Source organism: Nonomuraea cavernae (assembly GCF_014646355.1).
GTDB classification, from domain to species: domain Bacteria; phylum Actinomycetota; class Actinomycetes; order Streptosporangiales; family Streptosporangiaceae; genus Nonomuraea; species Nonomuraea cavernae.
Genome location: NZ_BMNH01000034.1, coordinates 1 through 57,253 on the forward strand (window position 1 = coordinate 1; position 57,253 = coordinate 57,253).

A 57,253-nucleotide genomic window follows, 5' to 3' on the forward strand; every position below is an offset into this window, starting at 1 on the left:
ACTTGGCTCTTCTTGGTCGTTGAACCAACTACCGGAGACCTCGTCGGTTATCGATCACCGCCACGCCGCAAGTTTCAAAGATCCTTTTGAAACGCGGCCTAGGGGACAAGTGGTCCCAGCGGAGGAGCTGCCCGGCCGGCCACGCGTGCCAGGATGGAGGCGTAGTCGAAACGAGGGACGTGCCGGAATGACTTTCGATCAGATCGCGTGGTTGCCGCTGTGCATCGGTGTGACCATCGCGGGGTTGGCGCTCAGCTTCCTGGCGTTCCGGCGCAGGGGAGCGGCGGCGGGGCTGAGGACGACGGCGTGGGCGCTGCTGCCGCTGGCCGCCTATCTCACCGGGGCGCTGAGCAGCCTGTGGACCGTGGGCGCCACTCTCGTCGGGTTCGTCACGGGTCTCGTCTTCAATCCGCTCGTGTGGTCGGGCGTCGCGCTGACGGGGCTGTCGGTGGTGCTGTTCGTGGTGTCCGGGGTGCTGCGCGGCAGGAGCGCGGCCAAGGGCGCCGGGCCGGCCAAGGCCAAGGAGGCCCCGCGCGCGCCCGAGGGCGCGGCGGCTCCGAAGGGGACCGCGACGGGCAAGCCTGCGGTGGAACCCCCCAAGAAGCGAACGAATGATGATGACTTCTCCGACATCGAGGAGATCCTTCGACGCCGAGGTATCGGTTGAATGGGCTTGTGTCACGATTCTGGGACATAACCGGAACTGGTCGTAGACATTCACATCAAGATCGATACGAATGAGTTTCGCGTCAATCACGTTTGAGCCACATAGCGGTCTGAGGGGCTAGTCAGCGCAGCTCAGGCCATACATCCTGCCTCCTGGGGTCGCGATCCGCGGCCCACTCAGACGACCCGGCCAACGTCGTCCGCAATCAGGGGGCAATCAGGCATGACCGCACCGCTAGACGTATCCGGCTCCGCGGCTGAAGCGCATCCGGAAGCCGTGCTCGTGGGAGCGGGCAAGGCCATCCAGGGGCGCTCGCTCACCCGGATCGCCTGGATGCGGTTGCGGCGAGACAAGCTCGCGATGGCGGGCGGGATCACCGTGATCCTGCTGATCCTCGTGGCGATCTTCTCCACGCCGATCATCGCCGCCTTCGGGCACCCGCCGCTGGAGTTCCACCAGGACCAGATCGACCAGAGCACGCTCCTGCCCAAGGGCGCCTTCGGCGCCATGGGCGGAGAGTTCCTGCTCGGCATCGAGCCGGTCAACGGACGCGACGTGTTCAGCCGCATCGTGGCCGGCGCCGGCATCTCGCTGCTGATCGGCTTCCTGGCGACGATCCTGTCGGTGGTCATCGGCACCACGCTCGGCGTGATCGCCGGCTACTTCGGTGGCTGGGTCGACCAGCTGATCGGCCGGATCATGGACGTCTTCCTCGCCTTCCCGCTGCTGGTCTTCGCCATCGCGCTGGCGGGAGTCATCCCCGACAAGGGGTTCGGGCTGGAGGGCAACTCCCTGCGGATCGCGATGCTGATCTTCATCATCGGATTCTTCAGCTGGCCCTACATCGGCCGCATCGTCCGTGGCCAGACGCTCTCGTTGCGCGAGCGCGAGTTCGTCGACGCCGCGCGGAGCCTCGGCGCCCGCAACGGCTACATCCTGTTCCGTGAGATCCTGCCCAACCTGATGGCGCCCATCCTCGTCTACGCGACGTTGCTGATCCCCACCAACATCCTGTTCGAGGCCGGACTCTCCTTCCTGGGCGTCGGCATCAACCCGCCGACCCCCACCTGGGGCGGCATGCTCTCGGAGGCGGTGCGCTTCTACACCCTGCCGCACTTCGTGATCTTCCCTGGTCTGGCGATCTTCATCACCGTTCTCGCCTTCAACCTGTTCGGCGACGGGTTGAGGGACGCCTTCGACCCTCGGGCGCACTGACCTTCGCCAACGCTCCATCCCCCAACTCCACTGATCAAGGGGTTAGTAAATGAGAAGGAAATCCGCACTGGCGGCGGCCGCGACCGCGGCCCTCGCCCTGGTGCTCTCCGCCTGCGGCGGAGGTGGCGGCACAGCTCAGCAACCCGCCCAATCCGCGTCGGGCGGTGCCGCCGAACCGGCGTTCAACGCCGGTCTGACCTCGGTGTTCAACCCTTCGACCAAGAAGGGAGGCACGCTGAAGGCGGCCCACTCCGCCGACTGGGACAGCCTCGACCCGGGCGACACCTACTACGGCTACTCGTTCAACTTCGGCCGGTTCTACTGGCGGACGCTGACGATGTACAAGACCGGTCCCGGCCCCGAGGGCAACACGGTCGTGCCCGACCTCGCCGAAGGACTGGGTGAGGCCAGCGACGGCGGCAAGACCTGGACGTACAAGCTCAGGAGCGGCCTGAAGTTCGAGGACGGCACGCCGATCACGGCCAAGGACGTGGCCTACGCGGTGGCGCGCAGCTTCGACAAGGAGACCTTCCCGCACGGCCCGTCCTACCTCAACGAGCTGCTGGCCTGGCCGAAGGACTTCAAGGGCGTCTACAAGACCCCCGACGTCGACTACAGCGCGGCCGTCGAGGCGAAGGACGACCTGACGGTCGTCTTCCACCTGAACAAGGCGTTCTCGTCGATGGACTACGTCGTCCAGATGCCGATGACCGCTCCGGTGCCCAAGGACAAGGACACGGGCGCCAAGTACAAGGAGAAGGTCGTCTCCTCCGGCCCGTACAAGTTCGAGTCGAACGAGATCGGCAAGAAGTTCGCGCTGGTCCGCAACGACCAGTGGGACCCGGCCACCGACCCCAACCGGCCCGCGCTGCCGGACCGGATCGAGGTCCAGCTCAACGTCAACGCCGATGACCTGGACAACCAGCTCATCGCGGGCAACATCCACCTGGACATCCCCGGCACCGGCATGCAGCCGGCGGCCCTGGGCAAGGTCCTGCCCGACCCCGCCCTGAAGGCGCGGACGGACAACCCGATCATCCCCAGGCTCTGGTACGTCTCGGTCATCCCGGACAACCCGCCGCTGGACAACATCGAGTGCCGCAAGGCCGTGATGTACGCCGCGGACCGGGTCGCCAACCAGACCGCCTACGGAGGCGAGCTCGCCGGTGGCGAGATCGCGACCAACGTGATGCCGCCGCCCATCGTCGGCCAGGAGAAGTTCGACCTGTACGCCTCCGAGGGCAACAAGGGCGACGTGGCCAAGGCCAAGGAGGCGCTCGCCGCCTGTGGCCAGCCGAACGGTTTCTCCACCACGATGACCTTCCGTGCCGACCGTCCGCGTGAGAAGGCGCTGGCCGAGGCGATGGAGCAGGCGCTGGCCAAGGTCGGCATCAAGCTGACGCTCAAGGGCTTCCCGGGATCCAGCTACTTCTCCGACTACGCCGGCAACACCGCGTACGTCAAGAAGAACGGTGTCGGCCTGGCCGCCCACGGCTGGGGCTCCGACTGGCCTGACGGATACGGCTTCATGCAGGCCATCGTCGACAGCCGCACCATCCGCCCCGCCGGCAACTACAACCTCAGCGTCAAGAACCCCGAGGTCGACAAGCTCATCGACCAGGCCTCGGCCGAGCTCGACGCCACCGCCCGCGCCAAGCTGTGGGTCGAGGTCGACAAGAAGGTCATGGAGGACGCCTCCATCCTGCCGGTCGTGTGGGCCAAGTCGCTGCTCATGCGCGGCAAGGGCGTGACGAACGTCGCCTACAACGAGGGCCAGAGCATGTTCGACTACGTGCTGCTCGGCGTCGAGTGACCAGGCGAGGGTCGGGGATCTAGCGAAGGCAGGTGAAGGCAGGGATGGCCTGCCCGGCAGCGGGCAGGCCATCCGGCCGGAAGCGGTGTTCACATACATCATCAGGCGTCTGATAGGCGCGGTCGCGATGCTGATCGTCGTCAGCATGGTCACCTTCGGCATCTTCTTCGTCGTCCCCCAGTGGGCCGGCGCCACGCCGGAGGCCATGGCCTCGCGCTACGTCGGCCGCGCGGCCACTCCGGAGACCGTGCACCTGGTCGCCGAGCGGCTGGGCTTCAACGATCCGGTGGTCGTGCAGTACGGCCGGTTCCTCAAGGGTCTGTTCACCGGCGCGGAGTACGACTACGGAGCCGGGGTCGAGCAGTGCCCGGCGCCGTGTTTCGGCTACTCCTTCATCAGCGGCCAGCCGGTATGGCCGGACCTGGTCGACCGCATCCCGGTGACCTTCGCTCTGGCCCTCGGCGCGGCCTTCATCTGGGTGGTGGCCGGCGTGAGCGTGGGCGTGGTGTCCGCGTTGCGCCGGGGCAGCTTCTTCGACCGGGTGGCGATGGGCACCGCGCTGGCCGGCGTGTCACTGCCCATCTTCTTCACCGGCATGGTCTCGCTGGTGGTCTTCAGCTACGGCCTGGGCTGGACACCACCGGGCGGCGCGTGGACCGACCTGTCGGAGAATCCCGCCCAGTGGGCCTACAACCTGCTGCTTCCCTGGATCACACTGGCGTTCCTGTTCGCGGCCGGCTATGCGCGGCTGACCCGAGCCGGGATGCTGGAGACCATGGGCGAGGACTACATCCGCACCGCCCGGGCCAAGGGCATGCGGGAGCGTGACGTCGTGGTCAAGCACGGCCTGCGGGCGGCGCTGACTCCGATCCTCACCCTGTTCGGCATCGACTTCGGCCTGCTGATCGGCGGCGCCGTGCTCACCGAGACGACCTACACTCTGCCGGGGCTCGGCCAGTTCGCCATCCTGGCCATCAGAAACCAGGACCTGCCCCAGGTCATGGGTGTGGTCCTGATCGCCGCCTGTTTCGTGGTGCTGGCGAATCTGATCGTCGACCTCCTGTACGCGTGGGTCGACCCGAGGGTGAGGTTGTCGTGAGCTTTCTGGACGTCAAGGACCTGAAGATCCACTTCCCCACCGACGACGGGCTGGTCAGGGCCGTCGACGGCCTGTCGTTCAGCCTCGAACGCGGTGAGACCCTGGGCATCGTGGGCGAGTCGGGCTCGGGCAAGAGCGTGACCAGCCTCGGCCTGCTCGGCCTGCACAAGGGCGGCCGGGCGAAGATCTCCGGGGAGATCTGGCTCGACGGCGACGAACTGGTCGGCGCCACGGCCGAGCACGTGCGCACGCTGCGCGGCCGGAAGATGGCGATGATCTTCCAGGATCCGCTGTCGTCGATGCACCCCTTCTACACGGTGGGTCAGCAGATCGTCGAGGCCTACCGGATCCACAACCAGGTCTCCAAGGCGGTGGCCAAGAAGCACGCCATCGACATGCTCGGGCGCGTGGGCATCCCCGAGCCCGACAGGCGCGTCGACGCCTATCCGCACGAGTTCTCCGGCGGCATGCGCCAGCGCGCCATGATCGCGATGGCGCTCTCGTGTGACCCCGAGCTGCTCATCGCCGACGAGCCGACCACCGCGCTCGACGTGACCGTGCAGGCCCAGATCCTCGACCTGATGCGCGACCTGCAGCGAGAGTTCAACTCCGCGCTGATCATCATCACCCACGACCTGGGCGTGGTGGCCGAGCTGTCCAACGACATCCTGGTCATGTACGGCGGCAAGTGCGTCGAGTACGGCTCGACCGACGACATCTTCTACCGTCCCGAGCACCCCTACACGTGGGGTCTTCTGGGATCGATGCCCCGGCTCGACCGGGAGCCCACCGAGCGGCTCCTGCCGATCAAGGGCAGCCCGCCGTCCCTGATCAACGTCCCGTCCGGCTGCGCCTTCCACCCTCGCTGCCCCTACGCGGAGCTGACGCAGGGCAAGGCCGACACCGCGGTGCCGGCGCTCGCCGAGACCGAGGGCGGCCACCTGGTGCGCTGCCACCTGGACAAGTCCGAGCGGCGGAGGCTGTGGGAGACCGAGATCAAGCCAGTGCTGGAGACTCAGTGAGTGACAACGAGCCGCTTCTGTCCGTCCAGGGCCTGCAGAAGCACTTCCCGGTGACGAAGGGCCTGCTGAAGCGGCAGGTCGGAGCCGTCAAGGCGGTCGACGGGATCAGCTTCGAGGTGTTCAAGGGCGAGACGCTCGGCCTGGTGGGGGAGTCGGGCTGCGGCAAGTCGACCACGGGCCGCCTGGTGACCAGGCTGCTGGAGCCCACGGGCGGCAAGATCGTCTTCGAGGGCAACGACATCACCCACCTGAGCCAGGGCAAGCTCCGCCCGCTCCGCCGCGACATGCAGATGATCTTCCAGGATCCCTACTCGTCGCTCAACCCGCGTCACACGGTCGGCGCCATCGTCGGGGCCCCCTTCCGCATCCAGGGCGTACGGACCGAGCACGGCGTCAAGAAGGCCGTCCAGGACATCCTCGCCCTCGTCGGCCTCAACCCCGAGCACTACAACCGCTACCCGCACGAGTTCTCGGGCGGACAGCGGCAGCGCATCGGCATCGCCCGCACGCTGGCGCTCAAGCCCAAGCTGATCATCGCCGACGAGCCGGTCTCCGCGCTCGACGTGTCCATCCAGGCCCAGGTGGTCAACCTGCTGGAGGACCTGCAGCAGGAGATGGACCTCACCTACGTGGTGATCGCGCACGACCTGTCAGTGGTGCGCCACATCAGCGACCGGGTCGCGGTCATGTACCTCGGCAAGATCGTCGAGGTGGCCGACCGCAAGCGGCTCTACAGCGCGCCCATGCACCCCTACACCAACGCCCTGCTGTCTGCGGTGCCGGTGCCCGACCCCAAGGCGCGGGCCGGACGCGAGCGCATCCGCCTCACCGGCGACGTGCCGAGCCCGCTCAACCCGCCGCCCGCCTGCCGCTTCCACACCCGTTGCTGGAAGGCGCAGGACATCTGCAAGACGGTCGAGCCGCCACTGGAGCAGCTGGCCGACGGCCACCAGGTCGCCTGCCACTTCCCGGAGAACACCGCCGAGGTGCCCGCCGCCGCGGCGAAGCCGGCCGAGGCCTGAGCCGCCCTCCCGCCTCGCCGTGGCGAAACGGCGGGGCGGGCGCTCAGGACAGGGCGCCCGGCGTGATCAGGCCCGTCTCGTACGCCAGCACCACGGCCTGCACACGGTCGCGCAGCCCCAGCTTGGTCAGCACATTGCCGACGTGCGTCTTGACCGTCGTCTCGCTCACCACGAGCTTGGCCGCGATCTCCGCGTTGGACATCCCCTTGGCGATCAGCCGCAGCACCTCGAGCTCCCGCTCGGTGAGCCGGTCGACCCGCGCCGGCGCGGGCTGCTCGTGGGCCGACGGCAGCCGGGCCGCGAACCGGTCGAGCAGCCGGCGCGTCACGCTCGGCGCCACGATCGCGTCGCCCGCCGCCACCACCCGGATCGCCTGCACCAGCTCCTCGGGCGGCACGTCCTTCAGCAGGAACCCCGACGCCCCCGAGCGCAGCGCCTCCACGATGTATTCGTCGAGGTCGAACGTGGTCAGCACCAGCACCTTCGGCACGTGCGCCGCCGGGGTCGCCCGGGCCCCGTCGCGCACGATCCGTCGCGTGGCCTCGATGCCGTCGACCCCGGGCATCCGGATGTCCATCAGCACCACGTCGGGCAGCAGCGCCCTCGTCTGCTCCTGCGCGTCCTGGCCGTCGCCCGCCTGCCCGACCACCGTGATGTCCGGCTCGGCCTCCAGGATCAGCCGGAAACCGGTGCGCAGCAGCGGCTGGTCGTCCACCAGCAGCACTCTGATCGTCATTGTCCGTCCTTCAAGGGGAATCTCGCCCGAACCTCGAAACCGCCCCCGGACCGCGGACCGATGCTCAGAACCCCACCATAGAGGGCGACGCGCTCACGAATCCCCACCAAACCATGCCCTGGCTCCCCGGACAGGAGCCCGCCCCGCCCGTCGTCCTCCACCCTGACGTCCAGCTCGTGCGGCTCGTGCCGTACGGTGACGACCGCGCTGGCCCCGGCTCCCGCGTGCCGCAGGCTGTTCGTGAGCCCCTCCTGAACCAGCCGGTAGGCGGCCAGGTCGACTCCGGCGGGAACAGGGCCCGGCTCGCCGGCGACGCGCAGCAGCGTCTCCAGGCCGGCCTCCCGCATCTGCTCCACCAGGGCGGGCAGGTCCCGCATGCCCGGCTGCGGGCCCAGCTCGGCGCGGGCGTCGGTGCGCAGCACACCGACGATGTCGCGCATCTCGGTCAGCGCCATGCGGCCCGTGTGCTCGATCGCCGACAACGCCTCGTTCGCCAGCTCGGGGTCGGAGCCGAGCACCCGGCGCGCGGCCGAGGCCTGCACGGTCATCACGGTGACATGGTGGGCCACCACGTCGTGCAGCTCCCGGGCGATCCTGGAACGCTCCTCTGCCCGCGCCGCCCGCGTGTCGGCCGCGTGCGCCCGCTCCAGCCGGGCCGCCCGGTCCTTCAGCTCCTCCAGGTACGCGCGGCGAAGCCGCAGGCTCCGTCCCGCGCCCCAGACCGCCACGAGCACCACGGCGACCACCAGATGGTCGCTCCACCGCAGCGCGGCGACCGGGCCGGCCACCGCGCTCACGACGTAGAGGACGACGGACAGCGTCAGCCCGCACAGCGCCATCGCCAGGCCGCGGTAGGACGCCACCGAGTAGAGCAGCACCAGCCCCGCCACCCCTGCCAGGCCCGTGCCGTAGCCGAGACCGGTCATCAGCGTCTCGGGCACCAGCGCCGCGCACATGGCGCCGAGCGGCCAGCGCCTGCGCACCGCCACCGGCGCGCACGCCAGCAGCACCAAGGTCACTCCCAACGCGTCGGGCGCGCGCATCCCGTCGACGAGCACGCCCTGCGCGCGTAACTGCTCCGGGTCGTAGAGGACGAACAACGCCACCGAGGCAGCGGCCACCGCCACGGCGAGGACCGTGTCGTGGAACAGGGGTCGGCCGACTCGCATCGCTTCACTGTAGGTCCAGGTGAGAGCCCGGAACCTCCTCCCAAGGGAGGAGACGGGTCTTACAACTCGTCGGTGGCCGACCGGCGGTTGCTTCTGACCGTGTCGCCCGGCTGACGGTCGGGCACCGGCGGCGGAGTGCCGCCGAACTCGGGGCACAGCGCCTGGTGGTCGCACCAGTCGCACAGCCTGCTGCGCCGCGCCCGCCACTCGCCCGACTCCAGCGCCCGCTCGATCGCCGCCCACAGCGCCCGCACCTTGCGCTCGGTGGCCAGCAGGTCGGCCTCGTCGGGCGCGTAACGCAGCACCTCACCACCGCCGCCCAGGTAGACGAGCTGCAGCAGCCGCGGCACCCGGCCGCGCAGCCGCCACAGCACCAGCGCGTAGAACTTCATCTGGAACAGCGCCTTGGCCTCGAAGTCGGGCCCCGGCGCGCTGCCCGTCTTGTAGTCGACCACGCGGACCTCGCCCGACGGGGCCACGTCGAGCCGGTCGACGTAGCCGCGCAGCATCAGGCCGTCGTCGAGCACCGCCTCGACGTAGAGCTCGCGCTCGGCCGGCTCCAGCCGCGTCGGGTCCTCCAGGGTGAAGTAGCGCTCCAGCATGGCCCGCGCCTGGGCCAGCCACTCGGCCTGCTCGCCCTCGTCGGCGAACATCCGCGCGTAGGCCGGGTCGTCGTCGAGCAGCCGCCGCCACTGCGGCTCCAGGAGCTCCAGCGCCGCCTCGACCGACCGCCTGGGGGCGGGCAGGTCGTAGAGCCGCTCCAGCACCGCGTGGACCACCGTGCCGCGCACCGCCGCCTGCGACGGTCTCTCCGGCAACTGGTCGATCACGCGGAAGCGGTAGAGGAGAGGACAGGTCATGAAGTCGCCCGCCCGGGACGGGGAGAGAGCTCCGATGATCACCGGATCGGTCAACGTCATGCACCGCACTCTAGGTGAAGTCCCCGACAGATTAGGGCCCGCGAAACCAGGATCACCTGATCGGGCGCGTAGCATCAAGGCAGCGAGAGCTTGTTACGAACGTCAAGGAGTGCGGTGAGCGAGCAGAGCCCGCGGCAGGAGTTCTCCGGCCTTCGGATGGGGAAGCCGTTCGGCATTCCGGTCTACGTCTCATGGACCTGGTTCGTCGTCGCCGCCTTCATCACCTGGATCTTCGGCGAGCGGGTGCGCGACATGCTGCCCGAGCTCGACGCCACCGCCGCCTACGCCGTCGCCTTCGTCTTCGCCGTGCTGCTCTACGTCTCGGTGCTGCTGCACGAGCTGGCGCACAGCGTGCTGGCCAAGTCCTACGGCCTGCCGGTGCGCCGGATCACCCTCTACCTTCTCGGCGGCGTGTCGGAGATCGAGAAGGAGCCGCCCACGCCGGGCAAGGAGTTCATGGTCGCCGCGGCCGGCCCGGCGCTCTCGCTCGGCCTGGCGGCCGCCGGCCTGCTCGCCGACGTCTACCTGGTCAACGGCGGCGGCATCCCCGAGGTGCTGATCTGGCAGCTGTGGGTGGCCAACCTCATCGTGGGCGTCTTCAACCTGCTGCCCGGGCTGCCGCTCGACGGCGGCCGGATGCTGCGCGCCGGGGTCTGGAAGCTCACCCGCAACCCCGGCACCGGCACCGTCGCCGCCGCCTGGGGCGGGCGGGCGCTGGCCGTGCTGCTGGTCCTGTCGCCGTTCGCCATGTCGATGATGAGCGGTCAGGAGCTCGACTACCGCGACCTGCTGTGGCCGACGGTGCTGGCCTCCTTCATCTGGCTGGGCGCCTCACAGTCGCTGCGGGTGGCGCGCATCCGTGCCCGGATCCCGCAGGTCAACGCCCGCAGCCTGGCCCGCAGGGCGATCCCGGTCACGGCCGAGACGCCGCTGTCGGAGGCGCTGCGCCAGGCGGGCGAGAAACGGGCGGGCGCCGTCGTCGTGGTCGACCACGAGGGCCGGCCGCTGGCGATCGTCAACGAGGCGGCCGTCCAGGCCACCCCCGACCACCGCCGCCCATGGGTCACCTCCGGGTCCATGGCCAAGTCGCTGGAGCCGTCCATGGTGCTGGCCGCCGATCTGGAGGGCGAGGCGCTCATCGAGGCCATGCGCGAGACCCCGGCGGGCGAATACCTGCTCGTGGAGCGGGGCGGCGAGATCTACGGCGTGCTCGCCACCGCCGACGTCAACCGGATCTTCACCGGCGTCTGATTTGTCCCACTCGAATATGCGGCAGCCCCCGGCTAGTGTCATAGCCAGTGATCAGGCCGGTGCGGCGGGGCCGGATCGCGCCCCGGCGGTGCAAGGATGCGACGACTGGCCGATAGTGTTCGTTTTGGCCAAACTTGCACACTAAAGGGGTTTGTTGCGGTCCACCGTTTCGCTGAACGGCGACGGGCCGGCCGCGACATCACCTCGTCGTCTGGGTATGCGTATGGCTGGTGGCCGTCACGGCAGTGCGGGTGCCGTGACATCGCCGGCTTCCGGGGAGGAGAGTTGAGTGACCGAGCGCAGCGAGGGCACCCATGAGCGCGGCACGGTGGTCATGAAGACGTTGGTCATGAAGGAGGGCTCATGACCGGCCGGGGTTTCGGGGCGGTCCGTCCGCTCCCCGGCGACGGGCTGGTCGCCTGCCTGGGCGGGCTGCTGCTGGTGTGCGACGCGTCCGAGGCGGCGGCCGACAACCTGCTCCAGGCGCTGCGCGAGACGGCCGCCTCCGGCGGAGACGGCCGGGCCCTGGCCCGCCGCGCCGCCCAGGTCCTCGCCGCCAACATGACCGGCGACCCCGCCACGTGCGCGGTCGCGGGGCCGGTCGGCGACGGCGTGGCCGTCCTGGTCAGCGGCTCGGCCGCGGCCACGATCACGACCGCCGCAGGCGAGACGCGGCTGGCCGGCAGCGACTCCCTGACCTGGGCCGACCGGCTGATCAGCGGCCCCGTCGAGCGCGTCCGGCTCACCCTGCCCGGCGCCGGTGAGCCGCACCCCGCGGTCGGCTTCGACGGCGGCGTGGTGCACGGCGGCGGTCTCGCGGGCGACTTCAGCGACCGGGCTCCCGCCCCGTCCAGGCCGCTCACCAGCGAGATGCCCAACACCGCGCTGCACATGGAGCCCGACCTGATCCAGGCGCCGGAGCGCCCGGCGGTGCAGATGGCCCCCTACCCGATGTCCGGCGACCAGCCGTCCGCCCCGCAGAGCCCGCCTCCGGGCCTTCCGTCGGGCCCCCAGGCGACGCCGTCCCTCGCGGACCAGTCGCCCTACCGGCCGCCGCGGGAGCAGCCTCAGCAGAGCGCGTTCCCCTCCTACGACGAGCCCGCCCCCTCCGGCAACGGCACCGTCCCCGAGCACTTCGAGCAGCCCGCCCCGCCGGAGCGGTTCGACCAGCCGGAGCGGTTCGACCAGCCCGAGCGCCACTTCGAGCCCGGCCCGCCGCTCATGGGTCCGCCCGACCACTTCGAGCCCGGCCCGCCGCCGATGGGTCCCCCCGATCACTTCGATCAGCCGGGCCCGCCGCCGATGGGCCAGCCCGACCACTTCGACCAGCCCGGTCCGCCGCAGGAGCAGGCCGACCACGGCGACCGCCCCCTGGTCTACGGCGTCGACTGCAAGAACGACCACTTCAACGACCCGCGCGTGCCCTACTGCGCGGTGTGCGGCATCGCGCTCGTCCAGCGCACGCTCGTCCCCTACAAGGGCCCGCGCCCCCCGCTCGGCGTGCTCGTCCTCGACGACGGCACCGCGCTGCCGCTGGAGAGCGACTACCTCCTCGGCCGCGACCCGGAGCGCGCCCCCGAGGTGGCCGGCGGCACCGCGAGGCCCGCCAAGGTCACCAGCCCCGACGGCTCCGTCTCCCGCCGCCACCTCCGGGTGGCCCTCGACGGCTGGGACGTCAACCTGGTCGACCTCGGCTCGGTCAACGGCACCCAGATCCAGCCGCCTGGCGATCCCAACTTCTACGACATCCCGCCCAACGAGCCGGTCACCATAGTCCCCGGCACCACCGTTCGCGTCGGCGTCTCCCGCACGCTGCGCTTCGAGCCCCACCGGGGGTGACCGTCGCGCGGGCACCGCGGCGACGGTGCCCGTCAGCGCCGCGCCGGGCGTGATCGCGACGGCCTCGCCGGGTCAGGAGTGGTCCGCCTGGTTTCGGCGGCGAAGGTCGGTGGCCAAGGTCGGCGGCCTGGTTTCGGCGGCGAAGGCGCCTGAGCCACCACCCGGGGACCGTGACCTGAGACGCGCGGACAGCCCCGGCGAGGTGACCGGTCTCCGTCCCGTGCCTGACGATCGCCGATGACCGATCGAGGGTCCGCGTCATTCAATGCTTGGGCGAAATATGTCGAGTTATGGCGTTGTGGGGTTTCTCGTCCACGCTGGCCGTTCCCCGGAGGGACCGTGCCGCGGTGTGCGGGCAGGACGGCGGCCGGACCTGCCACTTGACCGTCCGCCGACCGGGTCCGTCGTGCGTCCGGTCCCGTTGATCGTGCCGGCCCGAGCCGGTCCGGCCGGTCGTCCGGACGATTCGCCGCGGCCTATGAGGGAGGCGGCGTCGCGCCATTCCTCTTGCTGTTCCTGGTAATTCTTTGGAAGGTCGTACGCTAATAGAGAAAATCTCCGGTTCATGAAGAAATGGCCTTCGAGGGCATTTCTCGGGATCCGTGGCCCGTCCGTTTCCGGTGACCGGCCGGTGTGAGACGCGTACGGAGGAGAGCCGGGCTCAGGCGCGGATGAAGGCGTGGACGCCGCGTAGCTGGCGTACGGCGGCCTCCAGCCCGCTGGCCGCCTCCAGGGCCCGGCCGGCGGCGGTGGCGAAGCGACTCAGCAGCTCCTCGTCGCGGTCGCTGAAGAGCCGTCCCGCGACCCAGAGGAGCGCGTGCTCACGGGTGGCGACGGGCACCGGCGTCGCCAGGAAGCCCGGCTCGCCCACCGACGGGTCGCGGGCCAGGAGCACGGGCGCCGGAGACGCCGCCAGCGTCTTGAACACCCCCGACTCGGCCAGCCAGGGGCGCACCCGGAGCGGGTCGCCCGGCGGCGCGTGCACGTGGACGCTGTGGGCGGCCTCACACAGCGCGTCCACGCGCACGAAGCCCGCGTAGGCGGCGCCCGTGACCGCCGCGGCGGCGCGGGCCAGCCGGTCGATGAGTTTCGCGGCGTCGAGGCAGGAGAACGAGACGATGAGCTCGTGCACGGCCACGTCGGTACGGTTGCTCGGCATCGCGGTGTCCCGGAGGAGGGGTGAGGACGCGCACCCCGATCACGCGAATCTCAAGGGCGGAGACCCGGAGTATTGCTCGCGGGGGAGCGCTTGACCAGACCTCATCCGGAAATCGGAATTATTACCGTATTTCGGACAGGTCGCGGGTCTCTAACGCGGGCGCAGCAGTACCCACTCCACGTCGTCGCTCCGCGTCCCGTCCGACTGGGGGAACAACTCCCGGTGCACGGACTCACGGCTGAACCCCGCGCGCTCCAGCACCCCGTGGGAGGCGGTGTTGGAGATGTCGGTGCCCGCCACGATCCGGTGCAGCGTCGTACGGGCGAACGCCCAGTCGGTCAGCAGGCGTACCGCCCGGGTCATGAACCCCCGGCCGCGGAAGGCGGATCGCAGGGAATAGCCGATCATGGCCTGCCCCAGCACCGGCGTCACCTGCATCAGCTGCAGGTGCCCGGCGAACGCCCCGGAGGCGGCGTCGCGGACCGCCAGCTCGATCCGCTGCCCCGACACCCACCAGTAGCCGGTGTAGCGGCAGCGGCGCCGGTCGTCGTCCAGAGTGCTGGGCGGCCCCAGGTTGTAGGCCGCCACGCTGGGCTCGGCCAGCATGCGGTGGAAGTCTCCGGCGTCCTCGGGCGCCATCTGCACGAGGCGGACCACCCCGTCGGTGAGCTCGCCCCCCTCGAACGGCGGCAGGTAGGGCGGCACGTACGCGCCGGAGTCGTGGGCGAGACGGGCGAAGCAGATGAAGTCGGTGCGACGGCCGTCGCGCAGCATTTTGGCGTCCCGCCTGCGCCCCTCCTCGGTGAAGCCGGCCTTGCCGGCGACCCGCAGGCTGGCGATGTTCTCCACGATCGCCTGGATCTCGACCCGGTGGACGCCATGGTCGAACAGCCATTCCGCGACCGCCCGCGCGGCGGTGCTCGCCACTCCCTTGCCGCGCGCCCACGGCGCGACCAGATAGCCCATCTCCACCGTGGCCTGCTCGTCGGGCGCCGAGACGCCCACGGATCCCACGTAGCGGCCGTTCTCGGTGATCGCGAACTCCGCGCCGCCGCACTCCCACTTCGCCGCGGCGGCCGTCAGGTAGGCGCGGGCGTCGCGTGGCGTGTAGGGCGCCGGCAGGGCAGGCAGGAACTCGGCCGTCACCGGGTCGTCGCAGGCGGCGACGATCGACTCGGCGTCCGCCCCGGCCGGGGCGCGCAGCACCAGCGAGCCCGAGGAGATCATTTCACGCGGGAACATCCCTCATAGATATCGCGCGTCTGGACGCGCCCGAAAGCCCTATAACCTTGCCGACATGGGTTTCCGCAGGCATGGGCCGTTCCAGGCGGGGGATCAGGTGCAGCTCACCGACCCCAAGAACAAGCGTCACACGATCACGCTCAAGCAGGACGGCGTCTTCCACACGCACAAGGGCGCCATCCCGCACAGCGACCTGATCGGCCAGCCCGAAGGCTCCGTGGTGCGCTCCTCGGGCGGCACCCAGTACCTCGCCTTCCGCCATCTGCTGCAGGACTACACCCTCGCCATGCCGCGCGGCGCCGCCGTGATCTATCCGAAGGACGCCGCGCAGATCGTCGGCATGGCCGACATCTTCCCGGGCGCCCGGGTGATCGAGGCCGGCGTCGGCTCCGGCGCGCTGACCTGCTTCCTGCTGCGCGCCGTCGGCCCCGAGGGCCGCGTCACGTCGTACGAGCGCCGCCAGGACTTCGCCGACGTCGCCCGCACGAACGTGGAGCGGTTCTTCGGCACCGAGCCGGGCGGCCCGGCCGACAACTGGCGGCTGGTCGTGGGCGACCTGGTGGCCTCGATCGACGAGATCGACGTCGACCGCGTCATCCTCGACATGCTCGCTCCCTGGGAGTGCGTCGACGCGGTCGCCAAGGCCCTCACGCCGGGCGGTGTGATCTGCTGTTACGTGGCGACGACCACCCAGCTGTCGAAGACCGTGGAGGTCATTCGCGATCACGGGAGTTTCACCGAGCCCCATGCGTGGGAGACCCTGGTTCGCGACTGGCATGTCGAAGGCCTCGCCGTACGACCCGACCATCGGATGATCGGGCACACGGGGTTCCTCGTCACCGCCCGCCGCATGGCGGACGGTGTGGCGCCCCCGCCGCGACGCCGACGACCGAAGGGAACCACCGAGGAACTATGACGATTTGGCCACGAGGCTGCGTTGGTACGTGACACGGGAACAGACGGCGGCGTTCATGTGCTGGCAGTATCAAACGCGCTATTAGGGATTAATCACCGAATACTGCATGCCACTCGACGAACACTGCCCGGCCAGGTTACGGAGGGGCCCGAGATAGGTAAGGTCCTTAGTAGTCGCCCTCGACTGGGAAGGAGGTGACGGGGCGTGGCAGCTCGCGATGATGCTGAGGCTCGAGCCGCGCAGCGCGAACGGGAGGTCGCTGATCTTTCAACACAGGTCTCCTTCCTCCAAGAGGAGATCACCGCGCTGAGGCGGAAGCTGGCCGAGTCACCCCGTCAGGCCAGAGTCCTCGAAGAGCGCCTTCATGAGGCACAGGCAAACCTCGCGGCCGTTACCGGCCAGAACGAACGCCTGGTGGCCACACTCAAGGAGGCCAGGGACCAGATCGTTGCTCTCAAGGAGGAGGTCGACCGGCTGGCGCAGCCGCCATCCGGGTTCGGCACCTTCCTCGAGGCCCGGGAAGACGGCACGATCGAGGTGTTCACCGGCGGTCGCAAGCTGCGGGTCAACGTCAGCCCGGCCGTCGACGTCGACTCGCTGCGGCGTGGCCAGGAGGTCATGCTCAACGAGGCCCTCAACGTGGTCGAAGCCCTCGGCTACGAAGAGATCGGCGAGATCGTGATGCTCAAGGAGTTGCTCGACGAGGGCCGGCGCGCCCTGGTCATCTCGCACGCCGACGAGGAGCGCGTCGTGCGGCTGGCCGAGTCGCTGGTCGGCCAGCCCATCAGGGCGGGTGACTCGCTCCTTCTGGAGCCCCGGTCGGGCTACGTCTACGAGCGCATTCCCAAGTCCGAAGTCGAAGAGCTCGTCCTCGAAGAGGTCCCCGACATCTCCTACGAGGAGATCGGCGGCCTGATGCGGCAGATCGAGCAGATCAGGGACGCCATCGAGCTGCCCTACCTGCACGCCGACCTGTTCCGCGAGCACAAGCTGCGTCCGCCCAAGGGCGTGCTGCTCTACGGCCCTCCCGGCTGTGGCAAGACGCTCATCGCCAAGGCCGTCGCCAACTCCCTGGCCAAGCAGGTCGCGGAGAAGACCGGCCAGTCCGGCAAGAGCTTCTTCCTCAACATCAAGGGCCCCGAGCTGCTCAACAAGTACGTCGGCGAGACCGAGCGGCACATCCGCCTGGTCTTCCAGCGGGCCCGCGAGAAGGCCTCCGAGGGCACCCCGGTGATCGTGTTCTTCGACGAGATGGACTCGATCTTCCGGACCCGTGGCTCGGGCGTGTCGTCCGACGTGGAGAACACCATCGTGCCCCAGCTGCTGTCGGAGATCGACGGTGTCGAGGGCCTGGAGAACGTCATCGTCATCGGCGCCTCCAACCGCGAGGACATGATCGACCCGGCGATCCTGCGGCCCGGCCGCCTGGACGTCAAGATCAAGATCGAGCGGCCGGACGCCGAGGCGGCCAAGGACATCTTCTCGAAGTACCTCATCCCGGATCTGCCGCTGCACCCGGACGACCTGTCCGAGCACAGCGACTCCCGCGAGGCCACCATCCACGGCATGATCCAGAGCGTCGTCGAGCGCATGTACACCGAGAGCGAGGAGAACCGCTTCCTCGAGGTGACCTACGCCAACGGCGACAAGGAAGTCCTCTACTTCAAGGACTTCAACTCCGGCGCGATGATCCAGAACATCGTCGACCGCGGCAAGAAGATGGCGATCAAGCAGTTCCTGGAGAGCGGCCAGAAGGGCCTGCGGGTGCAGCACCTGCTCACGGCCTGCGTGGACGAGTTCTCCGAGAACGAAGACCTGCCCAACACCACCAACCCCGACGACTGGGCCCGCATCTCCGGCAAGAAGGGCGAGCGGATCGTCTACATCCGCACCCTCGTCTCCGGCAAGCAGGGCGCCGAAGCCGGCCGTTCCATCGACACGGTGGCCAACACCGGCCAGTACCTGTAGGCACAGGCCGGTCACACGGCACAGAGGGGCCGCGCGGAACACCGCGCGGCCCCTTCCGCGTCCGCCGGACCACCGCCCGGCCCGGCCGCCCACCAGCGCGCCCGGGCCGCCCGGGCGGCGCTACGCGTTCGCCGCCCGCGGCAGGGCGCCGGGGACGGCCGCGATCAGCCTGCCCGCCCGCCGTACGGCGGGCACGAGGCCCGCGTCGGAGCCGGGCGGGCCGGCGGCGAGCACGGCGTAGGCGATCGTGCCCATGAGCCCCACGTCCGACCGGACACCGTCGTCGGTGCCGGTCTTGTTCGCGATCCACGACCCCTCCGGATCGTGCGCGACCAGCCCCGGCACGAGACCGTGATCGGTGTTGGCCAGCATCCAGCCGCGCAGCCGTGCCCGCCAGCCGCCCCCGGAGGCGATGCGCTCCGCCAGGCCCGACAGCTCCCTGGCGGTGCCCACGGCGAACGTCGGAGGGTGCCCGGGCCCGCGCGGCTCCCTGATCCGGTCCAGCAACCGGGTGCGCGCCAGGCCCAGCCCGGCCGCCGCCTCGTTCACCCGGTCGAGGCCCACCCGGCGCAGCAGCACGTTCGTCGCCGTGTTGTCGCTCACCGACGCCGTGAGCAGGGCCAGGTCGGCCACCGTCCACGTACGCGCCGCCAGGCCCGTCAGCAGCCCCGACCCGGCGCACAGGTCGTCCTCGCGCACCGCCAGCGGCTCCGCCGGGTCGAGCCGCCCGTCCTCCACGCCCATCGCCATCTCGGCCAGCAGCAGCAGCTTGCCCACGCTGGCCAGCGGGAGCTCCACATCCTCGTTCAACGCCGCGGCGAACCCGGGACGGCCCGGCACGCGTACGGCCACCGCCAGCGTGCCCGGACAGTCCGCGGCGATCCTCTTGAAATCGGTCACGGAGCACACGATTTCACGGACCGCACACCGGCCCCCGAACCGCCTCCCACGCGGGAAAACAGGGAAAGCCGGGGCTGATGGAACCAAAGTGATCAATATGATCGTCTAAAGGAGCGTGCATCAACCCAACCGGCCGAGGCATGCTCGCGGGGACGGCCGGCTGGCCGAACTCGACCTGCTGCGGTTCATCGCCGCGCTGGCCGTGCTCGCCTTCCACTACCTCGTCGCGTACGCCTCCGTGTGGGGCGACCGGCCCGCCGAGCTCTTTCCCGCCCTCGCCCCGTTCGCCGGGCTGGGCATCCTCGGCGTCGAGCTGTTCTTCGTCATCAGCGGCTTCGTCATCCTGATGAGCGCCTGGGGGCGCGGAGTCGGCGCGTTCGCCAGGTCCAGGCTGGTCAGGCTCTATCCGGCCTACTGGCTCAGCCTGCTGGCCGTTGCCGGTCTCTACGCGTTCACCGGCGCCAAGGCGCTCGACCCGAAGCTCTCGGCCGGCGAGTACCTGGTCAACGCCACGATGTTCCAGCGGTTGTTCGGCGTCACCGACGCGGCCGGCGTCTACTGGTCGCTCTGGGCCGAGCTCCGCTTCTACCTGCTCATGGCGATCCTGGTGATCATCGGCATCACCTTCGGCCGGGTGCTGGCCTTCTGCGGGATCTGGCTGGTGGCCGCGTTGGGCGCCGAGTTACTCGGCAACGATCTCGTCAACCAGATCGTCATGCCCCGCTACGCCCCCTACTTCGTCGCCGGCATGGCGCTCTACCTGATCCACAAGCACGGGAGCGCCTGGCTGCCCTGGTTGTACGTGGTCGCCGGCTGGGCCATGTCGCTGCACTCCGCGCTCGAACGCGTGCACGGCCGGATCAAGGTCGCCGGGTTCAAGAACATGCCGGTCAGCGACGTCAGCGTCATCATCACGATCACGGTCGTCTTCGCCGCGATGGCGCTCGTGGCGCTCGGGGTGCTCAGGCTCAGGCCGTCCAGGGTGCTCACCGCGCTCGGCGGCACGACCTACCCGTTGTACCTGTTCCACTCCGTGGTCGCGGTGGCCCTCGTCCCGCCGCTGGTGAGCCGGCTGGATCCGTGGCTGGTCGCCACGATCACCACGCTCGCCGCCGTGCTCCTGTCGTATCTGGTGTACGCCTTCGCCGAACGTCCCGTCCAGCGCCTGTTCAGACCCCGGGGGCGCGCGGCCCCGGCGCCCGTCGCGCCCAGGGAGCGGGTGCCGTCGGGCTGAGCGGCCGAAGGAACGCCGGGCCGTGGCACGGGAGGCGAAACGCCCTGCCCCACGCGTGGACGGCGGTCGCGGGAGGCCCGGCCGTACAGGTTCTGAAGGCGTCGGTGCCATAACTCTGTGACCCTGGGGCACTGTGAAGGGCATAGGCTCAGGCATATAAACGGCGGATAGAACTGACCCCAGACGAACAGAGGGTGTTGCATGACGGTGCGTCGGGTGATGGGCATCGAGACCGAGTACGGCATCTCCGTCCCCGGTCAGCCAGGCGCCAATGCGATGGTGACCTCCTCGCAGGTGGTGAACGCCTACCTGGCCGCCTCGGCGGCCCGCGCCCGCAGGGCGCGGTGGGACTTCGAGGAGGAGAACCCACTGCGCGACGCGCGGGGGTTCGACCTGGCCCGGGAGGTCGCCGATCCCACCCAGCTGACGGACGAGGACCTGGGCCTGGCCAACGTCATCCTGACCAACGGCGCCCGCCTCTACGTCGACCACGCCCATCCCGAATACTCCACGCCCGAGTGCACCAACCCGCGCGCGGCGGTCATCTGGGACAAGGCGGGCGAGCGGGTCATGTATGACGCCGCCCAGCGGGCCTCGGCCATCCCGTCCAACGCGCCGATCCAGCTGTACAAGAACAACACCGACGCCAAGGGCGCCTCCTACGGCTGCCACGAGAACTACCTGATGCGGCGCGCCACCCCGTTCGCCGACATCGTGCGCCACCTGACCCCGTTCTTCGTCTCCCGTCAGGTCGTCGTCGGCGCCGGCAAGGTCGGCATCGGCCAGGACTCCCGCGGCGAGGGCTTCCAGATCAGCCAGCGGGCCGACTTCTTCGAGGTCGAGGTGGGCCTGGAGACGACGCTCAAGCGGCCGATCATCAACACCCGCGACGAGCCGCACGCCGATCCCGAGAAGTACCGTCGCCTGCACGTGATCATCGGCGACGCCAACATGTCGGAGATCTCCACCTATCTGAAGCTCGGCACGACCGCGCTCGTCCTGGCCATGATCGAGGACGGGTTCCTGACCCGTGACCTCGCCGTGGAGAATCCCGTCCAGGCGCTGCGCGCGGTCTCTCACGACCCGGCGTGCCGCTATGAGATCCCGATGCGCGACGGCCGCAAGCTGACCGCGATCCAGCTGCAGATGGAATACCTGGAGCAGGCCCGTAAATACGTCGAGGAGCGGGGCATCGCCCAGGAAGAGATGAACAAGGACGTCCTTGACCGCTGGGAGTCCGTCCTCACCCGCCTGGCCGAGGACCCCATGCAGTTGTCCCGCGAGCTCGACTGGGTCGCCAAGCTCGAGCTCCTCGAGGGCTACCGCACGCGCGACGACCTGCCCTGGTCGCATCCCCGGCTGCAGCTCGTCGACCTGCAATACTCCGACATCCGGCCCGACCGGGGTCTCTACAACCGCCTGGTGGCCCGTGGCCGCATGCAGCGCCTGGTCACCGAGGACGAGGTCCAGCGGGCCGTCGAGAGCCCCCCGAACGACACCCGCGCCTACTTCCGCGGCCGCTGCCTGCGGCAGTACAGCGAGTCGGTCGCCGCGGCCTCCTGGGACTCCGTCATCTTCGACATCCCCGGCCGCGAGTCGCTGCAGCGGGTGCCCACCTTGGAGCCGCTGCGCGGCACCAAGGCCCATGTCGGCGAGCTGTTCGACCGCTGCCGCACCGCCGCCGACCTCGTCGCGGCGCTGACCGGCGGCGACTGACACACCGCGCCACCCGCGTCCCGGCCCACTCCATCAAGGAATCTACATGGTAAAGGCGCCGGGGCCGGATCAGATCAGTCCGATGCCCAGGGTCAGCGTGCCCGCGGCCAGGCACGCCCCGCCCAGCGTCGTCAGCCAGATCAGCCGGTTCGGCCGGGTGTCCGTCGGCCGGACCACCGACAGGAAGAACCCGAGCGGCATCAGGATCGGCGCGGCCACGATCAGCAGCCGCACCATGTCCTTCAGGCCGGCGGACAGGTCGGCCTGGTCGACGTACACCATCGCGACCAGGGCGAACAGAACCAGCACGCCCGCGTGGGCATGACCCGCGCGCCACAGGCCGCGGCGCACCGGGTTGTCCAGATAGCCGGGCGTGTTGCGCATGAGGAACGAGAGCAGTGAGACGCCGCCGAAGGCGACCGTCGGCACTGTGATGAGCAGCACACCTGCCGTGCTGAGGGATGAAGGGGACATCGTGGACCTCCGATGGGAACGTGGATCCAGTATTAGATAGGAGTGCTATCTAGTCAACCCGGCAAGATCGCCGGGCGATCGACGCGCATTGTGGTCCGGTTCGGGGAAGATATGGGGGAGAGGGAGTCCCCCACCATGGAGGTAGGACATGGCCAGCAAGGACACCGGCGGGCAGAAGCAGACCGGCCGGCGCGAGTCCGAGGTCGAGGAGACCGAGGCCTCGGCGGCACCCGATGTGCAGGAGCGCCAGGAGAAGCTCACCGACGACGTGGACGCGATCCTGGACGAGATCGACGAGGTTCTCGAAGAGAACGCTGAGGAGTTCGTGCGCTCGTACGTGCAGAAGGGCGGAGAGTAACCGGCAGGCGCGAGAGAGCCTACAGGGAGACCTCGTTCGAGGACTGCGAGGGCGCCGAGGGCGTCCGATGAGGAGGCGCGCTCGGCGTTCTACGGGAGGGCCGTGCGGCTCTGATCCGGCATCGCGTAGTCGACCGCCACGCCGAGCAGGCGGACGGGGCGATCGAGATCGAAGCGGCCGAGCACGGCCAGCGCGGCGCGGGTCAGCTCCGCCGCGTCGGTGGTCGGCACGGGGAGTGTGGACTGCCGGGTACGCGTGAGGAAGGGCGCGAACCGTACCTTGACCGCGACCCTGACGATCACCCGGTTCCCGGCGGCGGCGTCGGCGGCGACCCGCCCGGCCAGTGCCGCGACGTGGGCGGCGATCTCCGTGCCGTCGGTGAGGTCCGCGGCGAAGGTGGTCTCGCGGCTGTGGCCGCGCGGCACCCACGGGGTGGTGACGATCTCCGCTTCGCCCTTGCCCAGCGCGAGCCAGTGATACCAGGGTCCATTGGTGGGGCCGAAGTGACGCGCGAGCTCGGCGGGGTCGGCGGCGGCCAGCTCGGCGACCGTGCGCAGGCCGAGACCGGCGAGCCTCCTGGAGATTTTCGCCCCGATGCCCCAGAGGGCGTCGGTGGGGCGCCGGTACATGACCTCAGCCCAGTTCTCGCCCGTGAGCCGGAAGACTCCGGCCGGTTTGGCCAACCCGGACGCCAGCTTGGCCTGATGTTTGTTGTCGCCGATGCCCACCGAGCACGACAGCCCGGTCTCGGCGAGCACCGCCCGCCGGATGGCGGCGGCGAGTGCCTCGGGGTCGTCGGTGCGGGCGCCGACGAACGCCTCGTCCCATCCCCAGACCTCTACCTCCGCCGGGAACGCGCGCAACGTGGCCATGACGCGCTCCGAGGCCGCCTCGTAGGCGGGCGGGTCGGTGGGCAGGAAGACGGCGTCGGGGCACAGCCTGAGCGCCGTCCGCAACGGCATCCCGGAGCGCACCCCGTGGGCACGGGCCTCGTAGGTGGCGGTGGCGGCCACGGTGCGCGGCCGCGTGGGATCACCCGAGCCGCCCACGACGACGGGCCTGCCACGCAGCTCGGGACGGCGCAGGAGCTCGACCGCGGCGATGAACTGGTCGAGGTCCACGTGCAGGATCCAGTCCCTGGTGGACATGACGTCCAGTATGCCGTTAGGGGGCCAGCAGCTCCCCGTCGCGGTAGACCAGGGCGCGGCGCGGGACGGCCCAGGCGTGATCCCCGAGCCGCGGCTCGTCGCCCTCGTCGACCACGGCCTGGACGAAGGTGCCGCCCTCTTCGAGGGTGACCAGGGTGCTGGTGCCGAGGTTCTCCAGGACCGAGACGGTGCCGGGGAAGGCGTCGGGGCGTTCGGTGGGGGACAGGTCCATGTACTCGGGACGCACGCCGTACACGAGATCGTCGCCGTCGGTGAGGCCGGCCGGGGCGGGCAGGACGGCGCCGGCCGCGTACAGCGAGCCGCCCGCGGCCCTGGCCGGCAGCAGGTTCATCGGCGTGGAGCCGATGAAGGAGGCGACGAACGTGGTGGCGGGGCGCTGGAAGACCTCGGCGGGCGTGCCGACCTGGATCATCCGTCCCCGCGACATGACGGCGATGCGGTCGGCGAGCGCGAGGGCCTCGGCCTGGTCGTGGGTGACGAAGACGGTGGTGACGGCGAGCTCACGCTGCAGGCGTTTGAGGAACGTACGCGCCTCGAGGCGCAGGCGGGCGTCGAGGTTGGACAGCGGCTCGTCGAACAGGAAGGCGGTGGGGTGGCAGGCGATGGCGCGGGCGAGGGCGACGCGCTGCTGCTGGCCGCCGGAGAGCTGGGCCGGGCGGCGGCGCAGGAGCTCCGACAGGCTGAGCCGCCGGGCGACGTCGGCGGCCTTGGCGAGGCGCTCGGCCCGGGGCACCTTGCGGATGCGCAGGGGGTAGGCGATGTTCTCGGTGACGTCCATGTGAGGGAAGAGCGCGTAGTCCTGGAAGACCATGGCGACGTTCCTGCGGCCGGGCGGCAGGCATGTGACGTCCCTCTGGTTGATGGAGATGGTTCCGGAGCCGGCGGTCTCCAGGCCCGCGATGGTCCGCAGCAGCGTCGTCTTGCCGCAGCCCGACGGGCCGAGCAGGGCGAAGAACTCGCCGTCTCCGATCGTGAGGTCGATGCCGTCGAGGGCGCGCACGCCGCCGGGGAACACCTTGGTTAGGCCGTGCAGGGAGATCACCGCTTGATCCCTCCGTGGAAGCGGAAACCGTAACGCTGCGAGACGAACAGGTACATGGCCACCACCGGCAGCGAGTAGAGCAGCGAGAAGGTGGAGATGAGGTCGAGCTTGGGCGCGCCGCCCTCGGTGTAGAGGGTGTAGAGGATGACCGAGCCGGGCGCCTTGTCCGGGTCGCGCAACAGGATGAACTGGAACAGGAACCCGCCCCACACGCTGGCCAGCGCCCACACGGCGATGGTGGCCAGGCCCGGCCGCACCAGCGGCATCACGATGTGCCGCAGGATCTGCAGCGAGGAGGCGCCGAAGACCCGGGCCGACTCCTCGTACGAGGTCGGCGTCTCGTCCATGAAGTCCTTCAGAATGAAGATCGCCGCGGGCAGCAGGCCGCCGGAGACGACGAGGATGACGCCGAGGTGGGTGTCGATCAGGGCGAGCCGGGTGGCCAGCTCGAAGATGGGCACCATGGCCGCGGTGCCGGTGACCACCGATGACAGCAGCAGGAGCAGGTAGAGCAGCACGTCGCGGCCGGGCACCCGGACCCGCGAGAGCGCGTAGGCGGCCAGCGCGGCCAGCACGACGACCAGCGCCGCCGCGCCGCCGCCCTGGATGAGCGAGTTGCGGATCGAGCCCAGCGCGTACGGGTTGTCGAGGATGACGGCGAAGTTGTTCAGCGTGAACTCGGGGACGGACGTGGTGATCGCGGGGCTGTCGTCGAACGGCGCGCTGGCCAGCCAGAGCATCGGCAGCGCGAAGAAGGCGAGCACGACCGCGAGGAACACGGTGGACACCAGCCGTCCGACGGTGTGCCTGATCATGCTGGGGGACCTCCCGTCAGCGCGGCCTCCCGCCTGCGCCGGTCCCGCAGCAACCGCAGGTACACCAGGGCGAAGGCCAGGTTGATCAGCAGGATGAGGAAGGAGACGGCGGCGCCCGCCCCGAGCTCCCCGCCCCGCAGCGCCACGTTGTAGACGTAGATCGGCAGGATCTCCGAGCGTCCCTCCGGCCCGCCGCCCGTCAGCACGAACGGGGTGAAGTCGTTGAACGTCCACAGGCTGATGAGCAGCAGGTTGGTCAGGACGTGCCGTCTGATGAGCGGCAGGACGACGTCACGGAGCTGCTGGAAGACGCTCGCCCCGGCCAGCCGGGCGGTCTCGAGGTGGGAGGGCGGCACGTTCTCCAGGGCGGCCGAGTAGAGCATCATCGAGAAGGCGGTGCCGCGCCAGACGTTGAAGACGATGATCGACAGCAGCGGGTGGTCGAGCAGCCAGGCGAACCCCGGGGTGTTCAGAAGCGCGTTGAGGGTGCCGTCGTCGCGGTCGAGCAGCGCGAACCAGAGAAACCCGACGACGGTGCTGGGCAGGATCCACGACAGCAGCACGACGCCCTCGACGAGCCGCCGCAGCCGGCCGGTGCGCGTCCGCAGCACCCAGGCCAGCGCGAACCCGAGCACGGCCTGGCCGAGGACGGCCGAGCCGCCGACGTAGCCGACGGTCAGCCAGAGCGAGCCGAGAAACCGCGGGTCCCGCAGCGCGTCGGTGTAGTTGTCCAGGCCGACGACCTGCGGGTTGGCCGCCGCCAGGCCGGTCAGCCGGTAGTCGGTGAGCCCGAGGTAGATCGTCCAGAGCGCGGGGAAGACGAGGAAGACACCGATCAGGACGAGCGCGGGCAGGACGAATCCGACCGCCCTGCCCCTGCCCAGTCCCGCGGCGTCAACCGCTGACATTGGCCGCGCCACCGACCAGTCCCTCCAGCTTGGTCCGGTAGGCGGCGGCGGCCTCCTCGGCGCTCTTGCCGCTGATCACGTCGGCGGTGGCCTCCTGCAGGATGACGGAGACCTGCGGGTAGACGGCGACGCCCGGCCGGTAGGCGGTGACGGGCAGCACCTCGTCGGCGACGAACTTCAGCATCGGGTCGCCGGTGAGCACCTCGTCGTTGACGTCGCCGCGGGAGCTGATCCGCGCCTGCCCGGCCAGCTGCGCCTTGGTGGCGGCCGCTCCGTGGATGAAGGCGAGCAGCTCCCAGGCAGCCTTCGGGTTCTTGGAGAACGGGTTGAGCACGCGCACCGCGCCGCCCGACATGCTGACGTGGTCCTGGCCCCGGATGCCGGCACCGGGCCGGATGGCGGGGATCTTGGCGTAGCCGACGGCGGTGTCGCGGTCCTTCATGGCGGCGACCCCGGCCTCGGGCTCGACCACGGACCGCCAGAAGTAGTCGCTCTCGGCCAGGATGGCGATCCTGCCCGCGGCGAACTGGGCGAACGACTTGTCGCGGCCCTTGGCCTCCTGCTGCAACCTGGGGTCGCCCAGCCCGCTGCCGCCGTAGATCTGCCGGTAGAAGCCGAGCACGTCCTTCATGGCCTGGGAGGCGCCGGTCCACCTGCCGTCGCTGTAGATCTCGGCGCCCGCGCCGGCCAGCAGCGGCAGCACGCCCTGCATGGTCGTCGCCTCGCCCATGGCGGTGCCGGCGTTGATCTGGATGGGCGTGGGGACTCCGGCGGCCTTGAGCCTGGTCCCGGCGTCGATGATCTCCTGCCAGCTCGCGGGCCGCCACGGGTCCGGCAGGCCGGCCTTCTTGAACAGCGTCCGGTTGTAGAACAGCACGCGGCCGTCGGTGCCCTGCGGCAGCCCGTACTTCTTGCCGTCGAAGATGCCGAGCCCCTGCACGGCCTGCGGGATCTGCGACCAGCCCTCCCACGTGTCGACGGCGGCGCCGCCGACCTCGGCGAGCGGCTTGATGTAGCCGGCCTGGGCGAACTCACCCACCCAGATGCCGTCCACGTCGATGACGTCGGCGCCGGTCCTCGACTTGAGGTCGAGCGCGATCTTCGTCTTGTACTGCTCGTCGTCCACGCCGCTCGGCTGGAACAGCACCTTGACGCCCGGGTGGGTCTTCTCGAACTCCGGGATCACCCACTGCTTGATCCAGTCGGCGGAGTCGGAGTTCTTGCCGCCCGAGATCGAGTTGGCGGCGATGGTGAGGGTGACGCTCTCCCCTCCGGACGGAGTTCCGGTGCCGCAGGAGCTGAGCGCCAGGATGGTCAGTGCCGCGATCACCGCAGGTCGGCTGGGGAGTCGCATGTCGGCCTCCTGTTCAGGACGTGCAGACATACCGACAATCGCACGCACCCCGGCGGCCGTAAAGAAACGATCTGAACACGGACCGGGAGCGTGAACCCGGTGTCGCGTGGGGGTGGAGCCCTCCCAAGGGGTTCGCCGTGAGCTGATCGTGGGAAGTGCAGACAGCGACGCAACATGAGTAGGGTCGCCCTAGGAACACTGACCTTTGGAGGGAGTCGCGTGGCATCGCACAGGGATCTGCCTGTCGGCTTGGTGAACCAGCTTTTCCACAACACCGGAAGTTCGTCGTTCACCGAGTTCGTCGGCTCATATGCGCCCGAGTTGCTGCCGCAGCGGGACAAAATCCTCGCCACACCGATCGGCGACCAGGTTCCCCACGCGACCACGATCGTCGCCGCCACGTTCGCGGGCGGGGTGGTGATGGCGGGCGACCGGCGGGCGACGTCGGGCAACATCATCTCGCAGCGTGACGTCGAGAAGGTGTTCCGCACCGACGACTACTCCTGCATGGGCATCGCGGGCACGGCCAGCACCGGCATCGAGATGGCCCGCCTCTACCGGGTGGAGCTGGAGCACTACGAGAAGCTCGAAGGCCGGACCATGTCGGTCAACGGCAAGGCCAACCGGCTGGCCACGATGATCCGCGGCAACCTGGCCATGGCGATGCAGGGGCTGGTGGTGGTGCCGCTGTTCGCCGCCTACGACGCCGACCGCGACGAGGGCCGGATCTTCAGCTACGACGTGGCCGGCGGGCCCTACGAGCGAGAGCGGTTCGACGCGATCGGCTCGGGCTCGATCTTCGCGCGGGGCTCGCTGAAGAAGCTCTACCGTGATGGCGCCTCCGCCGACGACATGGCGATGACGCTGATCCAGGCGCTGTACGACGCGGCCGACGACGACTCGGCGACCGGTGGCCCCGACGTCACCCGCAAGATCTGGCCGATCGTGTCCGTCATCGACGCCGACGGTTTCCGCCGGCTGACCGAGGAGCAGGTGTCCGGTTACGTCGAGCAGATGCTCGAAGCCCGCCTGATCTCGCCTGACGGCCCCATCGCCCCGCTGCGCTAGAAAGGACCATCACGGTGTCCATGCCTTTCGGATATGCGTCCCCTGAGCAGATCATGCGGGACAAGGCGGACTACGCGCGCAAGGGCATAGCGCGGGGCCGCTCCGTCGTCGTGCTGCAGTACGCCGACGGCATCCTGTTCGTCGCGCCCAACCCGTCCCGGGCGCTGCACAAGATCAGCGAGATCTACGACCGCATCGGCTTCGCCGCGGTCGGCCGCTACAACGAGTTCGAGGAGCTGCGGCTCGGCGGCATCCGCTACGCCGACATCAACGGCTACACCTACGACCGCTCCGACGTGACCGGCCGCGGTCTGGCCAACCTCTACGCCTCCAACCTGGGCCGCATCTTCACCGAGTCGATCAAGTCGCTGGAGGTGGAGGTGGTCGTGGCCGAGGTGGGCGACACCCCCGACGGCGACGCCATCTACCGGCTGACCTTCGACGGCTCGGTCTTCGATGAGCACGGCTTCGCCGCGATGGGCGGCCAGGCCGAGGCGGTGTCGACGCGGGTCAAGGAGCGCTACCGCGAGGCGATGCCGCTGGCCGAGGCGCTGGAGACGGCGGTGGTGGCACTGACCGAGCCGGGCGGCGAGCGGCCGCCGGTCGGGCAGCTCGAGGTGGCGGTGCTCGACCGCAACCGCGAGCACCGCAAGTTCCTCCGGATCACCGGTGCGCGCCTCGAACGCCTGCTCGCCCAGACGACCGGGCCCGTCGAGTCGGCTGAGCCGGCCGAGCCGGAGTCCGGTTCCGGCGATGCGACCACCGGCCCCGAGAGCGGGTCCGGCGCCGCGCCCCAAGCCCCGCCGACCGGCCCCGACGGCGACGTGGACGACGGGTCCTCTCCGCTGTAGGGCTCGGCGTCCGCCCGTGGTGCCCGGCGGGGGCGACGCCCCCGCCTTCCGCGTTCCGGTGTTCGTGCGGGAAAGCCGGTGCGTGGTGTTCCGGCCTCGCGCGGGAACGACCCCGATACGCGGTGTTCCGGTGGTCGGTCGGCTGGGGCGTCGGTGTGACGCAGCTCACCCTTTTCGCGGCGAACCGGGGGAGATGATCCGACATCGTATGGTCCGTGAAGATGATGACGCGCTCCCTTCTCGCCGGCGCCACCGCCGCGGCCGTCCTGCTGACCTCCACCGTGGCCGCCGAGGCCGCCACCGGGATTCCCAGGTACAAGGCGCCCAAGATCTTCGGCACCACCTTCCAGGCGGACCCGAAGCACGACTTCACCAAGCGCATCCACTCCCGGCACGACGGCATCCTGCGCGGCCGGATCACCGGCGTGTACGGCGGCTCCGCCGAGTACGAGCCGATCAAGTGGAAGAAGGACACCCACACCGAGGGCTACTTCGTCGGCCCGCCCGAGGGTGACGTGCGGGCCTACTCCTCGCCCGTCGCCAAGAACGTCGTCTACCTGTCGGCCTTCGGCTGCGGCCGGTCCATGAGCGGCATGACGGTCAGCCGGGCCACCGGGCTCGGAAACAAGCGCTGCTCCCGCGCCGTCCTGCTCAAGCGGGTCAGGAACGAGGGCCGTCCGTCCCTCATCACCGTCCACAAGAGCAAGATCGTCCGTGTTCAGGAGATCTACACCCCGTAGCCGTACGGGCCGCGTCGGGGGCTCGCCTCGGGAGGGCGTGCGGAAGCCGCGAGGAGAGGTCGCGGGGCCGTGACGAGAGGCCGGATCTCGTGCGGCGGTAAAACACCCCGCAAGATCTCTCCCGCGCGCCCATCCGTGGGCATAGTGTGAGGTGATGGATCGTCGCATCTTCGGGCTGGAGAACGAGTACGGCGTGACCTGCACGTTCAGGGGGCAGCGCAGGCTGTCTCCCGACGAGGTCGCGCGCTACCTGTTCCGGCGAGTGGTGTCCTGGGGCCGATCGAGCAACGTCTTCCTCCGCAACGGCGCACGTCTCTACCTCGACGTGGGCAGCCATCCTGAATACGCAACACCCGAGTGTGACAACGTCATCGAGCTCGTCACACACGACAAGGCCGGCGAGCGCATCCTCGAAGGACTCCTCGTCGACGCCGAGAAGCGACTGCGCGAAGAAGGCATCGCCGGCGACATCTACCTGTTCAAGAACAACACCGACTCCGCCGGCAACTCCTACGGCTGCCACGAGAACTACCTGGTCGGGCGGCACGGCGAGTTCGGCCGGCTGGCCGACGTGCTGATCCCGTTCCTGGTCACGCGGCAGATCATCTGCGGCGCCGGCAAGGTGCTGCAGACTCCCCGCGGCGCCGTCTACTGCGTGTCCCAGCGGGCCGAGCACATCTGGGAGGGCGTGTCCAGCGCCACCACGCGCAGCAGGCCGATCATCAACACCCGCGACGAGCCGCACGCCGACGCCGAGCGGTTCCGCCGCCTGCACGTCATCGTCGGCGACTCCAACATGAGCGAGACGACCATGCTGCTCAAGGTCGGCGCCACCGACCTGGTGCTGCGCATGATCGAGGCGGGCACGGTGATGCGCGACCTGTCGCTCGAGAACCCGATCCGGGCGATCCGCGAGGTCTCCCACGACATGACCGGCCGCAGGCGGGTCCGGCTGGCCAACGGGCGCGAGGCGTCCAGTCTGGAGATCCAGCAGGAATACCTGTCCAAGGCCAAGGACTTCGTCGACCGCCGCGGCGGCGACGCGATCGCCCGGCGGGTGCTGGAGCTGTGGGAGCGCACCCTCACCGCGGTCGAGACCGGCAACCTCGACCTGGTCTCGCGCGAGATCGACTGGGTGACCAAATACCAGCTGATCGAGCGCTACCGCAAGAAGTACGACCTGCCGTTGTCCTCGCCCCGGGTGGCGCAGCTCGACCTCGCCTACCACGACGTGCACCGCAAGCGCGGCCTGTTCTACCTGCTGCAGAAGCGCGGCTCGGTGGAGCGGGTGGCCTCCGACCTGAAGATCTTCGAGGCCAAGTCCGTGCCGCCGCAGACCACCAGGGCGCGGCTGCGGGGCGAGTTCATCCGCAAGGCGCAGGAGAAGCGGCGCGACTTCACCGTCGACTGGGTGCACCTCAAGCTCAACGACCAGGCGCAGCGCACGGTGCTCTGCAAGGACCCGTTCCGCAGCGTCGACGAGCGGGTGGACAAGCTGATCGCGGGCATGTAGGAGGCGGTTTACCTCGGCAATACCTGGATGTCAGATACAGTGACGCGAATCTGACGTCTTTCCGAGGGAAATCCATGCGCCGCGCATTGGCCGTTCTGGCCGCCGTGCCTCTGATCTTGTTCGCCGCCGCGTGCGGCGAGTCCGACTCCGGCGCCACCGGGGGCGGCAACGCGTCGGCCGGGGTGAAGGTCACCGGCAATGTGGGCGCCAAGCCCACGGTGACCTTCCCCACCGGCAGTCCCGCCAGCAAGTCGTCCTACGAGGTGGTGTCCGAGGGCACCGGTCCGGCGGTCAAGAGCGGCGACAAGGTGATCGTCAACCTCACGGTCTACAACTGGGACGGCAAGGCCAACGCCTTCCAGGGCTCCTCCTACGACACCAAGACGCCCGAGACGATCGGCGTCGACCAGCAGCTGCCGGAGGTGCTGCAGGAGGGCTTCACCAAGGTCAAGCACGGCGGCCGGCTGCTGGCCGTGATGGCCGCGGACCCGGCCGCCCAGCAGACGCAGCAGCAGACGGAGGCCACGCCGACCAAGGTGTTCGTGCTCGACGTCGTCGGCGCGCCGCCCGCGGCGCTGAAGGCGGCCACCGGCAAGGAGACCGGCGAGACCCTCAAGGGCGTCAAGGTCGTCAACCCTGGCGGCGACAAGGCCCCCACCCTGACCACCAAGACCAAGGACAAGCCCGGCAAGAAGCTCGTCGTGAAGACGCTGATCGAGGGCACCGGCGCCAAGGTGACGGCGGCCAACACGCTCACCGTCCACTACACGGGCAAGATCTGGGGCACCGACAAGGAGTTCGACTCCAGCTGGGGCAAGAGCGAGCCCGCCTCGTTCCCGCTCGGCAACGTCATCCAGGGCTGGCAGCAGGGCCTGGCCGGTGTGCCGGTCGGCAGCCGGGTCGTGATGAGCATCCCGCCGGACCTCGGCTACGGCGCCCAGGAGCAGCAGGGCATTCCGGCCAACAGCACGCTGGTCTTCGTCGTGGACATCCTCGCGGCGTACTGACGAGCGGGCGTACTGACGAGCGGGCCCGCTGACGGGCCCGCGTACGGTCGGGCAGGCTTACTGACGGACGGTCTGATACCGCGGTAGCATCGTGCGGCCCGGCGGCACCACGCCGCCGGGCCGCCGCGTCGTGGGAGGCGCCGATGCTCCGCAGGGCCGTGCCACTGCTGCTGTCGCTGGTGGTGCTGGCCGCCTGCACCGGCGAGGAGGCGGCCGATCCCGGCCTCAAGGTGGGCGGCGCGTTCGGCGTCAGGCCCACGGTCGTCTTCCCCGAGGGCAGGCCGTCGGCCGGTCTGCGGATCGACCAGCTCGCCGCGGGCAGGGGCGAGCCGCTGCGCTCGGGCGACCTGGCGATCGCGCACTACACCGCGCACGTCTGGGACGGGCGCGAGAACCGGCTCGTCGATTCCAGCTTCACCCGCGGCGCCCCCGTGGCCTTTCCGGTGGGGCGGCTGCTGCCCGGCCTGGACAAGGCCCTGCTGGGGCGCCGGGTGGGCAGCAGGGTGATCGCCGCCATCCCGCCCGGTGAGGGCTTCGGCGCCAACCCGCCGCAGGGCATCGCCCCCGGCGACGACCTGGTCTACGTGATCGACATTCTCGGCGCGCACCCCGAGGGGGCCTCGGTCAAGGCGCGCGGCGGGTCGCTGGCGGGCGTGCGGGCCGGTGGCGGGACCCGCCCCCGGCTCTCGGTGCCCGAGTCGGCGCCGCCCGCCCGGTTCGCCGCGAAGGTCCTGTCCAAGGGCAAGGGGCCGCGTGCCCGGACGGGGCAGCTGCTGGTCCTGCAGTACCAGGGGGCCGTGTGGGAGCGGCGCCGGGTGTTCGACTCCACCTGGAGCACGGGCCTGCCCAAGGCGTTCACGATCGGCGACGGCAGCGTGATCAAGGGGTGGGACCGCGCGCTGGCCGGTGTCCGTGTCGGCAGCAGGGTGCTGATGGTCGTCCCGCCGGCCCAGGGCTACGGTCCGTCCGGGCAGCCGGCCTTCGGCATCGGGCCGGACGACACGCTCGTCTTCCTGGTCGACGTGCTGGCCGCGTACTGATCGGCCGTTCCGCGCGGGCGTACGTCCTAGACTCCGGCTGTGAGCGAAGACCACCTCGACGCGCTGGCCCTGCTGCACGATCCCGTACGACGCAGCCTGTACGACGTCGTGGCGGCCAGCGGCGGCGAGGTGGGCCGGGGGGAGGCGGCCGAGTCGGCCGGGATCTCGCGGACCCTCGCCGGACACCACCTCGACAAGCTGGTGGAGGCGGGCCTGCTGGAGAGCGGCCTGCGCCCCCAGGAGCGCAGGGGGCCGGGCAGCGGGCGGCCCGCGAAGGTCTACCGCAGGGCCGGCGGCGAGCGGTCGGTGAGCCTGCCGCCGCGCGACTACCAGACGCTGGCCTCGGTGCTGGCCGGCGTGGTCGAGTTGCTCGGCGCCGACGAGGAGGCCGAGCGGGCGGCGCGCCGGGCGGGACGGCGGCTGGCGGGGCCACGCGGCGACGAGCCCGTGGAGGCCGTGCTGCGCGAGCGCGGCTACGAGCCGTACGCCGAGGGTGACCGGCTGCGGATGCGCAACTGTCCCTTCCACGCGCTGTCGCGCGAGCAGCCGGTGCTGGTCTGTTCGATGAACCTGGCGCTGTGCCAGGGCCTGCTGGAGGGGCTCGGCGACGATCCGGAACGCGCGCGGCTCGATCCGCGGCCGGGGGAGTGCTGCGTCTCCCTTTCTAAAACAAACGAAGATTGACATAGAAGCGGCGGAGGTGATGTGCTGGGCGTCATGCATCTCGCCCAGCTCAACGTCGCCCACCTGCGCGCGCCGATGGACGCCCCCGAGCTCGCCGCCTTCGTCGAGCTCCTCGAACCCGTCAACACGCTCGCCGACACCTCGCCCGGCTTCGTGTGGCGGATGAAGGAGAGCGAGGACGACCCCACGGCCACTCTCACGCACGCCTACGGCGACCACCTGCTGGTCAACCTCTCGGTGTGGGAGTCGCTGGAGTCGCTGTGGGACTACGCCTACCGCAGCGCCCACCTGGGCGTGCTGCGCCGCCGCAGGGAGTGGTTCCTGCGGACGGCGGAGCCGTACCTGGTGATGTGGTGGATCCCGGAGGGCCGGCTGCCGACGGTCGCCGAGGGCATGCGGCGCCTCGAACGTCTCAGGGACGAGGGGCCGAGCCCCGAGGCGTTCACCTTCAAGGAGTCCTACGACAGCAGCCAGGCCGCGTCCCGGCCCGCCGCGGCCGACGCCAGGAAGTAGGCCAGGTCCTCCTCCAGCCCCCGGCCCATCGTCGACAGCCGCACCGGCGAGGCCCGCAGCGCCTCGTGCAGCCCGTCGACCGGCACCGGCACCAGCTCGTGCCGGACGGCCAGCAGCTCGGCCTGGTCCCTGACCCGCTCGCCGAACTCACCGGGCAGCAGCGGCACCGGCACCCGGGCGCGTGACAGGGCGACCCGGCCGTAGGCGGTCAGCGAGTGGTGGGACACCCCGAGATGCCGCTCACGCAGGTCGCCCTCGCTGACCCGCAGCGCCGCGACCGGCCGGCCGAGCAGCACGGCCGCGGCGTTGACCGCCTCACCCGCCGAGACGCCCGAGAACCCCCACCGGGTGCCGGTCCCCAGGTTGCCCGGTCCCTGGGCGACGATCGCGACGTCCGCCTCCAGGACGTGCCTGGCGGCCAGCAGCCCCGTGTGGGTGGTGACGGCCTCGACGTCGCCGCCGAACGCCTGCCCGACCGTGACCACCCCGGCCAGCCAGCCGACCTCGCGCAACCGGGCGCACGCCATCGAGAACCACGCGGGCAGCGCCCCGCCGTCCAGCATCACGTACGCGACCCGCGCGTCCGGCGCCGAGTCGTACAGGCCGCACAGGATCGGCGGCAGCGCCGAGTGCAGGTCGGCCACCACCACCGGCATGCCGTCCACGGAGTCGGCCTCGCGCAGCGCCTCGTGGAAGGGGGAGTCCTGCTCGTCGGCGCCGAGCACGGTGGCCTGCAGCGGGGTGTAGCGTGCCTTCACCAGGTGCCCCGGGCCGTCGGGATCTTCCGGCAAACGGTTCGGCACGGCCACCACCATGGCGTAACCTCCCGTACCGAGACCCATCGCGAGTGCCGTCGTGTTGAGCAGCACCTCGTCGCCGGGTTCCGGGCGGCCCACCAGCGGGGGATAGGCCAGCGCCCGGCACGATCCAGGGGGCCCCGTGCCCTCGGAGACGGCGACCTCCAGTTCCATCGCTCCCGGCCACTCGCGCCGGATCCGTACGACCTCGCCCTTGCGCCATCTGATCACGGGGGCAGGGTAGCGTTCATGAAGGAGGAGTGAGCGGATGTCGCGCCGTAAGACCGAGCGGTTGCTGAACCTCGTGATCTGCCTGCTCGCGACCAGGCGCCCGCTGTCGGCCGAGCAGATCCGCCACGCCGTCCCCGGCTACGACCGCGAGGGCGACGAGGCGTTCCAGCGCATGTTCGAGCGTGACAAGAACGAGCTGCGCGAGATCGGCATCCCCATCGACGTGGTGCGCGACCCGTGGGAGGACGAGCCCGGCTACCGCATCGAGCGCGCCTCCTACGAGCTGCCGGAGATCACCCTCGAACCCGACGAGGCGGCCGTGCTCGGCCTGGCCGCCCAGGTGTGGCAGCGGGCCAGCCTCGCCGAGGCCGCCTCCGGCGCGCTGCTCAAGCTGCGCGCGGGCGGCGTGGCCACCGACGACCCGGCCGGCGGCGCGCTGGAGCTCCGGGTCGACACCCGCGACCCGGCCTTCCCGGCCCTGTGGAACGCCGTCCGCGACCGGCGGGCGGTGCGCTTCGACTACCGCGGCGCCGGCAGCGAGAGCGTACGCGGCCGCACGGTCGAGCCCTGGGGCGTGGTCAGCCGGCGCGGCCGCTGGTACCTCGCCGGCTTCGACCGCGACCGCGCCGCGCCCCGCGCCTTCCGGCTCAGCCGCATCACCGGGCAGGTCACGACCGTGGGCCGGCCGGGAGCCGTCGAGGTGCCGGCCGGGGTCGACCTGCGGGACATGGTGGGCTTCCCCGACGAGGCGATGGAGGAGCGCGTGGCCGTGATCCGGGTCCGCCAGGGCACCTGTGAGGGGCTGCGCCAGCTGGCCAGGGCCGTCTATCCGGGCACCGACGGCTGGGACGAGGCCGAGCTGACCTTCGCCGACCCCGAGCGGCTGGCCGGATGGATGGCCAGCCTGGGCTCCGACGTCGAGGTGGCCGGGCCGCCCGACGCCCGCGAGGCCGTCATCCGGCGACTGAAAGGGGCACTGGCGTGAGCGGATCCGCCGACCGGCTGCCGAGACTGCTGGCGCTCGTCCCCTACCTGATGTCGCATCCGGGCGCGCAGGTCGGCGAGGTGGCCGAGGTGTTCGGGCTGAGCGAGAAGCAGCTCATCGACGACCTGCAGCTGGTGTGGATGTGCGGGCTGCCGGGGCACACGCCCGGCGACCTGATCGACGTGTCCTGGGACGGCGGCGAGATCCTCATCGACAACGCCGACACCATCGCCAGGCCGCTGCGGCTCGGCATCGACGAGGCCAGCGCGCTGCTGGTGGCGCTGCGCATGCTGGCCGCGATGCCCGAGCTGGCCGAGGTGCCGGGCGACGCGTTGCCCCGGGTGGTGGCCAAGCTGGAGCGGGCCGCCGGCGAGGGCGCCGCCGCCGTGAGCAGCCAGGTCGCCGTCGACGTCGACGCCGCCCCCGACGCGCTGCCCCGGGTCCGTGAGGGGCTCACCAGGCGGCGCAGGCTGTCGCTGCGCTACTACGTGCCCGGCCGCGACGAGGTGACGCCGCGTGAGGTCGACCCGATGCGGGTGGTGATCGTCGACGGCCGCACCTACCTGGAGGGCTGGTGCTACCGGGCCGAGGCCATGCGGTTGTTCCGGCTCGACCGGATGCTCGGCGTGGAGGTGCTCGACGTGCCCGCCGACCCGCCCGCCGAGGCCGAGCCGATCGACGTCGCCCAGGGCGTCTTCCGGCCGTCGCCCACCGACGAGCTGGTCGAGCTGGAGGTGACCGCCGCCGGGCGCTGGGTGGCCGAGTACTACCCGTGCGAGAAGGTCACCGAGCTGGGCGAGGGGCGGCTGCGGGTGGCGCTGCGCGCCCGTGACGAGGACTGGATCCTCAAGCTGGCGCTGCGGCTGGGCGACACCGGCCGGGTGGTGTCGCCGCCCGCCATGGCCGAGCGGGTGCGCGAGGAGGCCGAGCGGGCCCTGACGCTGTACTCTCAGCGGTCATGACCTGGATCTTCCTGGCCACCGGGCTCGGCGTCGCCGGGGTGGCCGTGCTGGCCGTCTCGGGTGCGCGGGTCCTCACCGCGGCACGTAGTCTGAACAGGGAAGTCGCCGCGGCCCACGCCCAGATGGAGCCGAGGCGAGTCAGATTGAGGCCGCCTGAGGGATGAGACTTATCGTCCGGCGGCGTACGATCGTGGCTGAAAACGCACTTAGCTTGGTGAGGATGTCACATGGGGCAACTCGGAGTTCCCGAACTTCTGATCATCGCAGTCGTGCTCATCATGCTCTTCGGCGCCAAGAAGCTGCCGGAGATGGCGCGAGGGGTCGGCAGGTCGCTGCGCATCTTCAAGTCGGAGACGGCGAAGCTGCGCGACGACGACGAGGACGGCCAGACCACGGTTCAGGCGCAGGCCCAGACGCAGCCACAGGCGCAGCCGGTCACGCCGCAGCAGATCCCCGCCGCTCCTCCGGTGGCGGCCCCCGCGCTCTCGGCCGAGGAGCAGGCACGCCAGCTTGAGGAGCAGGCGGCCAGGCTTCGCGCGTCCGCCGCCGCGGGCAAGGCCGACAAGCAAGTCTGACCCGATCCCTCCTCGTCACCTGGACTGCTGAATGGCGCTGCTCAGACGGTCGAGCCGCAAGGTCCCGCCCCCGGCCGTGGACGCCGAGGGGCGCATGCCGCTGATGGAGCACCTGCGCGAGTTGCGCAACCGGCTGCTCATCGCGGTCCTCGCGGTCGGTGTGGGCATCATCATCGGCTGGATCCTGTTCGATCCGGTGTGGGAGTTCCTCAAGGCCCCCTACTGTGAGACGGTCCAGTCCCGCCAGCTCAACGGGCGATGCAGCCTCACCTACGGCGGCATCTTCCAGTCCTTCTTCATCACCCTGAAGGTCTCGGCGATGGTCGGTCTCATCGTGGCCTCGCCCGTCTGGCTCTACCAGATCTGGGCGTTCGTCACGCCGGCCCTCTACCGCAACGAGAAGCGCTACTCCATGGGCTTCCTCGCCCTGGCGATCCCGCTCTTCCTGCTCGGCGCGGTCCTGGCCTACATCATCATCGACACCAGCCTGTCCTTCCTGCTGAGCTTCTCGCTCGAGGACACGGTCGCCACCATCCAGATCGACGACTACCTCGACTACATCCTGATCATGTTGCTGATCTTCGGGGTGTCGTTCGAGCTGCCGCTCCTGCTGGTGTTCCTCAACATCATCGGGGTGCTGCCGCACGCCACGGTCAAGAAGCACCGCCGGATGGTCATCTTCCTGATGTTCGTGTTCGGCGCGGTCATCACGCCCGGCGGCGAGCCCATCGCGATGATGGCGCTGGCCCTGCCGATGATCCTCCTGTTCGCGGCGGCCGAGCTGTTCATGTTCCTGCGCGAGAAGCGCCGGCCCGCCGGTGAGGACTTCTCGCACCTGGACGACGACGAGGCCTCGCCGCTGGAAGAGGATTCCGATCGCGCCACTTAGACGATAAGTTCCGGGGCGTGCCCCCTCAACTCGCCCTGCTCGTCAATCCGGCCGCACGCGGCGGCCGGGCGCTGCGCCTGCTCGAACCCGTGGTCCGCCGGCTGCGCGCGGGCGGAGCCGACGTGTCGGTGATCGCCGGCCGCGACGCCACGGACGCCCTCGAACGAGCCTGCACCGCCGTGGCCGAACGCCCCGACGCCCTGGTCGCCTTCGGCGGCGACGGCCTGGTGCACCTGGCCGTCCAGGCCGTGGCGGGCACCGACGTGCCGCTCGGGATCATCCCGGCCGGGACGGGCAACGACATCGCCGCCGCCCTGGGCCTGCCGCGCGGGGATGCGATGGCCGCCGCGCGCACCGTGCTGCGGATGAAGTCGCGGCTGATCGACGCCGTCCGGGTCCGGGCCGGCGACGCCGACGAGCTGTACGCCGGGGTGATGTGCTGCGGGTTCGACTCGCGGGTCAACGAGCGGGCCAACCGGCTCACCTGGCCGCCCGGCATGGCCCGCTACCTGGTGGCCATGGCCGAGGAACTGCGCCGGTTCCGGCCCATCCCGTTCCGGATCACGCTCGACGGCGAGACGGTCGAGCGGGAGGCCATGCTGGTCGCGGTGGGCAACACCCGGTCCTACGGCGCGGGCATGCGGGTGTGCCCCGACGCGCTGCCCGACGACGGGCTGCTCGACGTGATGGTGCTGGGAGCGGTCGGCAAGGGCGAGTTCCTGCGGGTCTTCCCCAGCGTCTACCGCGGGACCCATGTGACCCACCCCGCCGTGTCGATCACGCGGGCCAGGAGTGTCCGGCTGGAGGCGTACGACGTGGTGGCCTACGCCGACGGCGAACGCGTGGGGCCGGTGCCCGTCACCTGCGACGTGCGGCCGGGAGCGCTCCGCGTCATCGCCTGAGGTCTACAGCGCGCCGCGTCATCACTTGAGATCTACCTTGTAAAGGCGTCAGCCGGGCAGGACGGACCGGAAAGACGATTTCGGTAGGCTGGCGTCATGACAACGCCAGCGGAACGCTACGCGGCCTTCCGTGAAAAGTACGGTGACGACGGGCCCGCTCTCAGATCGTTCCGCGATCTGTACGAGTTCGAGCTCGACGACTTCCAGATCGACGCCTGCCGCGCCCTCGAAGCGGGCGACGGGGTCCTGGTGGCCGCCCCCACCGGCTCCGGCAAGACGGTCGTCGGAGAGTTCGCCGTCCACCTGGCCCTGGAGCAGGGGCGCAAGTGCTTCTACACCACCCCGATCAAGGCGCTGTCCAACCAGAAGTACAACGACCTGGTCAAACGCTACGGCACCGCCAAGGTGGGCCTGCTGACCGGCGACAACAGCGTCAACGGCGAGGCTCCGATCGTGGTCATGACCACCGAGGTGCTGCGCAACATGCTCTACGCCGGGTCGGCGACGCTGGCCGGGCTGGGGTTCGCCGTGATGGACGAGGTCCACTACCTGGCCGACCGGTTCCGTGGGGCGGTGTGGGAGGAGGTCATCATCCACCTGCCCGAGTCGGTCCGGCTGGCGGCGCTGTCGGCCACGGTCAGCAACGCCGAGGAGTTCGGCGAGTGGCTCGGCGAGGTGCGCGGTGACACCACGGTCATCGTCGACGAGCACCGGCCGGTGCCGCTGTGGCAGCACATGATGGTCGGCAACCTCATCTACGACCTGTTCATGCCCGACGACGAGACGCCCCGCATCAACCCCACCCTGATGCGGGTCACGCGGGACGCCGAGCGGCTCACCGCCGGCCGCGGCCGACGCGGCAACGGCCGGCCGTCGCGCTCGCGCCCGCCGGACCGCACCCAGGTGATCGAGAAGCTCGACGCCGAGGGGCTGCTGCCCGCGATCACGTTCATCTTCTCCCGGGCCGGCTGCGACGCGGCCGTCCAGCAGTGCCTCAACGCCGGGATCCGGCTCACCACCGAGCGGGAGCGTCACGAGATCCGCCAGCTCGTCGACGAGCGGACCGCGCACCTGCCCGACGAGGACCTGGCGGTGCTCGGCTACCTGGAGTGGCGCGACGGCCTGGAGCGCGGGCTCGCCGCCCACCACGCGGGCATGCTGCCGGCGTTCAAGGAAGTGGTCGAGGAGCTGTTCACCCGCGGGCTGGTCAAGGCGGTGTTCGCCACCGAGACGCTGGCGCTCGGCATCAACATGCCCGCGCGCAGCGTGGTGATCGAGAAGCTCGACAAGTGGAACGGCGAGACCCACGCCGACCTCACACCGGGCGAATACACGCAGCTGACCGGCCGGGCCGGGCGGCGCGGCATCGACATCGAGGGTCACGCCGTGGTGCTCTGGCAGCTCGGCATGGACCCCCTGTCGGTGGCCGGGCTGGCCGGCACCCGCACCTACCCGCTGCGCTCCAGCTTCCAGCCGTCCTACAACATGGCCGTCAACCTGGTCGGCCAGTTCGGCCGCGAGCGCGCCCGCACCCTGCTGGAGGAGTCGTTCGCGCAGTTCCAGGCCGACCGGGCGGTCGTCGGGCTGGCCAAGCAGCTGCGCAAGCACGAGGAGGCGCTCGAGGGCTACCAGGAGGCGATGACCTGCCACCTGGGCGACTTCACCGAGTACGCCGGGCTGCGCCGCCGTCTGTCCGACCGCGAGGCGCAGCTGGCCAAGCAGCGTGGCGCCGCGCGGCGGGCGGCGGCCGTGCGGTCGCTGGAGGCGCTGCAGCCGGGCGACGTCATCCGGGTGCCCGGCGGGCGCCGGGCGGGGCTGGCGATCGTGCTCGACCCGGGCCGCAACCCGCGCGGCTACGGCCCCAGCCCGCTGGTGCTGACGATCGGCAAGCAGGTCAAGAAGCTCGACCCGGCCGACTTCCCGGTGCCCGTCGAGCCGATCGAGAAGCTGCGCATCCCGAAGAACTTCAACGGCCGCTCGCCCAAGGAGCGGGCCAACCTCGTCTCGACGCTGCTCGCCAAGCTCGGCGACCGTGACCTGGGCAAGCCGCCCAGGGCGCGCGACCACGCGGTGGAGGACGACGAGATCAACGAGCTGCGCCGCCGCATCCGCCAGCACCCCTGCCACGGCTGCGACGAGCGCGAGGACCACGCCCGCTGGGCGGAGCGCTATCACAAGCTGCTGCGCGAGACCGAGGGGCTGCGCCGGCGCGTCGAGGGCCGCTCCCACGTCATCTCCCGCACCTTCGACCGCATCTGCTCGGTGCTGGAGCAGCTCGGCTACCTGCGCGGCGAGACCGTCACCGAGGAGGGCCGCCGCCTTGGCCGCCTCTACACCGAGCTCGACCTGCTCACCGCCGAGTGCCTGCGCAGCGGGCTGTGGGAGGAGCTCGACCCGGCGGAGCTCGCGGCGTGCGTGTCGGCGTTGGTGTTCGAGTCGCGGCAGGCCGACGACGCCCGCCGTCCCAAGATCCCGGCGGGGCGCACACAGGACGCGCTCACCTCGATGGTCCGGCTCTGGGGCGAGCTGGAGGGCATCGAGTCCGACCACGGCCTGGAGACCATCCGCGAGCCCGACCTGGGCTTCGCCTGGGCGGCGTTCCGGTGGACCAAGGGCCACAGCCTCGACGCGGTCCTCATGGACGGCGTCAACGGGAGCGAGCTGGCCGCGGGCGACTTCGTCCGGTGGATCAAGCAGCTGATGGATCTCCTCGGCCAGCTGGGCAACGCCGTGCCGGAGGGCAGCAAGATCAAGCAGACGGCGACCAAGGCCATGGACGCCATGCGCCGCGGGGTGGTGGCCTACTCCTCGCTCACCTGACGTCCTCCGACGGCCGGGCGGCGTACTGACCGCCCGGTCAAGGTGATGTCATCGTGGGTCTACGCAACGTCACCGTTCGGGCGGTTTTCCGGCTGGGAGCGGCGGAAATCCCCATGTCGCAAGCTCGGCCCAGTCCTCTCGGATCCGCCGCGAAGCCCGCCCACGCGGCGTCCGGCCATCCCCCTGGAGGTTGCCATGTTCGCCCTCGTCGCCGCCCTGCTGTTCGTGCTCGCCCTCATCTTCGAGATCGCCGACGTCGCCGTGGGCGGCGTGCTCACCGTCACCACGCTCGCCCTCGCGGGCCTGGTCTGCGTCGCCCTCCATCTGATGGGCCTCGGAGCGGGATGGCGGCCGCTCCGCAAGTGACCGCCTCACCTGGCCGCGTCCGGACCCCGGGCGCGGCCTCGTCATGTCAGACGGCCCGTCGGCCTGCTGGGCCGGCGGCGAGGATGTTCCTGCGGATCGCGGCCAGGGCCCGATCGGTCTGGGAGAGCTGGATGCGGTAGTCCTTGGCGCTGTTCTCGTCCCGGATCGTGGTGGTGACGTCGAACCGATCGCTGGGGACGATGAGCGTGAACCGCTCAGCGAGGGGCGTCGTAGGCGTGGAATCCGCGTCCACGAAGGTATAGTCCTCCTCTTTGTTCTGCTCGGGCTCCGCCTGTTTCGCCTTGGACGCGGTCTTCTCACGGGAGGTGGGCAGCGGGACGGTTCTGACGCTCACCGAGACGATGTCGCCGTACCTGTATTCGCTGGTCTGCTCGGCCGCCTCGCGACGTCCCGTGATCGCATCGAGAGTCGTGCGGTAGGCGCCGAGCTTTCGTTCCGTCATGAACAGGACGAAGACCCCGTACCTCGAAGCGAAGAAGCGGCCGTTGGGGTGCTGTGCCATCTTCGTCCTGGACGATCTCTGCTCCTCCGGACCCATGATCACGAACGGGCTGATGTACCGGCCGGTTCCCGTGACGAGCTCGCCGCGGAGAATCCCCAGCCGGTCGAGTGCCCGCTGCTGGATGACGGCGAGGTCGCCGCGCAACCACCTGTCGATCTGGTCGGCGGTGGGCAGTTGGTCGAGATACCCGCGGTACCGCTGCTCCTGCTCCCGCACCTCCGTGTCATAGCGGCGCTCGATCGCCGCATTGCGGATCGCGGTGGCGACGATCCAGCCGGCGCAGCAGATCGTGCCGCCGATCGCGAGGACCATGACGTACGGCAGCGGGGAGAACGGGCTCCAGGCGTGGGCCACTTGCCCGAGCACGAGCAGCGTGATCGCCAGTGTGGCGAGTGCGACGCACAGGCCGAGGACGGGCGTTGAGTGACTCAGCCGGTAGGGCGGGGCGGGTTCACGGGGCGGTGGCGAGAACAGGGTTCTCATGCGTCGTTCGCGGTCGCGTTGCTCGTCGTCGTTCAGCAGGGCGAGCTCGCCTGTTCCGCCTGGCCTGCCGGGGTTGGCCAGGCGCTCCAGCTTGAGCCAGGTGGGTGATTCGTCCACGGTGATGGACTCGACGATCATCCTGGCCCGTTCGGTCGAGATCGTGTCCGCCGCGGCGGACAGGCGTTTCGTGTACAACTCTGGTTCCTGCCGGTGCAGGTGGTTCAGGTCCTCGTCGATGATGGCGAGCAGCGCGGCGGCGCACGACAGCGCGGGATCGTCACTGTAGGCGTTGTCCAGCCGCGTGCGGACCCGGCCCAGGTGGCCGTCCGGATGATCGCGGGGGCGCTTGCCCTGCAGATCTGCCAGGGCGTACTCGACGAACACCACTCCGGCTGGATCACGCGCGTGTGCGATATGGTCGGCGTAATGCTTGACGGCTATCTCCCAGTCATGCCGTTTCAAGGCGTCCCTCGCCGCCGTCAAATTCCGCGCGGGATCCTGGCCGGTGTAGTAATTGTGCTGAGTGTATTGCTGCTTACCTATGTTGCCATAATTGTGGATGTTCTGGTGATCCTCCGGCATGTCGGTCACCCGCTGATGACGCCGACCGCGGCGCTGATCGCGGCGACCGCCTCTGCCGCCTTTCTGACGTCCTCGGCAGCCGCTCCCCCAGAGGTGAGCAGGTCGCGTACGCGCCGGGCCGCGGACATCAGCCGTCTGGTCGGCTGATCGGGAGACTCCTCGATGCCGGCGCGAAGCTCTCGCGCGGCTTGCGCACCGGAACCGGCCTCCACCGACCCCTGCTGGATCAGTTGCTCCAGCGTGTCCAGGGACGCTTGCAGTTGGAGGAAAACGTGCTGTGTTTCGGAGTTGTACGTGTTTTCGATGTACTTCTGGCGCTTGATTGGGCCGTAGTTGTTCACCTGCATAGCGATCCCCCTCGCTGCGGAATACGGAGCGACAACTTTGATGTATTCCGAAATAAGGGAAATGTCAATCAGTGACAAAGTGTACTTATGAGACAAATTAGGCGGGGGTGAAGCGGACCTGGCGGGTGGCCGGGTCGGCCCGGGTGAGTCGTACGGTGATGTGCTCGCCGAGGGGGAGAGGGCCGTCACAGGGGGCGATCACGGCGGGGTCCGCGAGCTGGACCTGGCCGTCGCCGCGACGCTCGTCCACATCGATCACCATGGCCTCGAACGCCTGGCCGACCCGGTCGCGTAACAGGAACGCCTCCACCAGATCGACGCAGGCGCGCTCCACCGCCGAGGAGCGGCGAGCCGCGGCCGACATCAGGCCGGGCAGCTCGTCCAGGGCCCGGGCGACGTCGGAGGGGATCGGCTCGCCAGCCGCGATCGCCAGGCACACCTCGGTGGCGTAGCGGTCGACCAGGCGGCGCAGCGGGGCCGTCACGTGCGTGTAGGGCGCGGCCACGGCGGCGTGGTCGGCCAGCGGGGGTGGCTCGCCGTTGAAGGACACGTAGCCGGAGCCGCGCAGCAGCACCCTCGACTCGTGCAGGAACGCCGCCTGCCGCGCGTTGGCCGGGTCGAGGTCGTGCACCACCTGGCCGTAGCCGGCGCCGTCGGGCCACGGGACGTCCAGCGCCGCCGCCACCCGGCGCACCTTGTCCAGGTCGCGCGGCTGCGGCGCGGGCAGCACGCGCAGCACGCCGATCTCGGCGTCGAGCATCATGGAGGCCGCCGCCATGCCGGTGAGCAGGGAGAGCTGCGCGTTCCACGCCTCGGCGGGCAGCGGCAGCCGGTAGGTGAGCCGGTAGCCGCCGTCGGTGGTCACCACGTCCTGCTCGGGGGTGGGCAGCGTGACGCCGCCGCGCTCGCGCTCCAGCGCCAGCCGGAGCGCGCCGATCTCGGCCAGCAGGCCGAGGGTGCCGTCGGCGGTGCCGGTCTCGACGGCCGCCTGCACGTAGGCGTAGTCGAGCCGCTCCCGGCTGCGGATCAACGCCCGCCGGACGTCGGCGCCGACCGTGCGGCCCTCGGCGTCGAGGTCGACGCACCACACCGCGGCCGGTCGGGTGACGCCGGGCAGCAGGCTGGCGCCGCCCTCGGACAGCACCCGCGGGTGCAGCGGCACGCTGCCGGTGGGCAGGTAGACGGTGGCGCCCCGGGAGCGGGCCTCGGTGTCGATGACCCCGCCCGGCCGTACGAACGCGCCGACGTCGGCGATCGCGTACCAGACGCGGTAGCCGCCGCGCAGCCGTTCGAGGTGGACGGCCTGGTCGAGGTCCATCGAGCCGGGCGGGTCGATGGTGACGAACGGCAGGTCGGTCAGGTCCTTGCCGTCGAGCCTGGGCACCTCGGCCACCCACTCGGCCTCGTCGAGCACGCGCGAGGGGAAGGCGTCGGGCAGCCCGGACTCGCGCCGGATGCGCGCGAACCCGTCCTCCAGCCTGGCGGGGACCTCGCCGGGGATCTGAACGCTCGTCTTCGACACGCGGTCAACGTACCGTGGCGGTCAACGGGGCAGCGCGTCGAGCAGGCGGTTGAGCGGGCTGTCCAGGCCGTAGCGGTCGGCGAGCCGGACGAGGGCCTCGGGGTCGCGGGGCTTGGCCGGGAGCGTCAGGTCGGCGGCGGGCAGGGGCGCGTCGGGGGCGACCCGTACGACGTCGGGCGCGACCCGGAGGTAGTCGCGGGCGGCGGCCAGGCGGGTGCGGCTGCCCGCCGGGAAGCCCTCCGTGACGCCCGCGTCGAGGGCGGACAGCAGCGCGTCGAGCGAGCCGAAGCGGGTGATGAGGGAGGCGGCCGTCTTCTCGCCCACGCCCGCGACCCCCGGCAGGCCGTCGCTGGGGTCGCCGCGCAGCGTGGCGAAGTCGGCGTAGGCGCGCCCGGGGATGCCGTACTTGGCCGTGACGAACGCCTCGTCCACCGTCTGCAGGTTGCGGATGCCGCGCACGGTGTAGAGGACCCGCACCGGACGCGAGTCGTCGACCAGCTGGAACAGGTCGCGGTCGCCCGTCACGATGTCGACCGCCCCGCCTGCCCGGTGGGTGAGGGTGCCGATCACGTCGTCGGCCTCGTAGCCGGGGGCCTCCAGCCGGGCGATGCCCACGGCGTCGAGCACCTCCTCGATGACCGGGATCTGGGGCACCAGCGTGTCGGGCACCTCCTCGACGTCGCCGTGGGCGACCCGGTGCGCCTTGTACGTGGGGATGGCCGCGACGCGGAAGGCGGGCCGCCAGTCGGCGTCCATGGTGGCGGCCATCCCGGTGGGGGAGTGGGCGCGCACCAGGGTGGCGATCATGTCGATCAGCCCGCGCACCGCGTTGACCGGCATGCCGTCGGGCGCCGTGATCGAGTCGGGGATGCCGTAGAAGGCCCGGAAGTAGAGCGAGGGAGTGTCCAGAAGCATGAGCACGGGTCCATGGTCGCACTCCTGGCGGCCCCTCGCGGATCCTCCTACGCGCCGCCCGGGCCCAGGATGCCCACCGCGAGGAGGCAGGCGTCGTCCTCCGGGTTGGGGCCGCCGATGTCGTCGAGGACGCGGTCCAGGCCCGCGTCGAGGTCGCCGCCCCGCAGTTGCGAGGCGGCCTTCAGCACCAGGTCGAGACCTTCGTCGATGTCGCGGGTGCGCCGCTCCACCAGCCCGTCGGTGAACATCAGCAGCAGGTCGCCGCCGCGCAGCTCGGTCCGGGCCGGCTGGTACGGCTGGCCGCACGCGGCGCCCAGCAGCACGCCCTTCGGCTGGTCGAGCGGCCGGGCGGTGCCGTCGCGCACCAGGATGGGCGCCAGGTTGCCCGCCCTGGCCCAGCTGAAGACCCGGGCCGAGGTGTCGAGGTGGCCGATCACCGCGGTGGCCGTGGTCTCCTCCAGCCGATGGATGACCAGCTCGTTCAGCCAGGTGAGCAGCACTTCGGCGGGCTCGCCGGTCATCGTCAGCCCGATCAGGGCGTGCCGCAGCTGCGCCATGCGCGCGATCGCGGGCAGGCCGTGTCCCGAGACGTCCCCGATCGCGAGCAGCACCCGGCCGTCGGGCAGCGGCGCGGCCTCGAACCAGTCGCCGCCCAGGCTCGCCGTCTTCTCGGCCGGCACGTAGCGCACCGCGATCCTGGTCTCCGGCAGGTCGAGGCAGCCGACGGGCTCGGGCAGGATGGCCTCGCGCAGCGCCAGCATGACGTGGCGCTCCTCGGCCGCCTTCTCTCTGGCCTCCAGCAGCTGGCGGCGCGACTCCGACATGATCCGCTCGGCCCGGCGGCGGCCGGTGATGTCCTGGACGACGCCGTGCACGCGGGCCGGCCCGCCGGGCGACGCGAGCGGCTCCAGCACGACGCGCAGGTCGCGCAGCTCGCCGCCGCGCCGGATGCGGAACTCCGCCTGCGCCGACCGTCCGTCCCGCAGCACCTCCGCCAGCAGCCGGGCCAGCGCCTTGCGGTCGGCCGGCTCCACGTGCGCGGTCAGGTCCGCGAGCCGGACCGGGCCGGCGTCGCGATGCCTGCCGAAGATCGTGAAGACCTGGTCGGACCAGGTCGCCTCACCGGTGCGCAGGTCCCACTCGGCCCAGCCCATGTTGCCCAGCCGCTGGGCGTGGGCGAGCCGTGCGGCCAGCAACTCGCAGTCGCCTGGGGCGCTCACGAAGCCTCACACTCGCATGCAGTGGAACGGGACATTCGGCTCACAGTACGTCATCGAAGAAGTGCGTACGGTGGGGATGGCTTGTGCTGTGGTGAGAGCTTTCCGGGATTTTAGGCGGCGGGATCCGAGCGGATTCGGCAGGGAACGGGACGTCCGGACGGCTCCCGCCCGCGCCACCCGGCCGGAAATCCGGGCCGGGCGGTCCGAGTAGATTTGTCTCTGTGATGTCCTCAGACCTGTATCCCGTTTCCCGCCTGGCCGCCGTCCAGGAGGCCACCGCCAAGGCCGGCATCGACGCCCTGCTGCTCACCCCCGGGCCCGATCTGCGTTACGTGACCGGCTACGACGCCAAGCCGCTGGAGCGGCTGACGTGCCTGGTGGTGCCGGCCGCGGGCGAGCCGTACATGATGGTGCCGCGCCTGGAGCTGCCCGCCGCGCAGGCGTCGCCGGCCTCGCGGCTGGGGCTGGAGTTCGTCGCGTGGGACGAGACCGACGATCCCTACCGGATCGCGGCGGCGCGGCTGGGGCGGCCGGGCACCGTGGGGCTGGCCGACCGGATGTGGGCGATGTCCTCGCTGCGCTTCCGCGACGTGCTGCCCGGCGCCGAGCAGGTGCTGGCCGGCGGCGTGCTGCGCGAGCTGCGGATGCGCAAGTCGCCCGCCGAGGTCGCGGCGCTGCGCGAGGCGGGGGAGGCGATCGACGCGGTGCACCGGCAGGTGCCCGGCCTCCTGCGGGCCGGCCGCACCGAGCGGGAGGTGGCCCGCGACATCGCCGAGGCGATCCTGGCCGCCGGCCACGACACGGTCGACTTCGTGATCGTCGCCTCCGGCCCCAACGGCGCCAGCCCGCACCACGAGGTGTCCGACCGGGTGATCCAGGCGGGCGAGCCGGTCGTGGTCGACATCGGCGGCCAGCTGCACAACGGCTACTGCTCCGACTCCACCCGCACCTACTCCGTGGGCGAGCCGCCGGCCGACTTCGCCGCCTACTACGAGGTGCTGCGCCGGGCCCAGGACGCCGCCTGCGCCGCCGTACGGCCGGGCGTGCCGTGCGAGTCGATCGACGCGGCGGCCCGTGACCTCATCGCCGAGGCCGGTTTCGGCGACCACTTCATCCACCGCACCGGGCACGGCATCGGCATCGAGACGCACGAGGAGCCCTACATCGTCACGGGCAACGCCGAGCCGATGGAGCCGGGCTTCGCGTTCTCCGTCGAGCCGGGCATCTACCTGGCCGGCAGGCACGGCGCCCGGATCGAGGACATCGTGGTCTGCGGCGAGTCCGGAGGGGAGCGGCTCAACAACACGTCTCGTGAATTGGTGATCGTTTAGGCAGAATCGGGGGGACATGTACCTTTCCGAGGAGTTCTGTGCCGATGACTGCTGACCGGGCCCTGCCGACCGACGAGGCGCGCGACCTGATCGAGCTGACGCGTGATCTGGTCGCCAAGGAGGTCGCGCCCCGCGCGGCGGCCGACGAGGCGGCCGGGAGGTTCCCGCGCGAGGTGTTCGCCACGCTTGGCGCCTCCGGGCTGCTCGGCTTGCCCTACCCCGAGGAGCACGGCGGCGGGGCCCAGCCGCAGGAGGTCTATCTGCAGGTCGTGGAGGAGCTCGCGGCCGGCTGGCTGACCGTCGGGCTGGGCACCTCGGTGCACACGCTCTCCTGCTTCCCCGTGGCGGCGTACGGCGACGAGGAGCAGAAGGCCTCGCTGCTGCCCGCCATGCTCGGCGGCGACCTGCTGGGCGCCTACTGCCTGTCGGAGCCCCAGTCGGGCTCCGACGCCGCGGCGCTGACCACCAGGGCGGTGCCCGGCCCCGACGGCTACGCGGTCGACGGCGTCAAGGCGTGGATCACCCACGGCGGCGTCGCCGACTTCTACCTGCTGATGGCCCGCACCGGCGAGCCGGGCGCGCGCGGCATCTCCTGCCTGCACGTCCCCGCCGGGCTCGACGGCCTCTCCTACGGCGAGCCCGAGCACAAGATGGGCATGCGCTCCTCGCCGACCGCCCAGGTCCGCTTCGACGGTGTACGCCTGCCGCGCGAGGCCCTGGTCGGAGCCGAGGGCGAGGGCTTCCGCATCGCCATGGCGGCCCTCGACGGCGGCCGGCTCGGCATCGCGGCCTGCGCGGTGGGCGTGGCGCAGGCGGCCCTCGACGCGGCGCTGTCCTACGCCAGGCAGCGCCGTCAGTTCGGCAGCCGGATCGCCGACTTCCAGGGCGTCTCGTTCATGCTGGCCGACATGGCCACGCAGGTCGCCGCCGCCCGGGCGCTCTACCTCGACGCCGCCCGGCTGCGTGACGCGGGCCGTCCCTACGGAACGCGGGCGGCGATGGCCAAGTTGTTCGCCACCGACATGTGCATGAAGGTCACCACCGACGCGGTGCAGGTGTTCGGCGGCTACGGCTACGTCGAGGACTTCCCGGTGGAGCGCTACATGCGCGAGGCCAAGGTGCTGCAGATCGTCGAGGGCACCAACCAGATCCAGCGCGTGGTCATCGGCCGGGCCCTGACCCGGGACTGACCGCCGCCTCAGCGGGGCTCGCCGCCGGTGGGGCCGGTCTCGCGCAGGGCCTGCTCGAAGGCGGCGAGGACGTCGGGTGTGAACAGCGTGAACCGCGCCTCGGCCACCCGGGCAGGGGTGGCGCGGACGGTGCCGACCGCGATGCGGGCGGCGTCGAGGGCCGGCCAGCCGTAGATCCCGGCGGACACCGCCGGCAGGGCGACGGTGACGGCGCCCAGCTCGTCGGCGACCCGCAGCGCCTCGCGGTAGCAGGAGGCGAGCAGGTGCGAGCGGTCCTCGGCGCGGGAGTGGACCGGGCCCACGGTGTGGATGACCCACCGGGCGGGCAGGTCGCCCGCGGTCGTGGCCACCGCCTGGCCGACGGGCAGGCCCCCGCCGTAGCGTGAGGCGCGCAGCTCGCGGCACTCGGCGAGGATCGCCGGGCCGCCGCGCCGGTGGATGGCCCCGTCGACCCCGCCGCCTCCCAGCAGGCTGGAGTTGGCGGCGTTGACGACGGCGTCGACCTGCTGCTCGGTGATGTCGCCCGCGACGATCGTGATCCTCACGGTGACAGAGTCCGCCTCAGCCCGGCCAGGGCGCGGCGCGCCGTGGCCTGTTCGACGGGCGCCGTGTCGGTGAAGCGGATCTCCTCCAGGTCGCGCAGGGCCTGCTCGGTGTCGCCGGTCACCGCCCGGATGCGGGCCCTCCGCAGCCGGGTGCGGACCCGGTCGGGGGCCAGGGCGAGCGCATGGGCCAGCTCGGCCTCGGCGGCGTCGCGCTCGCCGAGCCCGGCGAGCGCCAGCGCGCGGGCCGATCGCACGTCGGCCTCGTCGCTCGGCGAGAGGCCGAGCGACAGGGCACGGCCGAGGTCGGCCAGGGCGCCGTGGTGGTCGCCCAGGTCGGCGCGGATCTGCCCGCGCCCGGCGAGGGCGGACGCGGCGTCGCGGTTGATGTGCAGCGCCTGCTCGAAGGCGCTCGCCCCGTCGGCGGGCGAGCCGCTGAGCCACTGCGCGTAGCCGAGCACGGTGAGGGCCCGCACGTCGCCAGGGGCCCGCTGCACGGCCTGGCGGGACAGGTCGGTGGCGGCGCCGAAGTGGCCCGCGCCCAGCCGGGTCTGCGCCATCTCGGCCAGCACGTGGGCCGCCGCGCAGCCGTCCTCCAGCAGAGTGTAGGTCAGCAACGCGGTGCGGAAGGCCCGCTCGGCCGACTCCACGTCGCCGTCGGCCCGGGCGATGCGGCCGAGCAGCCGGTAGGCGCCGCCGAAGCGGCGCTGCAGCCCGCGGCTGCGGGACTTCTCGGCGATGCTGGTGGCGTGGAAGCGGGCGGTGGCGAGGTCTCCGGCCCGCAGGGCGGCCTCGGCGGCGGCCCAGACGGAGGCGAGCTCCTGAGCGGACGGTCCGGACAGCGGAGAGGCGTCCGCTCCGCTCATCGAGGCCTCCTCATCCGTGGCCGGATAAGTCGAGACTCGCTGATCACCGGCCTCCTCGTCAATCAGCCACCAGCGGAAATGTGGTGCGCGGCCGGTGAGCCGTTGATCCTGCGGGGGCACCTTACCAAAGGTGTGCCCGGCTGTGCGGGTGAAACGAATGTCCAATTCGCCCCATAATGACGATTTAGCTGTTATGTGGCGAATTGAATTGGGAGAAAAGGTGTAAAGGGAGCAGTCGGTGGATCGCCGATTCGGTGTGGCCGATATCGTGCCATCGGCCGGCACCGGAATGACCGAGGCGCGCGGCCACGCCATTGACGCGGGGTTACTATGAACCCCGTAAAGCGTCTCAGGCGCTCGAAATCCGGCGAGGTAATCGTGACCCAGCATCATGCCGCAGCACCGGTTTCGCCCGTGGAGCCCATCTGGGGACGCGAGATCCCGTTCCGCAACCCGCACTTCACCGGACGTGACCGCGAGCTCGACATGCTGCGCGCGAGTCTCGGCGCCACCTCGCAGGCCGTCCTCGGCCATCCGTTGCAGCCCCTCTACGGCATGGGCGGAGTCGGCAAGACGGAGATCGCCGCCGAATACTGCCACCGCCACGCCGCCGACTACGACCTGGTGTGGTGGGTCAGGTCGGAGCAGGAGGACACCGTCCGCAACGCGCTCATCGCGCTCGGCCGGCGGATGGGCCTGGCGGAGTTCTCCGACACCGAGCGCGACTACTCCTCGCAGATCGTGCTCGACGCGCTGCGCACCGGGAAGAAGTACTCCCGCTGGCTGCTGGTCTTCGACAACGTGACCGACCCCGACATGATCCGCTCCTACATCCCGCGCGGCGCCGGGCACGTCATCATCACCTCCCGCATCGCGCAGTGGCGCCGCGAGCTCAACTCCGAGGGCATCGAGGTGGGCGCGTTCAAGGCGGAGGAGAGCATCGACTTCCTGCGCCGGCGGATCCCCGGCCTCGGGCCGGGCGGCACCCGGGAGGCCGACGCGGAGCGGGTGGCCGAGGCGGCGCGGCTGGCCGACGCGCTCGGCCACCTGCCGCTGGCCAGCGAGCACGCCGCCGCCTACCTCATCGAGACCCGCATGGCGGTGGGCGACTATCTCGACCTCTACCGGCGCAACGCCCACGAGATGCTCGGCCAGCCCGTCGACATCTACTACCCCGAGCCGGTCGCCACCACCTGGAGCGTGTCGCACGGCACGATCTCCGACGAGGCGCGCAGCCTGTTCAAGCTGCTCTGCTTCTTCTCGCCGGAGCCGATCTCCGAGGAGCTGATCGTACGGCCCACGCTCACGGCCGGCGGGAGCCTGCCGGAGGAGCTCGGGCGGGTGCTGGGCGACCAGGCGACGTTCCGGCGGGCGGTGCGCGAGCTGGCCCGGTTCTCGCTGCTGAAGATCTTCGGGGTGCGCAACGTCGTCCAGGTGCACCGGGTCGTGCAGGATGTCACCCGGGGCAAGATGCAGCGCGAGGAGCCCGAGCAGGTCGCCGAATACCGGCGGATCGCGCACGAGCTCCTGGCCGCCTCCGACCCCGGCGTGCCCGACAAGGAGGCCAACGACCCGCAGTACGAGCTGTCCAAGCAGCACCTCATCCCGTCCGGCGGCCACGAGTCGGCCAACCCCAGGGTCCGGGCGCTCATCATCAACCAGGTGCGCCGGATGCGCCTGCGCGGCGGCAACCGCGAGGGCCTCAACCTCGGCCAGCTGGTGTTCGACAGCTGGCGCGAGCGGTTCGGTCCCGACGACCTGCAGACGCTGATGCTGGCGCTGGAGGTGTCGATCTGCCTGTTCCAGCTGGGCGAGGTCGAGCGGGCCGGCCAGCTCACCATCGACACCCAGACCCGGCTCGCGCGCACCCACGGCCGCGACAACGAGGCCTACCTCAAGACCGCGGGCACCTACTCACGCCTGCAGCGCCACCAGGGCAACTACGCCGAGGCCCACCAGCAGGACATGGAGCTGCTCCCGCTGTACGAAGGGGTGTTCCGGTCCGAGCACCTGCAGACCCTCAACCTGCTCAACAACATCGCGCTCGACCTGCGCTGCCTGGGCCGCTACGAGGAGGCGCTGTCCTACGACCGCCGCGCCCACGACGAGCGGCGCCGCATGTTCGGCGACGCCGCCGACTACACGCTCAGCTCCAAGTTCGCCATCGCCCGCGACCTGCGCAACCTCGGCCGGGTCGAGGAGTCGCTCGACCTGATCCGCGAGGTCTGCCGGCTGGCCGAACGCAAGAACCACCCCTGGCACGCGGTCAGGCTGCAGTGGGAGACCGAGCTGTCGGCGGCGCTGCGCTGGGTCGGCCTCTACGAGGAGGCCAGGCAGCTCGGCGAGGAGAACTTCGAGCGCCACGCGCGCATCCTCGGCCCGGCCCACCGCCAGACCCTCAACTGCGCGGTCACCCTCGTCTTCAGCCGCACACTCGACCGCGACCTGGTGGCGGCGGCCCGGCTGGGCGAGGAGACGCTGCTGGCCTGGGAGAAGGTCACCGGCGACCGCACCCACCCCAACACCCAGGCGGCGGCCGTCAACCTGGCCGTCGTCCAGCGGCTCCTCGGCAACCCGCTCGGCGCCAGCCGGATCGACCAGGAGGCGCTCGACCACCACACCAGCCGGCTCGGCGCCGAGCATCCCGGCACCGCCACGGTGATGACCAACCTGGCCAGCGACCTGGCCGCGCTCGGCAACGTACAGCGGGCCCGCGAGCTGGGCGAGACCGCCCTGAAGATCTTCAGCGAGACGCTCGGCGAGAGTCACCCGCGCGCGCTGGCCGCCGCGAGCAACCTGGTGCTCGACCGGCGCGCCTCGGGCGAGACCGACAAGGCGCAGGCGCTGTGCGAGCAGACCCTGGCGCGTTACGCCGAGGTGCTGCCCGACCACCCGCACGCCCTGCTCACCCAGCAGGGCGGCCGGATCGACCTCGACATCGAGCCCATGTCACAGTGAGCACCGCATCTCGGCCACGAAGCGCTCGCCCTCCGCGGTCAGCGCTCCCGACCCGGCGAGCTCGCCGGTCGCCTTGCGGGTCGGCTCCTCCCAGGCGCGGATCCCGGCCAGGGCCCGGTCGTGGTGCGGGGTGTCCAGCAGCAGCCGCCAGAAGGCGATGAGCCCGGCGTAGGCGTAGCAGCCCTGCAGCAGGTTCTCGGCCGGGCGGGGGTCGTCGCGCCACGGCGCCCGGCCGGTCCAGCCGGTGTCCGGCCGCACCAGCGGCACATGGTTGGTGACCGCGCCGAGCAGCACGTGCCTGAACTCGTGCAGCAGGGTCTCGGCGCACTCCACGTCGTCGGCGGGCATCGACATCGCGATCGCGCCGAACGCCCAGCCGGAGGTGGAGCTGCGCAGGACGCCCGGCACGGCGGGCAACAGGGGGACGAGCACGCGCAGGGTCTCGGCCATCGCCGCCGCCGTGCCGGGCAGGTGACCGCCGAGCAGCCGCCAGCCCGCGTCGAGCACGTCTCGCCAGGCGGGCAGGCGGGGGGCGGGGTCGCGTTCGCCGTACAGGTCGAGGTAGGGGTCGTCGTTGACCAGACAGAGCCGCAGGACGAGACCGTGGCGGGCGATCCGCAGGTCGGGCGGGCGGGGTGGGCCGGCCACCGCCGCGGCCACCTCGGCGAGATAGCGGGTGTCGGGCCGGGCTGTCGCGCGAAGGCTGCGCGCCGCCCAGACGCCGACCTGCGGCGCCGCCAGCAGTTCGCGCACCCGGCACGGATCCTCGTGCTCGGCCTTGGCCAGCTGACGGTGCGCCGCGGCGAATTCCGGAGCCGGGTCC

General features: G+C 70.8%; 53 protein-coding genes (1 of these 53 cut by a window edge). 32 read left to right on the forward strand and 21 right to left on the reverse strand.

From position 1 onward, the window contains the following. Positions 1-187 precede the first annotated feature (187 nt). The 6 genes from IEY82_RS33955 (at position 188) to IEY82_RS33980 (ending at position 6,838) form a co-directional block, all read left to right on the forward strand. Positions 188-667 (forward strand): cellulose synthase, encoded by a 480-nt coding sequence (locus tag IEY82_RS33955; RefSeq protein WP_189128373.1) that lies wholly within the window; start codon positions 188-190, stop codon positions 665-667. Between the two features lie 222 nt (positions 668-889). Next, positions 890-1,882 (forward strand): ABC transporter permease, encoded by a 993-nt coding sequence (locus IEY82_RS33960; protein ID WP_189128374.1) that lies wholly within the window; start codon positions 890-892, stop codon positions 1,880-1,882. Between the two features lie 49 nt (positions 1,883-1,931). Beyond that, entirely contained in the window at positions 1,932-3,695 is a 1,764-nt protein-coding gene (locus IEY82_RS33965) for an ABC transporter substrate-binding protein (RefSeq protein WP_189128375.1), read from the forward strand. A gap of 85 nt (positions 3,696-3,780) precedes the next feature. After that, entirely contained in the window at positions 3,781-4,794 is a 1,014-nt protein-coding gene (locus tag IEY82_RS33970; protein WP_189128376.1) for an ABC transporter permease, read from the forward strand. Continuing rightward, entirely contained in the window at positions 4,791-5,816 is a 1,026-nt protein-coding gene (locus IEY82_RS33975) for an ABC transporter ATP-binding protein (protein WP_189128377.1), read from the forward strand. The genes IEY82_RS33970 and IEY82_RS33975 overlap by 4 nt, the downstream gene beginning before the upstream one ends. Continuing rightward, positions 5,813-6,838 carry an ABC transporter ATP-binding protein gene (locus tag IEY82_RS33980; RefSeq protein WP_225263643.1) on the forward strand — a complete coding sequence of 342 codons (1,026 nt, stop codon included), beginning with the start codon at positions 5,813-5,815 and terminating at the stop codon, positions 6,836-6,838. The genes IEY82_RS33975 and IEY82_RS33980 overlap by 4 nt, the downstream gene beginning before the upstream one ends. Before the next feature lie 43 nt (positions 6,839-6,881). Here IEY82_RS33980 and IEY82_RS33985 read toward each other — a convergent pair whose 3' ends face one another. The 3 genes from IEY82_RS33985 to IEY82_RS33995 are packed head-to-tail and all read right to left on the reverse strand — an operon-like array spanning position 6,882 to position 9,663. Then, positions 6,882-7,574: a response regulator gene (locus IEY82_RS33985; RefSeq protein WP_189128379.1), complete on the reverse strand. Its 693-nt coding sequence runs from the start codon at positions 7,572-7,574 to the stop codon at positions 6,882-6,884. Next, the gene (locus IEY82_RS33990) at positions 7,571-8,743 is read right to left on the reverse strand and encodes a sensor histidine kinase (RefSeq protein ID WP_189128380.1); all 1,173 of its coding nucleotides are present in this window, start codon (positions 8,741-8,743) and stop codon (positions 7,571-7,573) included. The genes IEY82_RS33985 and IEY82_RS33990 overlap by 4 nt, the downstream gene beginning before the upstream one ends. 59 nt (positions 8,744-8,802) lie before the next feature. Beyond that, on the reverse strand, positions 8,803-9,663 hold the full coding sequence (locus IEY82_RS33995; RefSeq protein WP_189128381.1) for a RecB family exonuclease: 861 nt from the start codon (positions 9,661-9,663) through the stop codon (positions 8,803-8,805). Positions 9,664-9,777: 114 nt separating this feature from the next. Here IEY82_RS33995 and IEY82_RS34000 point away from each other — a divergent pair, with 114 nt between their 5' ends. Continuing rightward, complete coding sequence (locus tag IEY82_RS34000; RefSeq protein ID WP_225263645.1) at positions 9,778-10,914, forward strand: site-2 protease family protein; 1,137 nt, start codon at positions 9,778-9,780, stop codon at positions 10,912-10,914. 363 nt (positions 10,915-11,277) lie between these two features. After that, entirely contained in the window at positions 11,278-12,753 is a 1,476-nt protein-coding gene (locus IEY82_RS34005; RefSeq protein ID WP_189128382.1) for an FHA domain-containing protein, read from the forward strand. A gap of 661 nt (positions 12,754-13,414) precedes the next feature. Here IEY82_RS34005 and IEY82_RS34010 read toward each other — a convergent pair. Together IEY82_RS34010 and IEY82_RS34015 are read right to left on the reverse strand one after the other, a co-directional pair. Continuing rightward, positions 13,415-13,912: a hypothetical protein gene (locus tag IEY82_RS34010; RefSeq protein ID WP_189128383.1), complete on the reverse strand. Its 498-nt coding sequence runs from the start codon at positions 13,910-13,912 to the stop codon at positions 13,415-13,417. A 150-nt stretch (positions 13,913-14,062) separates the two neighbouring features. Further along, entirely contained in the window at positions 14,063-15,154 is a 1,092-nt protein-coding gene (locus tag IEY82_RS34015; protein WP_189128384.1) for a GNAT family N-acetyltransferase, read from the reverse strand. A 55-nt stretch (positions 15,155-15,209) separates the two neighbouring features. Here IEY82_RS34015 and IEY82_RS34020 point away from each other — a divergent pair, with 55 nt between their 5' ends. After that, positions 15,210-16,070, forward strand: coding sequence for a tRNA (adenine-N1)-methyltransferase (locus IEY82_RS34020; protein WP_189128385.1), 861 nt, complete (start codon positions 15,210-15,212; stop codon positions 16,068-16,070). A gap of 204 nt (positions 16,071-16,274) precedes the next feature. Continuing rightward, on the forward strand, positions 16,275-18,038 hold the full coding sequence (arc, locus tag IEY82_RS34025; protein ID WP_189128386.1) for a proteasome ATPase: 1,764 nt from the start codon (positions 16,275-16,277) through the stop codon (positions 18,036-18,038). 120 nt (positions 18,039-18,158) lie between these two features. Here the strand turns inward: arc and IEY82_RS34030 are convergent, their stop codons facing one another. Next, entirely contained in the window at positions 18,159-18,938 is a 780-nt protein-coding gene (locus tag IEY82_RS34030) for a serine hydrolase (RefSeq protein WP_225263647.1), read from the reverse strand. Positions 18,939-19,053: 115 nt separating this feature from the next. Between IEY82_RS34030 and IEY82_RS34035 the strand changes: the two genes are divergently transcribed. After that, the gene (locus IEY82_RS34035) at positions 19,054-20,172 is read left to right on the forward strand and encodes an acyltransferase family protein (RefSeq protein ID WP_189128388.1); all 1,119 of its coding nucleotides are present in this window, start codon (positions 19,054-19,056) and stop codon (positions 20,170-20,172) included. Between the two features lie 201 nt (positions 20,173-20,373). Beyond that, positions 20,374-21,888 carry a depupylase/deamidase Dop gene (gene dop / locus IEY82_RS34040; protein ID WP_263648477.1) on the forward strand — a complete coding sequence of 505 codons (1,515 nt, stop codon included), beginning with the start codon at positions 20,374-20,376 and terminating at the stop codon, positions 21,886-21,888. Between the two features lie 69 nt (positions 21,889-21,957). Here dop and IEY82_RS34045 read toward each other — a convergent pair whose 3' ends face one another. Next, positions 21,958-22,332: a hypothetical protein gene (locus IEY82_RS34045; protein WP_225263649.1), complete on the reverse strand. Its 375-nt coding sequence runs from the start codon at positions 22,330-22,332 to the stop codon at positions 21,958-21,960. 178 nt (positions 22,333-22,510) lie between these two features. Between IEY82_RS34045 and IEY82_RS34050 the strand changes: the two genes are divergently transcribed. After that, positions 22,511-22,720 (forward strand): ubiquitin-like protein Pup, encoded by a 210-nt coding sequence (locus IEY82_RS34050; RefSeq protein WP_189128390.1) that lies wholly within the window; start codon positions 22,511-22,513, stop codon positions 22,718-22,720. Positions 22,721-22,809: 89 nt separating this feature from the next. Here the strand turns inward: IEY82_RS34050 and IEY82_RS34055 are convergent, their stop codons facing one another. From IEY82_RS34055 to IEY82_RS34075, 5 genes are read right to left on the reverse strand one after another with little or no spacing between them, the layout of a single operon-like run. Continuing rightward, positions 22,810-23,868 carry a DNA polymerase IV gene (locus IEY82_RS34055; RefSeq protein ID WP_189128391.1) on the reverse strand — a complete coding sequence of 353 codons (1,059 nt, stop codon included), beginning with the start codon at positions 23,866-23,868 and terminating at the stop codon, positions 22,810-22,812. 16 nt (positions 23,869-23,884) lie between these two features. Next, complete coding sequence (locus IEY82_RS34060) at positions 23,885-24,931, reverse strand: ABC transporter ATP-binding protein (RefSeq protein WP_189128392.1); 1,047 nt, start codon at positions 24,929-24,931, stop codon at positions 23,885-23,887. Further along, positions 24,928-25,746, reverse strand: coding sequence for a carbohydrate ABC transporter permease (locus tag IEY82_RS34065; protein ID WP_189128393.1), 819 nt, complete (start codon positions 25,744-25,746; stop codon positions 24,928-24,930). The genes IEY82_RS34060 and IEY82_RS34065 overlap by 4 nt, the downstream gene beginning before the upstream one ends. Beyond that, complete coding sequence (locus IEY82_RS34070) at positions 25,743-26,654, reverse strand: carbohydrate ABC transporter permease (RefSeq protein WP_189128394.1); 912 nt, start codon at positions 26,652-26,654, stop codon at positions 25,743-25,745. Before IEY82_RS34070 ends, IEY82_RS34065 begins: the two co-directional genes overlap by 4 nt. Next, on the reverse strand, positions 26,641-28,008 hold the full coding sequence (locus tag IEY82_RS34075) for an extracellular solute-binding protein (RefSeq protein ID WP_189128395.1): 1,368 nt from the start codon (positions 28,006-28,008) through the stop codon (positions 26,641-26,643). The genes IEY82_RS34070 and IEY82_RS34075 overlap by 14 nt, the downstream gene beginning before the upstream one ends. Before the next feature lie 219 nt (positions 28,009-28,227). Here IEY82_RS34075 and prcB point away from each other — a divergent pair, with 219 nt between their 5' ends. From prcB to IEY82_RS34115, 8 genes are all read left to right on the forward strand, one after another. Next, positions 28,228-29,076, forward strand: coding sequence for a proteasome subunit beta (gene prcB / locus IEY82_RS34080; protein ID WP_189128396.1), 849 nt, complete (start codon positions 28,228-28,230; stop codon positions 29,074-29,076). Positions 29,077-29,096: 20 nt separating this feature from the next. After that, positions 29,097-29,927 carry a proteasome subunit alpha gene (gene prcA, locus IEY82_RS34085; RefSeq protein ID WP_189128397.1) on the forward strand — a complete coding sequence of 277 codons (831 nt, stop codon included), beginning with the start codon at positions 29,097-29,099 and terminating at the stop codon, positions 29,925-29,927. 221 nt (positions 29,928-30,148) lie between these two features. Then, positions 30,149-30,667 (forward strand): hypothetical protein, encoded by a 519-nt coding sequence (locus IEY82_RS34090; RefSeq protein ID WP_225263691.1) that lies wholly within the window; start codon positions 30,149-30,151, stop codon positions 30,665-30,667. Positions 30,668-30,821: 154 nt separating this feature from the next. Beyond that, positions 30,822-32,180, forward strand: a complete 1,359-nt coding sequence (gene pafA / locus IEY82_RS34095; RefSeq protein ID WP_189128398.1) for a Pup--protein ligase — start codon at positions 30,822-30,824, stop codon at positions 32,178-32,180. A 74-nt stretch (positions 32,181-32,254) separates the two neighbouring features. Continuing rightward, positions 32,255-33,187, forward strand: a complete 933-nt coding sequence (locus IEY82_RS34100; protein ID WP_189128399.1) for an FKBP-type peptidyl-prolyl cis-trans isomerase — start codon at positions 32,255-32,257, stop codon at positions 33,185-33,187. A gap of 143 nt (positions 33,188-33,330) precedes the next feature. Next, complete coding sequence (locus IEY82_RS34105; RefSeq protein ID WP_189128400.1) at positions 33,331-34,227, forward strand: FKBP-type peptidyl-prolyl cis-trans isomerase; 897 nt, start codon at positions 33,331-33,333, stop codon at positions 34,225-34,227. A gap of 39 nt (positions 34,228-34,266) precedes the next feature. Beyond that, on the forward strand, positions 34,267-34,911 hold the full coding sequence (locus IEY82_RS34110; protein WP_189128401.1) for a helix-turn-helix transcriptional regulator: 645 nt from the start codon (positions 34,267-34,269) through the stop codon (positions 34,909-34,911). Between the two features lie 21 nt (positions 34,912-34,932). Then, positions 34,933-35,424, forward strand: a complete 492-nt coding sequence (locus IEY82_RS34115) for a DUF3291 domain-containing protein (protein WP_373291476.1) — start codon at positions 34,933-34,935, stop codon at positions 35,422-35,424. Here IEY82_RS34115 and IEY82_RS34120 read toward each other — a convergent pair. After that, positions 35,370-36,452, reverse strand: a complete 1,083-nt coding sequence (locus IEY82_RS34120; protein ID WP_225263652.1) for a DUF3866 family protein — start codon at positions 36,450-36,452, stop codon at positions 35,370-35,372. The genes IEY82_RS34115 and IEY82_RS34120 overlap by 55 nt on opposite strands. Positions 36,453-36,489: 37 nt before the next feature. On the opposite strand from IEY82_RS34120, the gene IEY82_RS34125 reads away from it, so the two are divergent. The 8 genes from IEY82_RS34125 (at position 36,490) to IEY82_RS34160 (ending at position 43,951) form a co-directional block, all read left to right on the forward strand. Then, the gene (locus IEY82_RS34125; RefSeq protein ID WP_189128402.1) at positions 36,490-37,437 is read left to right on the forward strand and encodes a helix-turn-helix transcriptional regulator; all 948 of its coding nucleotides are present in this window, start codon (positions 36,490-36,492) and stop codon (positions 37,435-37,437) included. After that, entirely contained in the window at positions 37,434-38,399 is a 966-nt protein-coding gene (locus IEY82_RS34130; protein ID WP_189128403.1) for a helix-turn-helix transcriptional regulator, read from the forward strand. Before IEY82_RS34125 ends, IEY82_RS34130 begins: the two co-directional genes overlap by 4 nt. Continuing rightward, positions 38,396-38,563 carry a hypothetical protein gene (locus IEY82_RS34135; protein WP_189128404.1) on the forward strand — a complete coding sequence of 56 codons (168 nt, stop codon included), beginning with the start codon at positions 38,396-38,398 and terminating at the stop codon, positions 38,561-38,563. The genes IEY82_RS34130 and IEY82_RS34135 overlap by 4 nt, the downstream gene beginning before the upstream one ends. A gap of 63 nt (positions 38,564-38,626) precedes the next feature. Next, on the forward strand, positions 38,627-38,974 hold the full coding sequence (gene tatA / locus IEY82_RS34140; protein WP_189128405.1) for a Sec-independent protein translocase subunit TatA: 348 nt from the start codon (positions 38,627-38,629) through the stop codon (positions 38,972-38,974). A gap of 31 nt (positions 38,975-39,005) precedes the next feature. Beyond that, complete coding sequence (gene tatC, locus IEY82_RS34145; RefSeq protein WP_189128406.1) at positions 39,006-39,863, forward strand: twin-arginine translocase subunit TatC; 858 nt, start codon at positions 39,006-39,008, stop codon at positions 39,861-39,863. A gap of 17 nt (positions 39,864-39,880) precedes the next feature. Beyond that, complete coding sequence (locus IEY82_RS34150) at positions 39,881-40,765, forward strand: YegS/Rv2252/BmrU family lipid kinase (protein ID WP_189128407.1); 885 nt, start codon at positions 39,881-39,883, stop codon at positions 40,763-40,765. 96 nt (positions 40,766-40,861) lie between these two features. Continuing rightward, positions 40,862-43,585 carry a DEAD/DEAH box helicase gene (locus IEY82_RS34155; RefSeq protein WP_189128408.1) on the forward strand — a complete coding sequence of 908 codons (2,724 nt, stop codon included), beginning with the start codon at positions 40,862-40,864 and terminating at the stop codon, positions 43,583-43,585. Positions 43,586-43,780: 195 nt separating this feature from the next. Next, positions 43,781-43,951: a hypothetical protein gene (locus IEY82_RS34160; protein ID WP_189128409.1), complete on the forward strand. Its 171-nt coding sequence runs from the start codon at positions 43,781-43,783 to the stop codon at positions 43,949-43,951. Positions 43,952-43,997: 46 nt separating this feature from the next. On the opposite strand, the gene IEY82_RS34165 is transcribed toward IEY82_RS34160, so the two are convergent. The 5 genes from IEY82_RS34165 to IEY82_RS34185 form a co-directional block, all read right to left on the reverse strand. After that, the gene (locus IEY82_RS34165; protein WP_189128410.1) at positions 43,998-45,344 is read right to left on the reverse strand and encodes a hypothetical protein; all 1,347 of its coding nucleotides are present in this window, start codon (positions 45,342-45,344) and stop codon (positions 43,998-44,000) included. Between the two features lie 200 nt (positions 45,345-45,544). Continuing rightward, complete coding sequence (locus tag IEY82_RS34170) at positions 45,545-45,886, reverse strand: hypothetical protein (protein ID WP_189128411.1); 342 nt, start codon at positions 45,884-45,886, stop codon at positions 45,545-45,547. Between the two features lie 97 nt (positions 45,887-45,983). After that, the gene (locus IEY82_RS34175) at positions 45,984-47,408 is read right to left on the reverse strand and encodes an RNB domain-containing ribonuclease (RefSeq protein WP_189128412.1); all 1,425 of its coding nucleotides are present in this window, start codon (positions 47,406-47,408) and stop codon (positions 45,984-45,986) included. A 21-nt stretch (positions 47,409-47,429) separates the two neighbouring features. After that, on the reverse strand, positions 47,430-48,323 hold the full coding sequence (locus tag IEY82_RS34180) for a 5'-3' exonuclease (RefSeq protein WP_189128430.1): 894 nt from the start codon (positions 48,321-48,323) through the stop codon (positions 47,430-47,432). A 47-nt stretch (positions 48,324-48,370) separates the two neighbouring features. After that, positions 48,371-49,543 carry a PP2C family protein-serine/threonine phosphatase gene (locus IEY82_RS34185; protein ID WP_225263655.1) on the reverse strand — a complete coding sequence of 391 codons (1,173 nt, stop codon included), beginning with the start codon at positions 49,541-49,543 and terminating at the stop codon, positions 48,371-48,373. A 224-nt stretch (positions 49,544-49,767) separates the two neighbouring features. Here IEY82_RS34185 and IEY82_RS34190 point away from each other — a divergent pair, with 224 nt between their 5' ends. Together IEY82_RS34190 and IEY82_RS34195 are read left to right on the forward strand one after the other, a co-directional pair. Continuing rightward, the gene (locus IEY82_RS34190; RefSeq protein WP_189128432.1) at positions 49,768-50,874 is read left to right on the forward strand and encodes a M24 family metallopeptidase; all 1,107 of its coding nucleotides are present in this window, start codon (positions 49,768-49,770) and stop codon (positions 50,872-50,874) included. A 44-nt stretch (positions 50,875-50,918) separates the two neighbouring features. After that, a complete protein-coding gene (locus tag IEY82_RS34195) occupies positions 50,919-52,064 on the forward strand; it encodes an acyl-CoA dehydrogenase family protein (RefSeq protein ID WP_189128413.1) in 1,146 nt (381 codons plus the stop codon). Between the two features lie 8 nt (positions 52,065-52,072). Here the strand turns inward: IEY82_RS34195 and IEY82_RS34200 are convergent, their stop codons facing one another. Together IEY82_RS34200 and IEY82_RS34205 are read right to left on the reverse strand one after the other, a co-directional pair. Next, positions 52,073-52,609 carry an O-acetyl-ADP-ribose deacetylase gene (locus tag IEY82_RS34200; protein ID WP_189128414.1) on the reverse strand — a complete coding sequence of 179 codons (537 nt, stop codon included), beginning with the start codon at positions 52,607-52,609 and terminating at the stop codon, positions 52,073-52,075. Then, positions 52,606-53,472, reverse strand: coding sequence for a tetratricopeptide repeat protein (locus tag IEY82_RS34205; protein ID WP_189128415.1), 867 nt, complete (start codon positions 53,470-53,472; stop codon positions 52,606-52,608). The genes IEY82_RS34200 and IEY82_RS34205 overlap by 4 nt, the downstream gene beginning before the upstream one ends. A 414-nt stretch (positions 53,473-53,886) precedes the next feature. Between IEY82_RS34205 and fxsT the strand changes: the two genes are divergently transcribed. Further along, positions 53,887-56,430: an FxSxx-COOH system tetratricopeptide repeat protein gene (gene fxsT, locus IEY82_RS34210; RefSeq protein WP_189128416.1), complete on the forward strand. Its 2,544-nt coding sequence runs from the start codon at positions 53,887-53,889 to the stop codon at positions 56,428-56,430. Here the strand turns inward: fxsT and IEY82_RS34215 are convergent. Next, positions 56,422-57,253: the 3' portion of an aKG-HExxH-type peptide beta-hydroxylase gene (locus IEY82_RS34215; RefSeq protein ID WP_189128417.1), read on the reverse strand. 128 nt of this gene lie beyond the right edge of the window; 832 of the gene's 960 nt are visible here — the last part of the coding sequence; its start codon lies beyond the right edge, outside the window; it ends in the stop codon at positions 56,422-56,424. The genes fxsT and IEY82_RS34215 overlap by 9 nt on opposite strands.

Coding starts and splice junctions, on each gene's coding strand:
- IEY82_RS34015 (WP_189128384.1), bottom strand. CDS start 15,154: ATGTTCCCGCGTGAAATGATCTCCTCGGGCTCGCTGGTGCTGCGCGCC.
- pafA (WP_189128398.1), top strand. CDS start 30,822: ATGGATCGTCGCATCTTCGGGCTGGAGAACGAGTACGGCGTGACCTGC.
- IEY82_RS34105 (WP_189128400.1), top strand. CDS start 33,331: ATGCTCCGCAGGGCCGTGCCACTGCTGCTGTCGCTGGTGGTGCTGGCC.
- IEY82_RS34160 (WP_189128409.1), top strand. CDS start 43,781: ATGTTCGCCCTCGTCGCCGCCCTGCTGTTCGTGCTCGCCCTCATCTTC.
- IEY82_RS34100 (WP_189128399.1), top strand. CDS start 32,255: ATGCGCCGCGCATTGGCCGTTCTGGCCGCCGTGCCTCTGATCTTGTTC.
- IEY82_RS33995 (WP_189128381.1), bottom strand. CDS start 9,663: ATGACGTTGACCGATCCGGTGATCATCGGAGCTCTCTCCCCGTCCCGG.
- IEY82_RS33965 (WP_189128375.1), top strand. CDS start 1,932: ATGAGAAGGAAATCCGCACTGGCGGCGGCCGCGACCGCGGCCCTCGCC.
- IEY82_RS34205 (WP_189128415.1), bottom strand. CDS start 53,472: ATGAGCGGAGCGGACGCCTCTCCGCTGTCCGGACCGTCCGCTCAGGAG.
- IEY82_RS34070 (WP_189128394.1), bottom strand. CDS start 26,654: ATGTCAGCGGTTGACGCCGCGGGACTGGGCAGGGGCAGGGCGGTCGGA.
- tatA (WP_189128405.1), top strand. CDS start 38,627: ATGGGGCAACTCGGAGTTCCCGAACTTCTGATCATCGCAGTCGTGCTC.
- IEY82_RS34135 (WP_189128404.1), top strand. CDS start 38,396: ATGACCTGGATCTTCCTGGCCACCGGGCTCGGCGTCGCCGGGGTGGCC.
- IEY82_RS34065 (WP_189128393.1), bottom strand. CDS start 25,746: ATGATCAGGCACACCGTCGGACGGCTGGTGTCCACCGTGTTCCTCGCG.
- tatC (WP_189128406.1), top strand. CDS start 39,006: ATGGCGCTGCTCAGACGGTCGAGCCGCAAGGTCCCGCCCCCGGCCGTG.
- IEY82_RS34050 (WP_189128390.1), top strand. CDS start 22,511: ATGGCCAGCAAGGACACCGGCGGGCAGAAGCAGACCGGCCGGCGCGAG.
- IEY82_RS34005 (WP_189128382.1), top strand. CDS start 11,278: ATGACCGGCCGGGGTTTCGGGGCGGTCCGTCCGCTCCCCGGCGACGGG.
- dop (WP_263648477.1), top strand. CDS start 20,374: ATGACGGTGCGTCGGGTGATGGGCATCGAGACCGAGTACGGCATCTCC.
- IEY82_RS34155 (WP_189128408.1), top strand. CDS start 40,862: ATGACAACGCCAGCGGAACGCTACGCGGCCTTCCGTGAAAAGTACGGT.
- IEY82_RS34090 (WP_225263691.1), top strand. CDS start 30,149: ATGATGACGCGCTCCCTTCTCGCCGGCGCCACCGCCGCGGCCGTCCTG.
- IEY82_RS34020 (WP_189128385.1), top strand. CDS start 15,210: ATGGGTTTCCGCAGGCATGGGCCGTTCCAGGCGGGGGATCAGGTGCAG.
- IEY82_RS34125 (WP_189128402.1), top strand. CDS start 36,490: ATGTCGCGCCGTAAGACCGAGCGGTTGCTGAACCTCGTGATCTGCCTG.
- IEY82_RS33960 (WP_189128374.1), top strand. CDS start 890: ATGACCGCACCGCTAGACGTATCCGGCTCCGCGGCTGAAGCGCATCCG.
- IEY82_RS34075 (WP_189128395.1), bottom strand. CDS start 28,008: ATGCGACTCCCCAGCCGACCTGCGGTGATCGCGGCACTGACCATCCTG.
- IEY82_RS33955 (WP_189128373.1), top strand. CDS start 188: ATGACTTTCGATCAGATCGCGTGGTTGCCGCTGTGCATCGGTGTGACC.
- IEY82_RS34180 (WP_189128430.1), bottom strand. CDS start 48,323: ATGCTTCTGGACACTCCCTCGCTCTACTTCCGGGCCTTCTACGGCATC.
- IEY82_RS34190 (WP_189128432.1), top strand. CDS start 49,768: ATGTCCTCAGACCTGTATCCCGTTTCCCGCCTGGCCGCCGTCCAGGAG.
- IEY82_RS34055 (WP_189128391.1), bottom strand. CDS start 23,868: ATGTCCACCAGGGACTGGATCCTGCACGTGGACCTCGACCAGTTCATC.
- IEY82_RS34010 (WP_189128383.1), bottom strand. CDS start 13,912: ATGCCGAGCAACCGTACCGACGTGGCCGTGCACGAGCTCATCGTCTCG.
- IEY82_RS34195 (WP_189128413.1), top strand. CDS start 50,919: ATGACTGCTGACCGGGCCCTGCCGACCGACGAGGCGCGCGACCTGATC.
- IEY82_RS33985 (WP_189128379.1), bottom strand. CDS start 7,574: ATGACGATCAGAGTGCTGCTGGTGGACGACCAGCCGCTGCTGCGCACC.
- prcA (WP_189128397.1), top strand. CDS start 29,097: ATGCCTTTCGGATATGCGTCCCCTGAGCAGATCATGCGGGACAAGGCG.
- IEY82_RS33990 (WP_189128380.1), bottom strand. CDS start 8,743: ATGCGAGTCGGCCGACCCCTGTTCCACGACACGGTCCTCGCCGTGGCG.
- IEY82_RS34170 (WP_189128411.1), bottom strand. CDS start 45,886: ATGCAGGTGAACAACTACGGCCCAATCAAGCGCCAGAAGTACATCGAA.